Annotated in this window: 55 protein-coding genes, 1 tRNA gene and 2 pseudogenes (1 of these 58 running past the window's edge); 31 read left to right on the plus strand and 27 right to left on the minus strand. The window is 38.8% G+C overall.

Features of this window, described 5'->3' with window-relative positions; translation table 11 throughout:
• A pseudogene (locus RM549_RS15810) lies at positions 1 to 281 on the plus strand (CPBP family intramembrane glutamic endopeptidase); the annotation flags it as partial.
• A gap of 11 nt (positions 282 to 292) precedes the next feature.
• Complete coding sequence (locus RM549_RS15815) at positions 293 to 862, plus strand: CPBP family intramembrane glutamic endopeptidase (protein ID WP_311686586.1); 570 nt, start codon at positions 293 to 295, stop codon at positions 860 to 862.
• Between the two features lie 145 nt (positions 863 to 1,007).
• Here RM549_RS15815 and can read toward each other — a convergent pair whose 3' ends face one another.
• The 12 genes from can to RM549_RS15875 all read right to left on the minus strand — a co-directional run bounded on the left by can (position 1,008) and on the right by RM549_RS15875 (position 13,857).
• Complete coding sequence (gene can / locus RM549_RS15820; protein WP_311686588.1) at positions 1,008 to 1,649, minus strand: carbonate dehydratase; 642 nt, start codon at positions 1,647 to 1,649, stop codon at positions 1,008 to 1,010.
• A gap of 30 nt (positions 1,650 to 1,679) precedes the next feature.
• Positions 1,680 to 3,242, minus strand: coding sequence for a SulP family inorganic anion transporter (locus RM549_RS15825; protein ID WP_311686590.1), 1,563 nt, complete (start codon positions 3,240 to 3,242; stop codon positions 1,680 to 1,682).
• Positions 3,243 to 3,398: 156 nt separating this feature from the next.
• Complete coding sequence (locus tag RM549_RS15830; protein ID WP_311686592.1) at positions 3,399 to 3,698, minus strand: hypothetical protein; 300 nt, start codon at positions 3,696 to 3,698, stop codon at positions 3,399 to 3,401.
• A gap of 68 nt (positions 3,699 to 3,766) precedes the next feature.
• Positions 3,767 to 4,513, minus strand: a complete 747-nt coding sequence (locus tag RM549_RS15835) for a tetratricopeptide repeat protein (RefSeq protein ID WP_311686594.1) — start codon at positions 4,511 to 4,513, stop codon at positions 3,767 to 3,769.
• A 2-nt stretch (positions 4,514 to 4,515) separates the two neighbouring features.
• Positions 4,516 to 6,273 (minus strand): BatD family protein, encoded by a 1,758-nt coding sequence (locus RM549_RS15840; protein ID WP_311686596.1) that lies wholly within the window; start codon positions 6,271 to 6,273, stop codon positions 4,516 to 4,518.
• A 41-nt stretch (positions 6,274 to 6,314) separates the two neighbouring features.
• The gene (locus RM549_RS15845; protein WP_311686598.1) at positions 6,315 to 7,223 is read right to left on the minus strand and encodes a tetratricopeptide repeat protein; all 909 of its coding nucleotides are present in this window, start codon (positions 7,221 to 7,223) and stop codon (positions 6,315 to 6,317) included.
• Complete coding sequence (locus RM549_RS15850; protein WP_311686600.1) at positions 7,198 to 8,244, minus strand: vWA domain-containing protein; 1,047 nt, start codon at positions 8,242 to 8,244, stop codon at positions 7,198 to 7,200. The genes RM549_RS15845 and RM549_RS15850 overlap by 26 nt, the downstream gene beginning before the upstream one ends.
• A 60-nt stretch (positions 8,245 to 8,304) precedes the next feature.
• The gene (locus RM549_RS15855; protein WP_311686602.1) at positions 8,305 to 9,309 is read right to left on the minus strand and encodes a vWA domain-containing protein; all 1,005 of its coding nucleotides are present in this window, start codon (positions 9,307 to 9,309) and stop codon (positions 8,305 to 8,307) included.
• On the minus strand, positions 9,309 to 10,973 hold the full coding sequence (locus tag RM549_RS15860; RefSeq protein WP_311686607.1) for a DUF4381 domain-containing protein: 1,665 nt from the start codon (positions 10,971 to 10,973) through the stop codon (positions 9,309 to 9,311). Before RM549_RS15860 ends, RM549_RS15855 begins: the two co-directional genes overlap by 1 nt.
• A 5-nt stretch (positions 10,974 to 10,978) precedes the next feature.
• Positions 10,979 to 11,845, minus strand: a complete 867-nt coding sequence (locus RM549_RS15865) for a DUF58 domain-containing protein (RefSeq protein WP_311686612.1) — start codon at positions 11,843 to 11,845, stop codon at positions 10,979 to 10,981.
• Positions 11,846 to 11,915: 70 nt separating this feature from the next.
• The gene (locus tag RM549_RS15870; protein ID WP_311686613.1) at positions 11,916 to 12,920 is read right to left on the minus strand and encodes an AAA family ATPase; all 1,005 of its coding nucleotides are present in this window, start codon (positions 12,918 to 12,920) and stop codon (positions 11,916 to 11,918) included.
• 148 nt (positions 12,921 to 13,068) lie between these two features.
• Positions 13,069 to 13,857, minus strand: a complete 789-nt coding sequence (locus RM549_RS15875) for a DUF4382 domain-containing protein (protein WP_311686615.1) — start codon at positions 13,855 to 13,857, stop codon at positions 13,069 to 13,071.
• A gap of 174 nt (positions 13,858 to 14,031) precedes the next feature.
• Here RM549_RS15875 and RM549_RS15880 point away from each other — a divergent pair, with 174 nt between their 5' ends.
• From RM549_RS15880 to RM549_RS15905, 6 genes are all read left to right on the plus strand, one after another.
• Complete coding sequence (locus RM549_RS15880; RefSeq protein WP_311686617.1) at positions 14,032 to 14,781, plus strand: SDR family NAD(P)-dependent oxidoreductase; 750 nt, start codon at positions 14,032 to 14,034, stop codon at positions 14,779 to 14,781.
• Positions 14,782 to 15,024: 243 nt separating this feature from the next.
• The gene (locus RM549_RS15885) at positions 15,025 to 16,161 is read left to right on the plus strand and encodes an ATP-binding protein (RefSeq protein ID WP_311686618.1); all 1,137 of its coding nucleotides are present in this window, start codon (positions 15,025 to 15,027) and stop codon (positions 16,159 to 16,161) included.
• Positions 16,162 to 16,890, plus strand: coding sequence for a metallophosphoesterase family protein (locus RM549_RS15890; protein ID WP_311686620.1), 729 nt, complete (start codon positions 16,162 to 16,164; stop codon positions 16,888 to 16,890).
• A 174-nt stretch (positions 16,891 to 17,064) separates the two neighbouring features.
• The gene (locus RM549_RS15895; protein ID WP_311686622.1) at positions 17,065 to 18,069 is read left to right on the plus strand and encodes an acyl-ACP desaturase; all 1,005 of its coding nucleotides are present in this window, start codon (positions 17,065 to 17,067) and stop codon (positions 18,067 to 18,069) included.
• A 113-nt stretch (positions 18,070 to 18,182) separates the two neighbouring features.
• Complete coding sequence (locus tag RM549_RS15900) at positions 18,183 to 18,731, plus strand: DUF3575 domain-containing protein (RefSeq protein WP_311686624.1); 549 nt, start codon at positions 18,183 to 18,185, stop codon at positions 18,729 to 18,731.
• A gap of 21 nt (positions 18,732 to 18,752) precedes the next feature.
• Positions 18,753 to 19,058: an antibiotic biosynthesis monooxygenase family protein gene (locus RM549_RS15905; RefSeq protein ID WP_311686625.1), complete on the plus strand. Its 306-nt coding sequence runs from the start codon at positions 18,753 to 18,755 to the stop codon at positions 19,056 to 19,058.
• A gap of 104 nt (positions 19,059 to 19,162) precedes the next feature.
• Here RM549_RS15905 and RM549_RS15910 read toward each other — a convergent pair.
• From RM549_RS15910 to RM549_RS15925, 4 genes and pseudogenes are all read right to left on the minus strand, one after another.
• A pseudogene (locus RM549_RS15910) lies at positions 19,163 to 19,486 on the minus strand (YkvA family protein); the annotation flags it as partial.
• Between the two features lie 114 nt (positions 19,487 to 19,600).
• Positions 19,601 to 20,143: a 3-hydroxyanthranilate 3,4-dioxygenase gene (locus RM549_RS15915; RefSeq protein WP_311686627.1), complete on the minus strand. Its 543-nt coding sequence runs from the start codon at positions 20,141 to 20,143 to the stop codon at positions 19,601 to 19,603.
• Positions 20,144 to 20,602: 459 nt separating this feature from the next.
• On the minus strand, positions 20,603 to 21,205 hold the full coding sequence (locus RM549_RS15920) for a hypothetical protein (protein WP_311686629.1): 603 nt from the start codon (positions 21,203 to 21,205) through the stop codon (positions 20,603 to 20,605).
• 4 nt (positions 21,206 to 21,209) lie between these two features.
• Positions 21,210 to 21,698, minus strand: coding sequence for an RNA polymerase sigma factor (locus tag RM549_RS15925; RefSeq protein WP_311686631.1), 489 nt, complete (start codon positions 21,696 to 21,698; stop codon positions 21,210 to 21,212).
• 612 nt (positions 21,699 to 22,310) lie between these two features.
• Between RM549_RS15925 and RM549_RS15930 the strand changes: the two genes are divergently transcribed.
• From RM549_RS15930 to RM549_RS15955, 6 genes are all read left to right on the plus strand, one after another.
• Complete coding sequence (locus RM549_RS15930; RefSeq protein WP_311686633.1) at positions 22,311 to 23,387, plus strand: isoaspartyl peptidase/L-asparaginase family protein; 1,077 nt, start codon at positions 22,311 to 22,313, stop codon at positions 23,385 to 23,387.
• Positions 23,388 to 23,515: 128 nt separating this feature from the next.
• A complete protein-coding gene (locus RM549_RS15935; protein WP_311686635.1) occupies positions 23,516 to 24,352 on the plus strand; it encodes a phospholipase A in 837 nt (278 codons plus the stop codon).
• 85 nt (positions 24,353 to 24,437) lie between these two features.
• Positions 24,438 to 24,914, plus strand: a complete 477-nt coding sequence (locus RM549_RS15940) for a GbsR/MarR family transcriptional regulator (protein WP_311686637.1) — start codon at positions 24,438 to 24,440, stop codon at positions 24,912 to 24,914.
• 29 nt (positions 24,915 to 24,943) lie between these two features.
• The gene (locus RM549_RS15945; protein ID WP_311686640.1) at positions 24,944 to 26,065 is read left to right on the plus strand and encodes an efflux RND transporter periplasmic adaptor subunit; all 1,122 of its coding nucleotides are present in this window, start codon (positions 24,944 to 24,946) and stop codon (positions 26,063 to 26,065) included.
• Between the two features lie 7 nt (positions 26,066 to 26,072).
• Positions 26,073 to 29,222, plus strand: coding sequence for an efflux RND transporter permease subunit (locus RM549_RS15950; RefSeq protein ID WP_311686641.1), 3,150 nt, complete (start codon positions 26,073 to 26,075; stop codon positions 29,220 to 29,222).
• Between the two features lie 6 nt (positions 29,223 to 29,228).
• Positions 29,229 to 30,626 carry an efflux transporter outer membrane subunit gene (locus RM549_RS15955; RefSeq protein WP_311686643.1) on the plus strand — a complete coding sequence of 466 codons (1,398 nt, stop codon included), beginning with the start codon at positions 29,229 to 29,231 and terminating at the stop codon, positions 30,624 to 30,626.
• Positions 30,627 to 30,696: 70 nt separating this feature from the next.
• Here RM549_RS15955 and RM549_RS15960 read toward each other — a convergent pair whose 3' ends face one another.
• The 3 genes from RM549_RS15960 to RM549_RS15970 are packed head-to-tail and all read right to left on the minus strand — an operon-like array spanning position 30,697 to position 32,345.
• Positions 30,697 to 31,197, minus strand: a complete 501-nt coding sequence (locus tag RM549_RS15960) for a YciI family protein (protein ID WP_311686645.1) — start codon at positions 31,195 to 31,197, stop codon at positions 30,697 to 30,699.
• Positions 31,194 to 31,676 carry a CYTH domain-containing protein gene (locus tag RM549_RS15965; RefSeq protein ID WP_311686647.1) on the minus strand — a complete coding sequence of 161 codons (483 nt, stop codon included), beginning with the start codon at positions 31,674 to 31,676 and terminating at the stop codon, positions 31,194 to 31,196. Before RM549_RS15965 ends, RM549_RS15960 begins: the two co-directional genes overlap by 4 nt.
• A 3-nt stretch (positions 31,677 to 31,679) precedes the next feature.
• Positions 31,680 to 32,345, minus strand: coding sequence for an NAD-dependent epimerase/dehydratase family protein (locus RM549_RS15970; protein ID WP_311686649.1), 666 nt, complete (start codon positions 32,343 to 32,345; stop codon positions 31,680 to 31,682).
• Positions 32,346 to 32,572: 227 nt separating this feature from the next.
• On the opposite strand from RM549_RS15970, the gene dinB reads away from it, so the two are divergent.
• Together dinB and RM549_RS15980 are read left to right on the plus strand one after the other, a co-directional pair.
• The gene (gene dinB / locus RM549_RS15975) at positions 32,573 to 33,673 is read left to right on the plus strand and encodes a DNA polymerase IV (RefSeq protein ID WP_311686651.1); all 1,101 of its coding nucleotides are present in this window, start codon (positions 32,573 to 32,575) and stop codon (positions 33,671 to 33,673) included.
• Between the two features lie 41 nt (positions 33,674 to 33,714).
• Entirely contained in the window at positions 33,715 to 34,215 is a 501-nt protein-coding gene (locus tag RM549_RS15980) for a lipocalin family protein (protein WP_311686653.1), read from the plus strand.
• A gap of 121 nt (positions 34,216 to 34,336) precedes the next feature.
• On the opposite strand, the gene pyk is transcribed toward RM549_RS15980, so the two are convergent.
• The 5 genes from pyk to RM549_RS16005 all read right to left on the minus strand — a co-directional run bounded on the left by pyk (position 34,337) and on the right by RM549_RS16005 (position 38,608).
• A complete protein-coding gene (gene pyk, locus RM549_RS15985; RefSeq protein ID WP_311686655.1) occupies positions 34,337 to 35,767 on the minus strand; it encodes a pyruvate kinase in 1,431 nt (476 codons plus the stop codon).
• A complete protein-coding gene (locus tag RM549_RS15990; protein ID WP_311686657.1) occupies positions 35,767 to 36,255 on the minus strand; it encodes an IPExxxVDY family protein in 489 nt (162 codons plus the stop codon). Before RM549_RS15990 ends, pyk begins: the two co-directional genes overlap by 1 nt.
• Positions 36,256 to 36,365: 110 nt before the next feature.
• Complete coding sequence (rnc, locus tag RM549_RS15995) at positions 36,366 to 37,097, minus strand: ribonuclease III (RefSeq protein ID WP_311686659.1); 732 nt, start codon at positions 37,095 to 37,097, stop codon at positions 36,366 to 36,368.
• A 5-nt stretch (positions 37,098 to 37,102) separates the two neighbouring features.
• Positions 37,103 to 38,356 (minus strand): beta-ketoacyl-ACP synthase II, encoded by a 1,254-nt coding sequence (gene fabF, locus RM549_RS16000; RefSeq protein ID WP_311686661.1) that lies wholly within the window; start codon positions 38,354 to 38,356, stop codon positions 37,103 to 37,105.
• 15 nt (positions 38,357 to 38,371) lie between these two features.
• Positions 38,372 to 38,608 carry an acyl carrier protein gene (locus RM549_RS16005; protein WP_013069791.1) on the minus strand — a complete coding sequence of 79 codons (237 nt, stop codon included), beginning with the start codon at positions 38,606 to 38,608 and terminating at the stop codon, positions 38,372 to 38,374.
• 155 nt (positions 38,609 to 38,763) lie between these two features.
• Here RM549_RS16005 and purN point away from each other — a divergent pair, with 155 nt between their 5' ends.
• The 4 genes from purN (at position 38,764) to RM549_RS16025 (ending at position 42,787) form a co-directional block, all read left to right on the plus strand.
• Positions 38,764 to 39,357: a phosphoribosylglycinamide formyltransferase gene (purN, locus tag RM549_RS16010; protein ID WP_311686663.1), complete on the plus strand. Its 594-nt coding sequence runs from the start codon at positions 38,764 to 38,766 to the stop codon at positions 39,355 to 39,357.
• Positions 39,350 to 39,817 (plus strand): ribonuclease HI, encoded by a 468-nt coding sequence (gene rnhA, locus RM549_RS16015; protein WP_311686665.1) that lies wholly within the window; start codon positions 39,350 to 39,352, stop codon positions 39,815 to 39,817. Before purN ends, rnhA begins: the two co-directional genes overlap by 8 nt.
• Before the next feature lie 80 nt (positions 39,818 to 39,897).
• Positions 39,898 to 40,821, plus strand: a complete 924-nt coding sequence (locus RM549_RS16020; RefSeq protein ID WP_311686667.1) for a PfkB family carbohydrate kinase — start codon at positions 39,898 to 39,900, stop codon at positions 40,819 to 40,821.
• Positions 40,822 to 40,888: 67 nt separating this feature from the next.
• Complete coding sequence (locus RM549_RS16025) at positions 40,889 to 42,787, plus strand: amidophosphoribosyltransferase (RefSeq protein ID WP_311686669.1); 1,899 nt, start codon at positions 40,889 to 40,891, stop codon at positions 42,785 to 42,787.
• Positions 42,788 to 43,511: 724 nt separating this feature from the next.
• Here the strand turns inward: RM549_RS16025 and RM549_RS16030 are convergent.
• Positions 43,512 to 44,120, minus strand: a complete 609-nt coding sequence (locus RM549_RS16030; protein WP_311686671.1) for a superoxide dismutase — start codon at positions 44,118 to 44,120, stop codon at positions 43,512 to 43,514.
• A gap of 179 nt (positions 44,121 to 44,299) precedes the next feature.
• Between RM549_RS16030 and RM549_RS16035 the strand changes: the two genes are divergently transcribed.
• The 5 genes from RM549_RS16035 (at position 44,300) to RM549_RS16055 (ending at position 53,972) form a co-directional block, all read left to right on the plus strand.
• Complete coding sequence (locus RM549_RS16035; RefSeq protein WP_311686673.1) at positions 44,300 to 47,425, plus strand: UvrD-helicase domain-containing protein; 3,126 nt, start codon at positions 44,300 to 44,302, stop codon at positions 47,423 to 47,425.
• A gap of 30 nt (positions 47,426 to 47,455) precedes the next feature.
• A complete protein-coding gene (kbl, locus tag RM549_RS16040) occupies positions 47,456 to 48,649 on the plus strand; it encodes a glycine C-acetyltransferase (RefSeq protein WP_311686675.1) in 1,194 nt (397 codons plus the stop codon).
• 172 nt (positions 48,650 to 48,821) lie between these two features.
• Entirely contained in the window at positions 48,822 to 50,222 is a 1,401-nt protein-coding gene (locus tag RM549_RS16045) for an OmpA family protein (RefSeq protein WP_311686677.1), read from the plus strand.
• 81 nt (positions 50,223 to 50,303) lie between these two features.
• A complete protein-coding gene (locus tag RM549_RS16050) occupies positions 50,304 to 53,066 on the plus strand; it encodes a PD-(D/E)XK nuclease family protein (protein ID WP_311686679.1) in 2,763 nt (920 codons plus the stop codon).
• Positions 53,067 to 53,093: 27 nt separating this feature from the next.
• Positions 53,094 to 53,972: an alpha/beta hydrolase family protein gene (locus RM549_RS16055; RefSeq protein WP_311686681.1), complete on the plus strand. Its 879-nt coding sequence runs from the start codon at positions 53,094 to 53,096 to the stop codon at positions 53,970 to 53,972.
• Between the two features lie 46 nt (positions 53,973 to 54,018).
• Here the strand turns inward: RM549_RS16055 and RM549_RS16060 are convergent.
• Positions 54,019 to 54,092 (minus strand) — tRNA-Ala (locus RM549_RS16060).
• Between the two features lie 63 nt (positions 54,093 to 54,155).
• Here RM549_RS16060 and RM549_RS16065 point away from each other — a divergent pair.
• From RM549_RS16065 to RM549_RS16090, 6 genes are all read left to right on the plus strand, one after another.
• Positions 54,156 to 54,524: a hypothetical protein gene (locus tag RM549_RS16065; RefSeq protein ID WP_311686683.1), complete on the plus strand. Its 369-nt coding sequence runs from the start codon at positions 54,156 to 54,158 to the stop codon at positions 54,522 to 54,524.
• The gene (locus RM549_RS16070) at positions 54,476 to 54,655 is read left to right on the plus strand and encodes a GNAT family N-acetyltransferase (protein ID WP_311686685.1); all 180 of its coding nucleotides are present in this window, start codon (positions 54,476 to 54,478) and stop codon (positions 54,653 to 54,655) included. The genes RM549_RS16065 and RM549_RS16070 overlap by 49 nt, the downstream gene beginning before the upstream one ends.
• Positions 54,656 to 54,737: 82 nt before the next feature.
• Complete coding sequence (locus RM549_RS16075) at positions 54,738 to 56,066, plus strand: MATE family efflux transporter (RefSeq protein ID WP_311686687.1); 1,329 nt, start codon at positions 54,738 to 54,740, stop codon at positions 56,064 to 56,066.
• 138 nt (positions 56,067 to 56,204) lie between these two features.
• Complete coding sequence (locus RM549_RS16080) at positions 56,205 to 56,972, plus strand: enoyl-CoA hydratase/isomerase family protein (RefSeq protein WP_311686689.1); 768 nt, start codon at positions 56,205 to 56,207, stop codon at positions 56,970 to 56,972.
• A gap of 318 nt (positions 56,973 to 57,290) precedes the next feature.
• Entirely contained in the window at positions 57,291 to 57,464 is a 174-nt protein-coding gene (locus RM549_RS16085; RefSeq protein WP_311686690.1) for a hypothetical protein, read from the plus strand.
• Positions 57,464 to 57,589: a hypothetical protein gene (locus RM549_RS16090; protein ID WP_311686691.1), complete on the plus strand. Its 126-nt coding sequence runs from the start codon at positions 57,464 to 57,466 to the stop codon at positions 57,587 to 57,589. The genes RM549_RS16085 and RM549_RS16090 overlap by 1 nt, the downstream gene beginning before the upstream one ends.
• On the opposite strand, the gene RM549_RS16095 is transcribed toward RM549_RS16090, so the two are convergent.
• Positions 57,590 to 57,671, minus strand: partial view of a 2OG-Fe(II) oxygenase gene (locus RM549_RS16095; protein ID WP_311686693.1) — the 3' end only. It continues 572 nt past the right edge of the window; the window shows 82 of its 654 coding nt (coding positions 573-654); the start codon falls outside the window, past its right edge; the stop codon is at positions 57,590 to 57,592. It abuts the gene before it with no gap.

The raw sequence follows: 57,671 nt of genomic DNA on the forward strand, positions 1-57,671 counted from the left end.
ATAAAAGTGAAGGTTGGCAGAGAATATTATTATTTGTTCTACCATACCTAATTATTGTCGGACTATTTCAATTTATCGGAGGCCTAATTGCCGGAGCTGATCTGACAAGTATAGAATTCGAAGAAAATTCTATTCAGCAGTTAGTAATTAGCATTTTTGATTTAGCTGGTACTTTTTTAGTGTTATGGTTTTTTATGAAGTTTGTAGATAGAGAGAGCTTCATTAACCTGAGATTTTCAACTAAAAACAGGTTAAAAGATTTCATTGTTGTATTTTTATAGGGCTGTTAGTTATGGTAGGTAGTTGGCTTCTACTAATTCAGATCGACGAAATATCATTTCTGCGAATAAATTTCGATCTTAAAGAGTTAGTTATTTCTATCATACTCTTTACAATTATAGCAGTAGTTGAGGAAACTCTTTTTCGTGGTTATATTTTGAGAAATCTCATGTCTTCGCTTAACAAGTATCTTGCTTTGATTTTATCGTCTTTTTTATTCTCATTAATGCACAGCCTTAATCCGAATATAGAATTATTTTCTTTGTTTAATTTATTCTTAGCGGGTTTAGTTCTCGGTTCATCTTATTTGTACACTAAAAACTTATGGTTTCCCATTGCACTTCATTTAAGTTGGAATTTATTCCAGACGCTTCTTGGTTTCAATGTGAGCGGACAAGACACTTATTCCTTAATTGAGTTCGAAATAAATAGGGCAAATTTACTTAATGGAGGAGCTTTCGGTTTTGAAGGTTCATATTTATCATTATTTGCAGAAATAATATCCATACTGGGAATTGGCCTCTACTACAATAGAAAAAAACTAATTCCATCAGCATATAAAGATATTGACAGGTATTTTTAATTTGAGGGCGATAAAATTATTAGAAGAGCACTAACGGCAGGTCACAGTTGATAAATGCTTGTTCAACAAAGAAAATGAAGAAAAAGGAAAAATAACAAAGGCCGGAAATATTTCCGGCCTTGCTTTTATATCTAATGGTATCTTACTAGAAATTGAGCTGGTAAACTTCGTCCAGCTGTGAATCGTTGCTCACATTAACCTCAAGATCTTTAATAATTCCTGAATCCAGGCCATAAACCCAACCGTGCAAATGCAGCTCCTGGTCTTTATCCCAGGCATTTTGAACTATAGAAGTTTTCGCCAGGTCAAAAACCTGTTCCTTTACATTAAGCTCAACAAAACGGTCGAAACGTTCTTTTTCATCAGATAGACCATCCAGCTCTTCTTTATTAAGACGATATACATCTTTAATATGTCTAATCCAGTTATCTATAAGACCTATAGACTGATTTTTCATAGCTGCCTGCACTCCACCACAACCGTAATGACCGCAAACAATTACATGTTTTACTTTAAGAGCATTCACAGCATAGTCAAGAACACTGAGCATATTCATATCTGAATGTACTACCATATTGGCAATGTTCCTGTGTACAAAAACTTCTCCAGGTTTTGCTCCAACAATTTGATTTGCGGGAACCCTGCTATCTGCACAACCAATCCATAATACCGGAGGTTGTTGACCCTTTGCCAGTTTTTCAAAGTACTGAGGATCTTCAGCTAGTTGCTCTTCAACCCAAACTTTATTATTATCCTTTAATTGCTTATAAAAATTATCGTTTTGCATATTTTAAATTTTTGTAATTATACATCTGTTTTAGGCTGGAACATCAAGACCAAAGTATTGCCTGAAGCTGACCGGGTTTTCAATTTCCCCCTTATTTGAAATTAATTTTATCGTAATATCCTTCCGTTTTGCTTTTATTGAAAATTCGTCAAGAATTTCGAGCACATCATAATCCAACACCCTTGTTTTCGTAACATCTAATACAATATAAGAACCATTAGGAATAAGGTTTAATTCCCTTAAGATAGCTCCTTTATTTAAGAAACTCAATTCTTCTGCAGTGGTAATTTTATAGTGCCCGTCATTATTTTCAAATCCTTCTTTATGGAGAAAGTGTGAGTTCTTATAGCTGTTAATGAGAATCACAGCAATTCCTACGGCAAGCCCAAGTCCAATTCCTATTAATAAATCGGCAAAAACCACACCTAAGATCGTGATAATGAATGGTAGAAACTGCCCTTTTCCCAGTTTATACATTTGAGCAAACAAGGCAGGTTTTGCCAGTTTATATCCAACCAACAAAAGAACCGCCGCTAAAACTGCCAGTGGAATTTTATTCAATATTGTTGGAATAATTATAATAGAAATAAGGATAAGAAAACCGTGAAGAATAGCAGACATTTTTGTTCTACCACCGGCCATAGTGTTGGTAGAGCTCCTTACAATTACCTGGGTTACCGGTAAACCACCAATAAGTCCGGACACTATATTACCACCTCCCTGGGCGAAGAGCTCCCTGTTTGTTGGAGTAGTCCTTTTTAAAGGATCCAGTTTATCTATAGCTTCCACACTTAACAATGTTTCCAAACTCGCTACAATAGCAATGGTGATCGCAACCACCCAAACTTCAGCATTCATAATTTCACCAAAATTAGGAAATGTGAACTGTGCTAAAAAAGAAGCAGCATCTTCGGGAACAGGAACTGTTACTAATTGTGATTCGGGTATTCCCCAAACCGGATCATTCACAAAAATATAGTATAAAACACCTATTACAACAGCCACCAGGGGTCCAGGAACAAGACTGAAGATTTTATGCTTTTTCAAAAGCACTTTCTCCCAAAGCAAAAGAATTCCCAAGGCCACCAGTGTCATTAATAACGCTCCAAGAGAGATCAATTCTGCAAATTGATTAAAAGCAGAACCTATTCCCCTGGAAATGGAGAAATTTTCCAATGCGTCACCACCCAATCCAAACACATTTGGAATTTGTGATATTGCGATTGTTATACCTATACCGGCAAGCATTCCTTTAATTACTGAAGACGGAAAGTAATAACCGATAATTCCGGCTTTTAAAGCTCCCAGAATTACCTGGAAAATTCCGGCTATAACCACCGCTAACAGAAAGATATCGTAACTTCCAAGAGATTGTATTGCGCCAAGAACTATAACAGCGAGTCCTGCCGCCGGGCCGCTAACCCCTAATTGTGCGCCAGAAAGGCTACCTACAACAATACCTCCCACCATTCCGGCAATAAGACCAGAAAAAAGAGGCGCGCCACTGGCCAGTGCAATTCCTAAACAGAGTGGTAAGGCAACGAAAAACACAACCACACTGGCTGGTATATCTTTATTAAGATGTTTAAACATAATATCTATAAGGTTATAACGGAGTATATCATCCGTTTATAATGAATAACGAAAAAAATGAAAAATTGAAAATTGCAGAAATTTAAAGGAAGGTATTTACTATATCTATCCTGCCGGTTTCTAAACCGGGTTAAAAAATCCTTTAGATGGGAAATGTTATGCTAATTTGGGAGGCGGTGAGACTACTTCCAGAAAGACATTGTGGTATTTCATGTGAAAATAATGGTCCACAACTTTTAGCTCTTGTAAAAAGTGAATGCTTTCGTAATTGGAATGATGATTTTCTTCAAAGTTAAATTCAAAGAAATTATTTCCCGAAGAAGATTCCTCTTCATTAGCGAGAAAAGCCGCAGAAATATCAACAGTTTTGTCTATACACACCACCACTATTGGGGTCGCAATAAAGACAAAGAAGATAAAGGATAATATGTATGCAACTTTTTTCACTAAAAACAAAAATAAGATAATTTTGTTAACGATCAAGTGTATTTGTTATACATTATCGTTAAACAAACATCAATTATCTATAATGTCTTCAGATTATTTCTTAAGATCCAGCCCTGGTCTCCATTTGCAAGTTCAATCTTGATCCATTCCTGGTATGTTTCCAAAACTTTTGTCTTAGTTCCTTCATGCAAAACAAAAGCTTCTTCGCCTCTTACCGAAGGTTCATTCCGCACTTGTGCTTCCGAACTAAAAATAATAGCAAACTGGTTATTTTCCTGAATCTCCTCCTTAGAATAAGCAAAGTAGATAGTGGCAATGCAGCATATTAACATTACCACAGAACCTCCAAAAAGCAGTCTTTTAACAAGAGGTTTGTTCATATAATAATATGCGAGAAACAGTGCAGCAAAGAGCAATGAGAAGAAAATGGCAAATTTCGCCCAAAAATCTGCACTAAACCTTGAAATAAAACTGTTTATAGATTTCTGAAATCCTGTTTGCTCCACTTCTTCAATAGCATCTAAAGCCATATTACGGGCAAATTCGATATTATTATTTATATCTGAATCCCGCGGTTGCAGCATTAAAGCTTTTTCATAATTATAAATACTCGGGGCTATATGGTTTAATTTATAATGTGCATTCCCAAGATTATAGTACAAGGCCGCAGATGCTTCTCCAGATGCTAATATTTGTTCGTATTTCTCAATTGCCTGCTCATAATTACCTTCTGCGTAAGCACTATTCGCTTCTTCAAATAAATTCTCATTTTGAGCAAACAACGAAGCTGAAAAAAAGAAAAGGATATAAAATAAATTCTTCATTTCTAAATTTGTTTGTCTAAAGTTGAAATTACTGCTGCTGCTTTTTCGTAATCCTGTTTCATGGCCACAGACGAAGCAGGGGTGTAACGTGCAAATTCACAGCTCTCAAGCAGACTGATAAAATCATCTATACTACCTGGATCTGCTCCTTTTGCAGCAAGTACTTCCCTTATCCTATCCTTACTCATTTCACTGGTTTGGATATGAAGCTTGGCTTTTAAATAATTATGCATTGCCTTCTCCAGGGCTACATAAAATGCAGCCTGATCCCCCAGGTTCTTTTTTGCTTCAGAAAGATATTTCCTGGCAAGTTTGTCTGCGCGTTTTCTTCTGTTTCCCGTTTCATCGTTAGCAATTGCTTCACGTTTTTTTCCGAAGAAGATAACTAGCGGAATTATGAGAACCGGCAGAAAAACCATTCCCCAAAATGGGACAGATTTAAAGAATTCCTGTTGCTGAAGTGGACGTAAATTGGCGTTTAATTTTATATACCTAAATTGATCCCCGCTTGTTGTAACGGCTTGCCTGTTGGAAGTACCTCCCGGAGTTCCCGTTTCCAGGGCCGGCCCTTCTTCTACGTTAAGCAGGATTTCTTTAGAAGTTATAGTTTTATAAGTTTCAGTGTCCAGATCAAAATATGAAAATCCTAAAGCAGGAATTGGGTACTTCCCCTTTCTGGTGGGAACAATAGTATAATTTTCTGAAATACTTCCCTGCATCCCATTTAAATTCGTATTTACATTTTCTGAACGCTCTGGCTCATAAATTTCCAGCGAAGCCGGAACCGAAAGATCGGGAAGATCAAATAATTTTAGGTTCCCGTTACCTCGTACTTCTACCGTAGCCCTTAAAGATTCTGAAGCATCCAGGGTATCTTTACTGGTAGTAACTTCAAAATCAAAATCGCCCACCGCACCGGTAAAATCTGCAGGCCTGCCAGCCTGCGGCAGAGGTTTTACATTAATGGTCCTACTGCCGGCAGCAACTGTTTTTTGAACAGTTCGGTATATTCTGCTTCCAAAAATATCCCTTCTTTCACTGGGAACATCTACAGATACCGAAAGCGCCAAAGGTTCAATATCCAACTCGCCGGTTTTCTGTGGATAAAGAACTGTTTTTCTTAAAACTACAAATCGATAAGGCTGACCTTTATATTCACCATTTTCGGCCCTTAGCTGTCGAATGTCTATATTCTGACTCCAGAAGTCACTGAATTTTGGGTTATCTATTTCACGCCAGTTACTTACACTAATACTGGGACTTACATAGAGTTTGTAAACTACAGTTATAGCTTCATTCAGGTAAGGATTAGGGTTTGAAATCTCTGCCACCAAATGAAGGTTTTCTGAAGCAACTATATCTGAATCTGAACCCGCTGTAGACTCATCTACCGCTGCCGTAACTTCAATATCTATAGGAGAGGTTTTATAAATCTTATCATCAACTTCTATCTCTGCCTGTCCTATGGTAATATTTCCTCTGGATTCCGGCTGCAGGAAATAGGTATAGGTTTTGGAGTAAGAGGCTCGACCATTTACAATACTTCTGCTAACAGATTGGTTTGGACCACCTATAACCCTAAAGCCGTTAAAGGAAGGCGGACGAAAATTATCGCCATCCTGATTCATTTCGAAATCAACACGCAAACGTTCGTTTATCCCCAGCTTTTCCTTACTAACACTGGCCTCAAATCGTACCTGTGCCTGCAAAAAGTTCGCGGTTACCAGAAATAAACTTATAAATATCAACTTCAATTTCATCTTCTATCCTCTTATTGGGATTTTGAACATTCCTGAAAGAATTACCAGTCTTTATCAGACTTCACTTTCACACCTTTTGCCTTTTCAGCATTTATTTTATCCTGCACCTTCTTTTCTTCATTATCCATTGCGTCCAGCAAACTCTTTATCTGCTGGGGTGACAATTGTCCCTGCACAGATTGCTGCTGTTGAGGCTGCTCCTCTTGCTCATCTCCATTTTCACCTCCTTTATCCTGTTGCTCTTTTTGATCCTGATCTTCCTGATCACCTTCATCCTGGTTCTCTTTATCTTGATTCTCCCCTTCATCCTTAGGCTGGCTGTCTTCGTTCTCATTATCCCCACCTTCACCATCCTGATTTTGTTGATCCTGATTTTCCTGTTGATCCTGATTTTCGTCCTGATTCTGATCTTCGTTCTGGTCCTGGTTTTGATCCTGATTTTGCTCCTCTTCTTCCAGCATTTTCTTAGCCAAAGCTAAATTATAGCGGGTTTCTTCATCTGAAGGATTATTTCGTAAAGCATTCTTGTAAGCTTCTATAGCTTCCTCATATTTCTTCTGCTTCATAAAAGAATTTCCCAAATTATGATTAATCCGGTGCTTTTCTTCCTTACTTCCCGAAATTTCATTTGCCTGCTTTAACCTATTTGCGGCCTCAGGGGTTTTCTCTCTATTGTAGTATAGGTTCCCCATGTTATATTTTGCTGCAGTGTTGGACGGATCTTTGGCAATGGCTTTTCTGTAGGATGCTTCTGCTGAAGCGAAATCATTTTCTCCCATTGCATCCTGAGCCTCCCGCAAAAATTCGTTTACTTCCCTTTCAATTTTCTTTGGGCTTTCCTGAGCTGAAAGTACAGTTAAACAAGAAATTGAGGCTACAAAAAGTAATGCTGCTATATTTTTAAATTTCAGACTATATTTCATATTAATCCTCCTTTCGCTTTCTTTCATTAAAAAGATTCAACTTCCTGATCCATGCCGTACTACGTTCCAGCAAAAATATATCCAAAAACAATAATAACAATCCTAATGCCAAAAACCACTGAAACTGTGACTGAAAATCTGCAAATTGTTTTGCCTCAAATTCTGATTTTTCAATATTCTGCAGAATTTCCTGAACCTCATCTGTCACCTGCGCTGTCATATTTCCTTCAATGTACTCTCCGTTAGCTTCAGAAGCAATTTCCTGGAGCGTACCGGGATTAAGTTTGGTAATTACAGTTTCTCCTGCATTATCCTTCTTATAATTAAGTACAACTCCGTTTCTCTTTATAGGTATAGGTCCACCCTTCTCGGTTCCCACACCAATTGTAATTATTTTAATTCCCGCTTCCGCAGCCTCTTCAGCAACATTTTCCATATTCCCTTCATGGTCTTCCCCGTCACTAATTATAAATAAGACCCTGTTGGTTTGCTGCTCATCATCATAATAGGTTGTCGCAAGGTCTATGGCATCACCAATAGCTGTTCCCTGCGAAGAAATCATATCTGTATTAAGTGCCTGCAAAAACATCTTGGCCGCAGCATAATCTGTGGTGATAGGCAATTGGGGAAATGCACTTCCTGCATAAGCAATAATCCCAACCCTGTCGCTACCAAGGCTGTTCAGTATTTGCGTCACCAGTTGTTTCGATTTTTCCAGCCTGTTGGGGGCGATATCTTCTGCCTCCATACTTTTGGAAACATCTATTGCAAAAACAATATCCACACCTTCACGCTTTACCGTTTCCAGCGATGTTCCAATTTTTGGATTGACAAGAGCTACCACCAGACTGGCAATAGCAAGTAACAGCACAATTAATTTTAAGACAGGTTTAAACCTTGATTTGTGCGGAGTGAGGTATGCTAATAAATTTGAATCTGCAAATCTCCTTTGTGTCCGCCTTTGCCAGAAAACAAGGATCAAGAATAGCAGTACAACCACCGGAATGGCAAGTAAAAGCCAGAAATATATTTTCTCTTCTAAAACCATTTTTTAAACTAGTTAATGCTATTAATTCTTAATACCTGCTTTTAATCCCTACAACCATTTCTATACAAAGCTTCTGAATAAAGTATACCTCAGCAATATTTCGAATAACAGCAATCCGCCTGCCAGTAACACCAACGGACGAAATTTTTCATCGTAATTATAATATCTGAACTCTTCGATATCTGTTTTTTCCAGTTCATCAATTTCAGCATAAATCTGCTCCAGCTTTTCATTATCTGTTGCCCTGAAATATTTACCACCTGTAGCATCAGCTATTTGCTGCAACAAGGCTTCATCTATTTCCACCTTACTGTTTCCATATTGAAACCTTCCGTTGGGGAGAATTCCTATGGGAGATAAAGCCATTCCATTACTTCCAACACCTATTGTGTAAACTTTAATCCCGAATTCCACCGCCAGCTCGCTGGCAATTTTTGGATCTATAAAGCCGGAGTTATTAACACCATCTGTCAATAGAATAATTACTTTACTTTCTGCCTCACTGTCTTTAATCCGGTTAACAGCAGTCGCCAGTCCCGACCCTATTGCCGTACCATTTTGCAAAACATCATTATATTCGATATCTTCCAGCGCACTTAACACAATTTCTTTATCGCTGGTAATTGGGGTTTTGGTAAAACTTTCACCAGCATAAACTACCAGACCTATCCTGTCTGTTGGACGGTCTTTTACAAATTCCTTTGCCACGTCTTTAAGTGCGTCTAACCTGTTTGGCTGTAAATCCCGCGCCAACATACTGGCAGACACATCTATTGCCATTACAATATCTATACCCTGTGTACTGCTGGTCCTGGTAGAGACATCTACGGTTCTGGGTCTCGCCATTGCTGTTATTATTAAAGTGAGAATAAGCAATCTCACCACAAAAAGTAAAGGTTTAAGCTTTGCTAAAAGGCTGCTTTGTGCTTTAAAACCTTTGATAGAAGAAATCCTCAGTTCCGTTGTTTGCTTATTCCGCTTCCAGAAATACCAGGCTATGGCTATTGGCAAAAGCAGCAAAAGCCAGAAAAACTGCGGATCTTCAAAAGTGAAATTTGTAAACATCAGTTATTCAAATTTTTTAATTCTACCGAATCTGTAATACGTTGAGCGATTTCTTCGGCATAAACATCATCTTCATTAAAAATAATGGTGATTTGCTGATAGCCTTGGTTTTCAGCAAAATTTAAAATTTCATATTCATTTAAAGTTAATTCTCCCGTTACCGGATTTTCAATTTCCAAAGTCCCAAATGCGCGTATACCTTTAGCTCCATTTATGGTGGTGATCTCCTCCCTCTTCATAATAATATTCTTGGCACCCTGGTTTTCCAGGTAAGCATAAATACCATCCACAGCAGTTTCCAGATTAAATTCCACCTGCTCATTAAACTGCATAGTAGTTACTACCGTATAAAAATTACTTATAAGGCTGCCATACAAAAATGTTTCACTGCCTATAAGCATTTGTTTGGCTTCGTCTGGTAAATCTATTTCCCCCCGCTTTAAAACCTGGGGTGTTGTAACTGCCACGGGCGGATATCCATATTCGCTCCGTATCCAATCCCCTTCCAGTAATTCTTTAGTAGGATGTCCCAGATAAGTGTCCTTAACATAAGTATATCCTTTTGTAGCCACAAGTGCCGTAACCGCTATAACGAGAGCAAAAGCACCTATAACCACCCCAATAATAATACGTTTATTTCTGCGCTGCTTAAGCTTCTGTTGCCGGTATGCCTCATCCTGCATAAGTTCCTGCTCAGATGGCGCCGGAATAGAGGTTTTTACATCATTTACAATATGTTTTACTTTAGACCTGTCGGCCTTTGCAGTAATAACATCGGGCCTGGAATTGGCAAATTTCGCCAAATCTGCACGTTGCAGGATAAGCTGCAGGTTATTGATGGTTTTTTTGTCCAATTTTAAATTTCCGGAGTCGCGTTGCATTTCCAGGTAAGCGATAAGTTCACTGGTGGTGCTTTCCAATGCACGGTCATAAACTTTCCTGTCCAAATACTTCCTTACGGAAAATGTGAGTTGTGAGTAATATTCTTTTACCTCCCTTTGCTCCAGTAAATTGGATTCATCAAGCCTGTTTAGCTCCAGCATTGCCTGTTCGTAAGGCGGTAACTCTTTTTCCTTTTCAGCCTTTCTTTTCTTCCGAAGAAAATAAAACAGCAGCGCTAAAATGGCAATTATCGCCAGTACCCACCAGATCCACGCAGGAATAGAAAAACCCGAAGGTGCTTCTACCGAAGGTTTTATAGGATACATTTTTTGTTTAGTGGTGTCTACCACTACAGTAGAAACCTCGACCAACATGGAATCTGTTAGATACTCCCTGTCGTTAATGATCACACTTTGCTGCGGAATGGTGTAAGTGCCGGAATCGAACTGCGTGAGGGAATATTCTTTTAGTAACAGGAATCTATTCTCGATTCGGGAAGTATCGGCGGTCATGGATTCTACTACTTCCAGAGGAGAAAAAGTTTCCCCTTCAGGAAATACCACAAGATTAGTAGAATCTGCCTCTACAGAAATACTGTATATTATCTGTTCTCCTATTTTAATACTGGTGGAATCAATTTCTGCTGAAACCTGTGGTTGCTGAGCTGAAGCAAGCAAAGAAAAAAGAAACAAGAAAAAAGAGAAAATGCCGCTGCACCTCCTCTTACCGTTTATTTGCTGCAATATTGTTCTCTTATTAAAATATGAACTTCCTTTTTTCATATTGATTATGCTCTTCTCTTAAAATAGCCGAGTAATTTCTTTACATAGCTCTCATCCAGCCTGTTCTCGATCGTGCCGGCACCACTAAGGGTGAAGCTTTCCCGAAAATAATTTACTTTGTCTCTGTAATTTTTTGCGTAACTATTACGTACAGATTTTGAACCGGTATTAACCGTAATGGATTCCCCGGTTTCCTCATCCAACATTTGTACCAAACCTAAATTTGGAATTTCCTCCTCATGCCTGTCGTAAATCCGGATTCCGGTTACATCGTGTTTCCCCGCCGCTATCTTCAATGTTTGCTGATAATCTTCTGCCATAAAATCTGAAAGAATAAAAACGATAGCTTTCTTCTTCATAACATTTGACAGATATTTAATCGCACCAGCAATATCGGTTTGTTTACCTTCAGGTTTAAACTCCAGCAGTTCCCTGATGATCCTTAGAACGTGCGAACGTCCTTTTTTTGGTGGTATATATAATTCAATCTTGTCTGAAAACAGCATAAGACCAATTTTGTCATTATTCTTTGTCGCAGAAAAAGCAAGCGTGGCTGCAATCTCGGTAATCACATCTTTTTTAAACTGCTTTTCTGTCCCAAACATTTCAGATCCCGAAATATCTACCACAAGCATCATGGTAAGCTCCCTCTCCTCTTCAAAAACCTTTACAAAAGGTTCGCTGTAACGTGCGGTTACATTCCAGTCGATATTCCTTACATCATCACCAAACTGATACTGCCGGACTTCACTAAAGGTCATCCCGCGGCCCTTGAAAGTAGAATGATACTCACCACCAAAGACGTGATCGCTAAGGCGGCGGGTTTTAATTTCAATTTTTCGTACTTTCTTAAGGAGTTCCTTTGTATCCATATTTCTTCAATAAACAATTTTCAATAACCAGTCACTCGAGTGATCATTGTTAACTGATAATTGCCAATTGTTACGGTACTTCAATTTCGTTTACAATCTTGCTTACAAGGTCATCAGAAGTGATATTTTCTGCTTCGGCTTCGTAAGTGATTCCAATCCTGTGTCTTAGCACATCGTGGACAACTGCTCTTACATCTTCGGGAATTACATAACCCCTTCGCTTAATAAAAGCGTAACACTTTGCAGCAGTGGCAAGGTTAATACTTCCCCTTGGAGAAGCTCCGAAACTGATAAGCGGTTTAATTTCTTCAAGTTTATATTTTTCCGGAGTTCTGGTGGCAAAAATGATATTCAGAATATATTGTTCAATCTTTTCATCCATATAAACGTCACGAACAGCCTGTTGTGCTCGGGCAATCTGTTCCAGGCTCACCACCGGATTGACTTTTTCAAAAGCGCCCTTCAGGTTTGCACGAACTATTAATTGCTCCTCGGCCATTTGCGGATATTTAATCACCGTCTTCAGCATAAAACGGTCTACCTGTGCTTCAGGCAAAGGATAAGTTCCTTCCTGCTCCACGGGGTTTTGAGTTGCCATTACTAAGAATGGACGATCCAGGATAAAAGTTTCATCCCCGATGGTCACCTGTTTCTCCTGCATGGCTTCCAGTAAAGCAGACTGGACTTTTGCCGGGGCACGGTTAATCTCATCTGCAAGCACAAAATTGGCAAATATCGGCCCTTTCTTAATGCTGAAGTCGTTAAGCTTCATATTATAAATAAGCGTTCCCACAACATCTGCCGGTAAAAGATCTGGAGTAAACTGAACCCTGCTGAAGCTTCCCTGAACTGCCTGGGACAACGTATTAATGGCAAGGGTTTTCGCAAGACCCGGAACCCCCTCTAGCAAAATATGCCCCTGACCAAGAAGACCAATAAGCAGGCGCTCTACCATGTGTCTCTGGCCTACAATTACTTTGTTCATTTCTGAGGTTAGAACATCTACAAAGGCACTTTCCCTTTCAATTCTCTCATTAAGGCTGGCAATGTCTACCGAAGAATCATTTTCTATCATCGCTTTTTATTTTAAAGTCGTGAATATACATACAAGGAAACTAGGTCGCAAATTGAAAATTAATTAGTTTCTTACTTGTTAATTATAGGTTAAAAAATAAGAGCGGCTCAATGAGGCCGCTCTTAAAGGTTTTGTAAAATCTAAAAGCTTAATCTATATAAAGCGTTTCCAGATTAACTGTCTCGTTGGCCTCAACTACCACATTGTCTTCCTCGAATTCTGGCAAATTTGATGCCACATCTGGTATTACGGTGATTTTGTAAGTTCCGGCAGGTACACCGTGTATTTTAAAATTACCTTCCATATCTGTATAAGCTGAAATTGTAGTAGAGGCATTTTGTGCCCTTACAAGACTTCGGGTTTCTGAAGGATGAACTTCTCCTTCTATAGCACCAGCGCCTGCTTGTGCAGAAACTCTTATAACAGGTTTTAAAGAAAATCCTCCGTTACCTTGTCGCACTATTGATTCTTCTACGTCAAAATCTAAAAGGAAAACATATTGTTCACCAGCTTCCAGCTCCTGATCTACCTGTAACTTTAAACCAGATTGCTGTGCACTGGGAACGGCAATTGCAGTTTCTTCACCATCAACAACAATAGCATTATCATCACCAAGAACCAATCTTATTTGTCCCAGGTAACCGGCGGGCACTTCCACATCTGCAAGAACCTGTGTAACTCCACCAGTTAGTTCCAGCAAATCGTACCTGCCCGTATTTACCTCACCAAGGCTTTCCCAGCCTTCATCTTCTGTACCATCCATATCTGTTTTGATCATTACATCTTCCACATCTATGAATACAGCATCAAAATCTCCGGGAGCATCTGTCATACTCACCGTCAACTGGGCTGTATCTTCTCCGGCGGTACCATTATCATCACCACTACAGCTAAACAGGGTAAAGGCTAGAAAGCTCAATACAAGAGCACTCTTCATTCTTAAATTTGTTAGGGTCATTTTCATATTAGTTTTAATTGATTTAGGGGGATAACGGCTATTTGTGTTCCGAATTTTGCCGAGTAGATAAGATTAACGAAATTTAACAAGGGTTAACCTCATATTAATATTTCAGGCGTATTACTTTAGTACTTTCAGCTAATTGACACATATATGAAAACTGCACTAATTACAGGAGCCTCCAGCGGGATAGGCAAAGCAACAGCCAGGATTTTTGCTGAAGAAGGTTTTAATCTTATCCTCTGCGGAAGGAGACAACAAAAATTGGAAGAACTGCAACAGGAACTTCAGAATAAATGCGCTGTACATCTTTTAAATTTTGATGTGCGCAATAAAGAAGAAGTTTTTAGCAACATTAAAAGTTTACCTCTAAAAATGGCAAATATCGACATCCTGATCAACAATGCCGGAAATGCTCATGGCCTAGATCCTATTCAGGATGGAAACATTGAAGATTGGGATGCAATGATTGATATTAATGTAAAGGGACTGCTTTATATTTCCAAAGCAATTATTCCGAAGATGATTGAGCGGTCTACAGGACATATTATTAACATCGGCTCTACCGCAGGAAAAGAAGTTTACCCCAACGGAAATGTTTATTGCGCCAGTAAACATGCGGTGGATGCCATAACACAGGGAATGCGCCTCGATTTAAATGGAAAAGGAATCCGCATTGGAGCAATAAATCCGGGAATGGTGGAAACAGAATTTAGCGAAGTACGATTTAAAGGAGATAAGGAAAAAGCGAAGAAAGTATATGAAGGATTTAAAGCCTTACAACCTGAAGATATTGCGGAAATTATCCGGTTTGTAGTGACAAGGCCCTCCCATGTGAACATTGCAGATCTTTTAGTGATGTGTACATCCCAGGCCAGCAGTACTATTGTGGACAAAAAATAAGCTATAAGCCCGAAGCTGTAAGCTATAAGCAATTTGCTAAAGGAACAGATTGATATATTTGGATCTGTTATGGAATATTGCCGAAGGATTTGAATGTTGGTGGAATGAATGACTTATCAAACTTTACTCTGAATCAGAAAAATCAGTTAAAAAGGAACAAACTTTAGTTTATTAAAAATAGAGAAATCTTATAATGATTATCAAACACCATTGATTAAAAGCTTATAGCATACAGCTAAAAAAATGATCAACAAACGTCTTTTAATAAAAAACCTGCTTGCGCATAATGATGAGAATAGCTTTTATGATAAAAAGCTACGGCTCAATCTTGGCGAAAAAGAAGGCAAGGCTAAGTTTTTAAAACACGTTTGTGCACTTTCCAATTCTAATCCTGAAAATAATTCGTATATAGTTATTGGTGTGGAAGATGAAGACAATAATATTGTTGGCATCGACTTTTTTGATGACAGCAAAATTCAAAATCTGGTGAATGCCTATCTTCAGAATCCGCCGGTAATCAGTTATGAAAATATTCCTTTTCCGCACCTGCCAGACCATCTTGTGGTGGGACTGGTAACCATCAGGCCTAACCACGGCAAAATTTGTTCACTACGAAAAAACATCTGGAAATATTACGGCGGCTCTATTTTTCTTCGGGATGGTAGCATTAGCATGCCGAAGAATTTCGACATTAAAATTGAAGATGTAAACTCCCCGATTGTCGCTTCCATAGAAAATCACGCACAGAATAATATTGAGCTTACCCTGGACGGGGTTTTTGATTTTTTGAGAAAGCGTCAGGATTTTAATCCGACTTATAAAGTTTTTAAAGAATATTTCGTGGTGTGCTGGGCAGGAAAGCAGAAAAAAAGCCAGGACAATGTCTACTTTTCCAGGGTAGATATTGAACTGATAAACGAGCAGGTGAAATTGTTTTATTCAGATTTAGATGAAGTGAGTATAAATGTAGAAGAAGACTCTTTCACAATTATAGAATATGTCCATCTGGGACTGCACGACAGCTTCAAGTATTATCCACTGGAAGAAGTATGCATAGAATTCCGGGATAACGCAAGCTACGAGATACAAAGTAAATTACTTTTTGATCCGCCGAAATTTGACAAAAAAACCATGCACCATATTTACAACATCAACAATGCATTAATCCAGCGGTTAAAGAAGAATTTACCACTAAATAAATTTCAGGAAAGGGATTTAAGAAATTTGCCTTCTACTTATTTATTGTGTTATTTGAATAACTTTGAAGACGCTATCCATAAGCTGGAAGAAGCAAAACCGTATTTAAAAAAGCATAGCCCACAGGTATACCATTCTTATAAGGAAAGTATGCGAATTTTGAGAAAAGTAAAATATAATTAAATGAGCAGAAAAATAGCAATAGGTGATATTCACGGTGGATTGAAGGCGCTCGTACAGCTTCTTAGAAGGGTAGATATCACCCCGGAAGATGAAATCATTTTTCTGGGCGACTATGTAGATGGCTGGAGCGATTCTGCCAATGTTGTTTCTTATCTCATTGAACTTGCGAAGCAAAATACATGCATCTTTATTCGCGGCAACCATGATGATCTTGTGCACCGCTGGCTCAAAACAGGGGAGCTAAACGAGAAATGGCTACAACACGGCGGCCAGTCCAGCATGGATGCCTACCGCAATTTTACTTTAGAAGAAAAAGAAGCCCACATCGAGTTTTTTCAGCAAATGATGAATTATTATATCGATAAGCAAAACAGGCTCTTTGTACATGCAGGTTTTACTAACCAGCACGGGCCGCAAAGCGAATATCATAATACAGGATTTTACTGGGACCGAACTTTATGGGAAACGGTTCTCGCGCTGGATCCAAAAATGGAAAAATCTAATAGTTATTATCCAAAAAGGCTTCAGCTTTTCGAAGAAATTTATATTGGCCACACTCCCGTTACCCGTATAGATGAATCAACTCCGTTTCACAAGGCTGGCGTGTGGAATGTAGATACAGGCGCAGCTTTTAAAGGCAAATTATCTGCCATAGAGGTAAATACAAAAGAAGTATGGCAAAGCGACCCTATTTTTGAGCTTTACCCTAATGAAAACGGCAGAAATTAAGAGTTTTTTATCATAGACTCTGTTAACATATTCTTATCTTTGAACCTCAAATCTTTAATCACAAATTAAGTCAAAGAAGCGACTTTATGTAACTACCGTTAAAGATTTTTATTAGAAAAAACCACATACAATTGCACTGGTTTTATTGTTCAATTGCATTTATAGAGAAGAAAAATGGCCTTAGAGAATGTTCGTTTAGAAGTAATGAAAACTGTAGAGAAATCTGTAGATGGGTTTATAGACAAGTATCTTATACCTGTTGAGGATATCTGGCAACCTACAGATCTTTTACCTAATCTTCAGCATGAAAATTATAATGAAGAAATAATCCAAATAAGAGAAGAAGCAAAAGAGTTGGGATACGATTTTTGGGTGGTATTGGTTGCCGATATGGTAACTGAGGAAGCCCTGCCTACCTACGAATCCTGGTTGATGGATATGGAAGGTGTGCAACAACATGGTGCTTCCAAAGGAGAACAGAACAGCTGGGCAAAATGGGTTCGCCATTGGACAGGTGAGGAAAACCGGCATGGGGATACCCTTAATAAGTACTTGTACCTCTCCGGAAGAGTGGATATGAAAGAAATTGAAAAAACCACGCAACATCTTATTAACGATGGCTTTGATATTGGGACTGGAAGGGATCCCTATCGAAACTTTGTTTATACAAGCTTCCAGGAACTGGCTACAAATATTTCCCATAAACGCGTAGGGCAACTTGCGAAGAAAAAAGGGAATAAGATGCTAGCCAAAATGTGTAACATTATTGCCGGAGACGAGATGAGGCATTATATGGCATACCGTGAGTTTGTGAAAACTATTTTTGAACATGACCCAAGTGAGATGATGTTGGCGTTTGAGGATATGATGAAGAAGAAAATCGTGATGCCTGCACAATTTATCAGGGAATCTGGAGAAGGTATAGCTTCAGCATTTGAGAATTTCTCCAATGCTGCTCAGCGGCTGGGTGTTTATACCACCTATGATTATATTGAAATCCTGAGGAAATTGAATAGTTACTGGGAAATCGATAAGATGACTTCGTTAACAGACGAAGCAGAAAAAGCCAGGGATTATTTAATGAAAATGCCAGACAGGATGGCCCGTATTGCAGATCGTATTGCCGTGCCAAAGGATCAACACCAGTTTAAATGGGTTGCACCAAACGGTACGCTTTAATCCTGCACATATTATAAAGACAGAAACCGCTTCTACCTGGAGCGGTTTTTCTTTATAGCAGCAGCTTTAACTTTAAATAAAAAATAGTTCCTATTTTTATAAAAACAACAGCTATGAAAAATATTCTTTTAGTAATTGCAGGTTTCTTTATCATCCAAAACAGTTTTGCGCAGATTGATTATACGCAAAATGAACTAAAACTTAACATAGGAAACACCATTGCAATTGCTTCAGTAGAAATAGGTTATGAGCGTTTTATGGACAACAACCAATCCATTGATGCTGAAATCCTTATTAACGATCGAATGAATTATCATTCAGAAAAAGGATCCCGACAATTTAATACTACCAGCTTTAAACTGGGGTACAATTTCTACTTTGGAACAGAAAATTCCGGATCAGGGTTATTTGCAAATCCCTTTGCTAAAATTAGAACGGGCGAATTTGTAGAAGTAGTGCAAATAGAAGAAAATGATGTGCGGCGGGCAACAGATATGGGTGCTTTTATTATAGGTATTGGTGGCGGCTACAAATGGAATTTTAACGACTCTTTTGTCCTGGGTCCTTACGCTAATATCGGAAGAAATTTTAGTAACGAAGTAAAAGAACGCTTTTCTGCACTGGAATTTAATGCAGGATTTAGTGTGGGTTATCGCTTTTAGAGCTTAAAACTTTAAAAAATAATGATTTCGAGATATTGGTCCTGCAGGGTAAAACCTGGAGAAGAAGAAAATTACGTAAATTACTTAAAGGTAGAAATCCTGCCGCATTTGGCTACTTTAAAAGGATTTCGGGGTGCAAGTATAAGGCGTAGAGATGATGGTGATTTTCCTGAGTATATTTTTATTTCAGAATGGACCTCCAGAGAAGCCATCAAAGCTTTTGCCGGAAAAGAAATTCATCTTGCCGTGGTTTCAGAAAAAGCACAAAAAATGATGCGGAGTTTTGATCAGGAAGTCCGCCATTACGAACTGATCCACTCCGCTTGATTGATTATTAGTAAATACGCTGATTAGGCCTCGACTTCTGCCGTACCGTCTTTCCAGACTTTATAAGCTGCAAGATCCTTTTCGATAAGGTTAAGACAAAAAGCCACTATTGCAGCATCATCCAGGTAACCTATAACAGGAATAAAGTCAGGAATAAGATCTATTGGAGAAAGCACGTAAAGCAAAGCCCCACCAACAGAAGCGACAATGTTCCATGGCATTTCCCTGTAACTTCCATTAGCGTAATCCCTCACCAGTGAAAATAGAAGTTGCACATCCCCAAAATATCGGCTAAGTGTCCCTTTCTTTTCGAATTTGGCTTTAATTTTTTCTTCCTCTGCTATAACTTTATTAACATCTTTTTTCTTAAACTTCTTTTGACGTTTATTATGTTCCTTTTCAGCATTTTCTTCAGAAAATAAACTCATATCTTCATTTTTTAAGGTTAAAACTCTATTTCTAAAATACGCAATATAATTTAGGAGGCGACAATCTTTAAGAATATTTAATACTCTTTAAAGACTACTTATAACAACAGAATTCTACTCCACATCAGCCACAAAACGTGGATCTACCGGCATTACTTCCCCGCAATTATTACAGGTACGCAATTCTTTGCTACTGTAGAAATGTTTAAAATGCTTTAAAAAGTCTTTCTCGATATCCTCCAACGGGAAATAAACCTCGTACAGCTTATTATTGCAATTATCGCAAAACCATAAAAGTCCGTCCTTGCCGCTTTCATTTTTCCTTTTCCGTTCCACAACAAGTCCAATAGAACCTTCGTTACGAACGGGAGAATGTGGAACCTTCGCCGGATTAAGATACATATCTCCCGGCCCTAATTCCATCGTCTTTTTCTCCCCATTATCCTGAACATGCACTCTTATATTCCCCTCCAGCTGGTAAAATAACTCCTCCGTTTCGTTATAATGATAATCTTTTCGAGCATTAGGCCCGGCAACAACCATCACGATATAATCGCCGGATTCCTTGTAAAGATTCTTGTTTCCCACCGGCGGTTTAAGCGTATGCCGGTTTTGATCGATCCATTTATTCAGGTTAAAAGGTTTATTAATAGCCATATTTTCGGTTTTATACTCTAAAATTAAGCATTCTCCACAACAAAGTGTTAACTGAAGTTAATAATACTTATGGCACCTGCCGTTTCCGCTACGCTGCAACAGCACCGCGCTATCCGCTGCAAGTCCTCGTCGCAAAAAAAGCTCCTGCGGGCTTTACGCTGCTATCGCTGGTGCGAAAAAAAGAGAATCAGGACCACTGCGCTGCAAGAAACAGGAATAAAAACTTAATTTCTAACAATAAAAATAGTGAAGTGCTAAAAATGGCAATTTCGACCTGCAGAGAAGGAAAAGAGTTAAAAAGTAAAATTAAGACCGCTGCGCTGCAAGAAACAAGAACAAAGACTTCGCCTCTGTTCTGTTTCCTGTTAACACAGCGCAAAGTTTGCATCACAACCACTGAAATTCGTTTATTGAAAATGGAAGGTGTTCTTTCCGTTTCTTCGGTTATAGACACCGGACTTATTTATCCATTTCTCTTAAAACATCTTCAGCAGAACTTGTTGCACTCCTGTAACCTTTAAATACCCAACGCGAAAGAAAGAACAGGAAGATTAAAAGTACCGGAATATAAATCCACAAATTATTAATGAGTTCGGAGTCGAATAGATCTTTATTTCTAAATATTTTTGAAGTGACAGGTAAAATAATAACGGCTAAAACTAAGCTTATATAAAAGATAATTTTTTGAGTGAATAGTAAATCGATTTTAGATTTTTGAAACTTGATTAAAACATCTTTATAGCTGTTATTGCCGATGTCCAGTTTCTTCATGTTACCAATCTTCTTTAAAGCCAACACTGGCAATACCAGTAACGATAGCAGCGCTATAACCCCAAAAACCATTAAGTACCATTCCTCTAGTTTATGAAAACTGACAATTAGAAATAAAGCGCTGCCGTAGCATATCACAGCACCTATAATTTCATAAAAGTGAAGTGTGTTAAATTTGCTGTTGTATTTTTCCTTTGTCATTTTTTCTATGATTTGATTCGTTAGTATTTCCTGATTTTCCAATCTTTTACTCATTTCCTGCCAGGTATTCTTCATTTCTTCCAGTTCCATTATCTTATTTTTTAATGATTTGTGTTTTCAGTTTCTCCTTGATTCTGGAAATCTTTGTTCCGACATTGCTGGTAGTTACACCAATAATTTCAGCAATTTCCTTGTGGCTTTTTCCTTCAAGAAAAAGCAGGATGATTCCTTTTTCCAATAGATTCAGCATTTGTATATGCTCATAAAGCAGTTTTAACCTTTCCTCCTCCGGCCTTTCCGATACTTCAGCAAAGCCCACTGTTTCCAGATTAATAGGCACAGTGTCCAATTTTCTTTTACTGCGCTTCAAATTGTAAATAGCAGTATTCATGGCAACCCGATACATCCAGGTACTTAGTTTTGACTGTTCATTAAAAGAATCAAAAGATTTCCAAAGCTGAAATACAATTTCCTGATACAGATCTTCCCCGTCGTGAAGGTTATTGGTATAAAGCATCGCTACTTTAAAAATTAGTCCTTCGTTTTTTTTAACTACTTGTATGAATTGGTTCTTTTTATCCATCGAAAAATTAAACTTCAACTAATTAGTGTAGAAAAATGGAAATAAATCACAGTTTATAGAGTTTATTTTTTTCTGAATGGAAGTTTTATGGTGTGCAACAGGTTTTTTGTAGAGAATAAGAGTGGAAGAGTGAACAAGTGAAAGGGCGAGTTCATATAAATTTCGACTTCAATTAAATCGGATCACAAGCAAAAGCAGGTGCCACATCCGGCATGGTACATGCAAAAAAATGCTTTCCCTTTCCTCTCTCCATTAAAAGGGTGTCTCAAAATGGCAATTATCGACCTACAGCGAAGGAAAAGATTGAAAGAGTGAAGGGTGAAGGACTGAAATAAGCAGTTTTGAGCGGGAATCAAGACCGCTGCGCTGCAAGAATCAGGAATAAAGACTTATTTCCGGACATAAGGAGGTGCTAAAAATGGCAATTTTTGACCTACAGAGAAGGGAAAAAGTGAAGGAGTGAAAAATGAAGAGCCATTTCTTTTCGATTTCCTGGAAGTTTTTTCCACTACGAACTAAGAACAAAAAACTACGAACAACCTAAAGTTTTTGCTAACTTTCGGCGTAGTGCCAGAAATGCCAATTATCGGCCTATAGTAAATAATTGATCAGATGAAAAAAATACTCTTCCTATTCAGCTTATGCCTTTGCTTTGCCTGTAACGAAAATATTTCTGCCGAAGCAGGAACCACTTCCGAAGAAAATTCAGAAAGTATAAAAGAAACAGACTCTGTTCCCAATTTCGGCATCGTGATTCATGGCGGCGCAGGAACTATATTAAAAGAAAACATGAGTGATTCTTTGGAAAACGCTTATAAAGCAAAACTTGAGGAAGCCATCAGGACCGGACACGAAATTTTGGCAAATGGAGGCACGGCGCTGGAAGCGGTACAACGAACGATCAACGTAATGGAGAATTCTCCGCTTTTTAACGCCGGAAAAGGCGCTGTTTTTACTAACGAGGGAACCAACGAACTGGATGCTTCTATTATGGACGGCGAAACTTTAAATGCAGGCGCGGTTGCGGGTGTGACGACCATTAAAAATCCGATAAATCTGGCTTATGAAGTAATGGTAAATTCTGAACATGTGATGCTTGCCGGCAAAGGTGCCGAACGTTTTGCGCAGGAACAGGGAATTGAAATTGTAGATCCGGAATATTTCTACACAGAGAACCGGTTTAAAAGTCTTCAACGGATCAAGGACCGCGAAAAAACTGAACTGGATCACGACGGAAAAACGGCATTTACCGACCCGTATATTAAAGATTCCAAATTTGGAACTGTGGGCTGCGCCGCGCTCGACAAAAACGGAAATCTTGCTGCAGGGACTTCCACCGGCGGGATGACCAACAAAAGGTACACTCGTATTGGTGACGCACCAATTATTGGCGCCGGAACTTACGCCAACAACAAAACCTGTGCGGTTTCCAGCACCGGTTGGGGGGAATTTTTTATCCGCGGGATGGTGGCGCACGATATTTCTGCAATGATGGAATATAAAGGGGTGAGACTGCAGGAAGCTGCAAGTGAAGTTATTCAGGAGAAAATTCCGGATTTAGGTGGCGACGGCGGAATTATCGCTATCGACCATGAAGGAAATGTTGCGATGGAATTTAATACTGCTGGGATGTACCGAGCTAAAATGAATAGAAAAGGCGAACTGGAAATTGGGATTTACGGCGAATAATTTTTCGGTTTTCCAGACAAATGTAAATTCGGGTTACGGAATTATTTCGTTTAAAACATCTTTAACATAGAATTAGAAGTTGATAATCGCATCTTTTATAGAGAGCTTTTAACTTTGGCAAAAAATCTATGAAGTTTTTCCATTACCTGAGTTTCAGCCTTCTTTTCTGTACTATTTTTTCTGCTAATGCACAGGGTTTAACCAGAGAACAGGTGGACGATACGATAGAAAAGATGCCTGCATTTTCTATTCATAAAAATAATTATTTTATCTCAGGTGTTCCGTTAAGCAGGTCAGTTTCAGATAATTCTGATGCAAAATACCAGATAAGTTTTAAGCAACTGCTTTCACGAAATACGCTTCCTCTAAACACCTATCTTTTCCTCACTTATACACAAAAAGCATTTTGGGATCTGTACAGCTTTTCGAGTCCGTTTTCAGATATTAATTTCAATCCCGGTATAGGTCTTGGAAAACCTATCTTTAACAAAGACAACAAGCTTATGGCTATGGCCTACCTGCAATATGAACATGAATCCAACGGCCGGGACAGCATTTATTCCAGGACCTGGAACAGGCTGTCGCTTAGTTTTGAAACTGATTTAAGCAGCAGAACCTCCCTTAGGGTAAAAGCCTGGCTCCCATTTAGCTATAAAATCGATAATCCAGACTTAATTGAGTATATGGGCTATGGGGAAGTAAATCTTTCTTACGATTTACAACCTGAAAAATGGACTATGGATTTACAGCTTCGCAAGGGCAGTAATCTGGACGATTGGAAAGGTTCGGTAAGAGCACAATTATTTTATAATCCTTTTAAAATGACCAACCAATATCTCATGCTGGAGTGGTACAATGGCTACGGGGAGAGTCTACTTGACTATGACCAGTTTAGAAGTATGATACGGGTGGGGTATGTTATAAAATCCAACAACCTGAATTTCTTCAAATTCTCCGGAAGCTAATTTTAACAATAAATTAGGTTTTATTGGTTCGGTAAGTTCCGAACCAAGAATATATTTGCAGCTTCATAATTTCTAAAAAAATTGAATGAGCTGTTCAGCAGAAAAAAGCAAACTAATTGAAGAAATTGGTCTTCATTTCGAGAGGACCAATCAGTTAGCCCCACTGGCTGCAAGGATATATGCTATCATGATCCTTTCCCCCAAGGAGGGCCACACTTTTGATGAAATAATGGCTATTACCGAAGCCAGTAAAAGTTCGGTTTCTACACAATTAAATCTTCTTCTTCAGTTAAAAAAAGTTGAATATTTCACCAAGACGGGCGACAGGAAACGTTATTTCCGAGGTAACAGAACGTACTTACAAAATACGCTGGAAACTTACCTGGAGAACATTTCCGAAGAACTTAAAATGGTGGAAAAAATCACAGAATTTAATTCTACTTATAACCCTGAAAAGTACAAGAAAACAGGAAAGGTGCCACTACTTTTTAAGGACTACCTCTTGCGCCAAAAGGAGAATTTAAGAAGCACCATAGCCAAAATATCAGAAATCCAGAATTAGAAATATCATAACCATCAATGCTACCAAAAATGAGAAACATTTTTAAATATATTATCGCCATTACCGGCGTCCTTATTATGATCTCCTGTGGGGACAATGCAGGCCAGCAGCAACAGGCGCAGGGCCCGGCACCTTATCCTGTATTGGAGGTGCCAAGCAGGACAATTACCGGCTATACCTCTTATCCTGCCAGCCTGGAGGGAGTTGTAAACAGTGCCGTAAGAGCAAAAGTTTCAGGGTATATTACAGATGTTCTTGTAGATGAGGGGCAAAAAGTTAACAAAGGACAACTGCTTTTTAAACTCGAGACCCAGTCTTTGAGCCAGGATGCAGGTGCAGCACGCGCCAATGTTAACGCGGCGCAGGTAGAGGTAGATAAACTGAAGCCACTGGTAGAAAAAAATATTATTAGTAGTGTACAATTAGAAACTGCAAAAGCGAAGCTTGCACAAGCCCAGGCTAGTTACCAGAGTGTTGCCGCCAATATAGGTTATGCCAGTATAAAAAGCCCTGTAGACGGTTACGTTGGAGCTATTCCCTATCGTGAAGGTGCCCTTGTTAGCCCTGGGGATCCTACTCCGCTAACCACAGTTTCACAAATTAATGAGATTTATGCATTTTTCTCGATGAACGAAAGTGATTACCTAAACTTTATTCAAACAACTGAAGGAGAGAATCTTGCTGAAAAACTTAAAAATATTCCTCCGGTAGAACTTCAACTTGTAAACGGGACAACCTATGACCATAAAGGTAAAATTGAAACGGTTACAGGACAGATAGATCCTTCTACAGGTACCGTAAGTTTTAGAGCTGTTTTTCCAAATCCAAATGAAATCCTGGCCAGCGGAAATAGCGGACAAGTACGTATTCCTAAAACCTATGAAAATGTTCCGGTTGTACCTGAAGCTTCTTCTTTTGAACAACAAGGAAGAGTTTACGTTTATCGTGTGCAGGGAGACAGCCTTGCTGTTAGCAGAGTGATTGAGGTACGTGACCGGGTGCAAAAGCTAATTGTTGTTGCTTCTGGTATTGAGCCCGGAGAAAAAATTATTGCTCAAGGTGTGGGGCAACTACGCAACAATACTCCTATAAAACCGCAGCCTGTTTCTTTTGACAGTATCGCCAATACTCTACAACCTGTTTTCAAATAAAATATAAATGCTAAAGAAATTTATAGAAAGGCCCGTATTATCTACGGTCGTTTCCATCGTCATAGTTGTTTTGGGTATTCTTGGTATTACCACGCTACCTGTAACACAATATCCCGATATTGCTCCGCCTACGGTCCAGGTTTCTGCAAATTATCCAGGTGCCAATGCACAAACCGTGCTGGAAAGTGTTCTTATTCCTATAGAAGAGCAAATTAACGGTGTAGAGGGAATGGATTACATTACCTCTACAGCGAGTAACAATGGTAGTGCCAGCATTCAGGTATTCTTTGATCAAGGAGTAGATCCCGATATTGCCGCAGTAAACGTACAGAACAGGGTAGCCAGGGCTACGCCATTACTTCCGCGGGAAGTAACCCAATCTGGAGTAACTACTCAAAAACAGCAAACCAGTTCTTTGATGTTCTTTACAGTTTATTCTGATAATGACGAATACGACGACACCTTTATCCAGAATTACCTGAACATCAATGTTATTCCCGAACTAAAGAGAATTAATGGGGTAGGTGATGTGAGTGTTTTTGGAGCCAAAACTTATGCGATGCGTATATGGCTACAACCCGAAAAAATGGCAGCCTACAACCTCATCCCAACAGATGTTACTGCTGCCATTAATGAGCAAAGCCAGGAAGCGGCAGCAGGCGCACTTGGACAAAATGATGCGGAAGCTTTTGAATATGTTATTAGATATAGCGGTCGCTACACCACCGAAGCCCAATACGAAGATATAGTTATAAAAGCCTTAGGAAATGGACGTTACTTAAGACTTAAGGATGTTGCTCAAGTAGATCTTGATGCAGAAAGTTACTCCTCGGTATCATTAACCAACGGATTACCGGGAATGACCATGGCGGTTTATCAAACACCTGGTTCTAATGCACAGGAAATCATTGAGAATATTCATGCACGACTGGATGAAATGGAACAGGATTTCCCAACAGGAATGCATACCTATATTAATTTTGACACCAACGAGTTCTTAACTGCTTCCATAGATAAGGTGGTTGTGACACTAATTGAAGCCTTTATTCTTGTATTTATAGTAGTATTCCTGTTCCTGCAGGATTTCAGATCTACCCTTATTCCTGCAATTGCGGTCCCGGTGTCAATTATAGGTACATTTTTCTTCCTCAACCTCTTTGGGTATTCCATCAACCTTTTAACCTTATTTGCTTTGGTACTTGCCATAGGTATTGTTGTAGATGATGCCATTGTTGTAGTAGAAGCAGTGCATGCTAAACTTGAAGAAGGTGCAGATAGTGCTTTAAAAGCTACACAAAGTGCCATGGAAGAAATTACCGGTGCTATAATATCCATTACCCTGGTTATGGGTGCTGTGTTTATTCCTGTAACTTTTATTTCAGGACCATCAGGGGTGTTTTATGAACAATTTGGAGTAACACTTATAGTTGCCATAGCTATTTCGGCGGTAAATGCATTAACATTAAGTCCTGCTTTATGTGCTTTATTTCTAAAACCGCACCATGATAAGGCAGGAAAAAAGAAGAGTTTCTTACAACGATTTTACTCGACATTTAACACAGCCTTTGATATAACCACAAAAAAATATGGTAGGTCTCTTTCATTTTTATACAAACATAAATGGATTACTGTAGCCATTCTGATTTTATCTGTTGCCGGAATTTTTTGGGGAGCTAAAAGTACACCAACCGGTTTTGTTCCTGATGAGGACAGGGGGATAATCTTTGCCAATATTGAACTTCCTGCCGGGGCATCTATGGACAGGACTGTAGAAGTTACAAACGAGTTAAAAGATAAAATTCAGAAACTTCCCGGCGTATACGGCGTCACCATGGTTAGCGGTAGAAACTTAATTGCAGGAGCAGGTAGCAATTATGCACTGGGACTCGTTAAGCTGGATTCATGGGAAGATCGTGGTGCAGACTCCCTCTCCTCTGATGCAATTACAGCAAAGTTGTTCCAGATTGGAGCAAGTGTTGCCGATGCAAATGTCTTATTCTTTGCGCCGCCAAGTATTCCCGGATTCGGAATATCAGCTGGATTTGAGGCTAAAATTTTAGATCGCTCGGGAGGAAGTTTTCAGGAGTTGGAAGGCGCTACCCAACAATATTTACAAGATCTTTCTTCACGACCTGAAATTGCATATGCCCAAAGTTCTTTTAATACTTCATATCCACAGTACGAAATAGACCTGAATGTGGCAAGAGCCAAAGAAGCCGGTGTTCCTGTAAGTAGTATATTTTCTACTCTTCAGGGATATATAGGAAGTATTTATGCTGCTGATTTTGCCAGGTTTGGTAAGCAATACAGGGTTTATGTACAAGCACTGCCCCAGGACCGTGCTGAAGTGGATGACCTTAATGCTTTATTTGTAAGAAACGATCAGGGGGAAATGGCTCCAATCACAGAATTTGTAAACCTGAAAAGAGTTTATGGACCTCAATCTGTAACGAGGTTCAACCTTTTTAATTCTGCCAGCATAACTGGGGCAGCTGCACCTGGCTATTCTTCGGGAGATGCTATTGCCGCCGTACAGGAAGTCACAGAAACTGCACTTCCCAGGAATTTTGACATTGGATTCTCAGGTTTAACAAGAGAAGAAATTTCTGCCGGTGGTCAAACGACCTTCATCTTTATATTAAGTATTCTGTTTGTATATTTTATTCTGTCTGCCCAGTATGAAAGCTATATTCTTCCATTAACTGTACTTCTAAGCTTACCTGTTGGGGTAATGGGAGCCTATTTGGTCACATATTTATTAGGTTTACAGGCAAATATCTATTTTCAGATAGCACTCATCATGTTGCTGGGTCTACTGGCAAAGAATGCTATTTTAATAGTAGAATTTGCAATACAAAGACGACAGGCCGGCGCTCCCATAGCGCAAGCTGCCTTTGATGCAGCAAAGGTGAGACTAAGACCCATTTTAATGACGTCCCTGGCATTTATTATTGGACTGCTACCATTAGTATTCGCAAGCGGAATAGGAGCTGCCGGTAACAGGTCGATTGGCACAGGAGCCGTAGGAGGTTTGCTAATAGGAACTGTGTTAGGTGTATTTATTATCCCTATCCTGTTCATCTTTTTCCAATGGTTGCAGGAAAAAGTTAGCTCCAAACCTGCTATTGCTGAAGATAACAACACGAATTTAGAATAGATTAAAATGAAAAATTTGAAGATATATAAGGTTTTTCTGGTGCCGGTAATCCTTTTGTCACTACAGGGATGTTTTGTAGCTAAAGATTATGAGCGTCCCGAAGTGGTAACCGAAGCTAACTTTAGAACCGACAGTCTTGTGCAGGATAGCACAACTATTGCCACAGTATCCTGGAGGGAGATATTTACCGATCCTGTGCTTACGCAGTACATTGAAGAAGGTTTAGAAAATAATATTGATATTAGAATAGCGGTACAGCAGATCATTACAGCAGAGGCTTATGTTAAACAGGGGAATCTTGGTTTTTTCCCAACACTTAACACCAACGCCCAGGCCACACATCAGGAATTATCTGCCAATAGCCAGTTTGGAAGTTTTTTTTCTTCGATAGATCAATATGAAGTAAGCGGTTCCCTCTCCTGGGAGGCCGATATTTGGGGAAAAATAAGGAGCACCAAGAGAGCCTTTCAGGCGCGCTACCTGCGGAGTACTGCGGCCCACCAGGCTGTTAAAACCCGTCTGATTTCTGATATTGCTTCAACTTATTACCAACTGCTGGCTTTAGATGAACAAATTCGTATCACAGAGCAAACTATTGAAAACAGGGAAAGAAGCCTGGAAACGACAAATGCACTAAAAGAAGCCGGTAATGTTACTGAAGTAGGTGTAAAACAAACAGAAGCCCAACTCTATACCGCCCAGTCGATATTAGTGGATTTGAAAAACCAGGAGCGGTTGCTGGAGAACTTTCTTTCGATATTGCTGGGAGAAACACCAATGCAGATTGAAAGAACAGCTCTGGCACAACAGGAAATCACAACAGATCTGAATATTGGTGTTCCAATACAGCTTCTAAGAAACCGACCCGATGTAATTGCTGCGGAATATAATTTACTTAATGCCTTTGAAATGAGCAATGTTGCCAGAAGCGAATTTTATCCTTCACTTACCTTAACAGCGGCAGGTGGTTTCCAAAGTTTGGTTTTTCAGGAATTACTGGATCCAAATTCTCTTTTTGCCACAATAATTGGAGGAATTGCACAGCCAATATTTAATGGCAGGAGAATTAGGACGGCCTACGAAGTTTCCCTGGCAGAACAGGAGCAGGCGCGATTAAACTTCAGACAATCTATTCTTACAGCCAGCCGGGAAGTTTCCGATGCTTTATACTCTTACCAGGCTGCTACAGAAAAGATTGAAATTAAACAGAAAGAATTTGATGCCTACGATACTGCTACAGAGTATTCAGAAGAATTATTAAATAATGGATTTGCCAATTATCTTGAAGTGCTTACGGCAAGGGAGAATGCCTTGAATTCGAGATTGGATCTTATAAATGCACGATATAGCCAACTTGAAGCGATGGTAGATTTATACCAGTCCCTTGGAGGAGGTTGGCAATAATTTAGTTGTTGTTGGTTAGTTGTTAGTACGAACAGCCCTGAGAATTAAATTCTTTAGGGCTGTTTTTGTTTTAATCAAGTTTAGCGCCTTTCTTTACCCACCATGGATAAACTTCAGCTTTTACCCGACCGGATTGAACTAAAGGGTCGATATTTGCCAAACTATCTGCCTCTCTTTGCGTGGGTGTATTGAAAACCACAACTTCCTTAATTGTACTTTCTTCTCCCAAATGACCTGTAAGACTTGCATGCCCTTGTTCTACCAATCGCTCCAGATATTCTGAATGCTGGTTCTGCAATTCTTCAACTTCAGTAGAATCCTGATTTATGTTTTCACCAGGTGTTAGAAACACCATATAGTATTGCTGCATGAGATAAGTACTGTCCCCTCTTTCCTGCCGCAAAGTTTGATAGCCTTGTTCCTTCAAATTCTTCTCCTGTTCATCTATATTTGGCGCAAGGGCTTCAACTTTATCAGGTCCGGGAATTCCCCGGGAATTTTCTGCTTTTTCAGTTTGTTCACAGGAAGAAAAAGCTGCCAATAGTCCTATTAGTAAAAATCTTTTCTTCATAATAAATTGTTTTTCCAGTTTTTATAAGGCTCTTTACAGAGTTGGGAATTGTAGTACCTTACATCGCCTGTAACTTCTTTGCCCAACCACTTTGGTTTCTTAAATTCTTCTGTTTCTGAAGACAATTCCACTTCGGCGACGATTAGCCCTTCATTGGCTCCAAAGAATTTGTCTACTTCAAAAGTATGAGGCCCCGATTTTGCCAAATATCGGGTCTTATCTATAATCCCCGGCTCACAAAGTTTTAAAAGTTCTTCGGCATCTTCAGGAGAGATTTCCTTTTCCCACTCAAACCTGCTTAAACCACTTTCAGAAGATTTTCCCTTAACGGTTATAAAGGCTTTTGTTCCTTTTGTCCTGACTCTGACAGCACGATCTGGGTGGGAATTTAAATATCCTTGCTTAATTCTTAATTCTTCCTCTGCTTCAAACTTAAAATCGTCTGAAATCACCAAAAATTTCCGTTCAATTTCGACCATGTGCTATATTTCTTCAGAATTTGCAAGCTCTGCGATCTCCTCGGATTCTATTCTGGTTTGATGATGCCCGTCATTTGCTATAAAAATCATCGCCGAAGCTATTTCTTCAGGATTTATGGACCTATATTTTTTAAGCCCACCTATCATTAAAGGCTTTAGTAAAGACATCACATTTTTGGCAATTTTCTCCCCTGTTCTCTTCTCCTCACGATCACCTGCTATTAGAGAAGGCCTAAGAATGTAGGTTTTTTTAATATCAAAATCAAGCACCTCCTTTTCCATTTTTCCTTTTACCCTATTATAGAAAATTTTACTCTTAGCATCTGCCCCCATAGCGGAAATTACAAAATAGCACGGGATATTGTTTCTCTCACAAAGTTTGGCGGCAGTTACAGGAATCCCGTGATCAATCTTCTTATAAGTATCCTTATCCGGAGTTTTGCTTTTAGTGGTTCCTATACAGCAATAAACCTCATCTGCTTTAAATTTATCGGCATGTTTTTCCAACTGAAATAAATCAATTAAATGTTCTTCTACCTTTTGATGGTGAACGTTCGCAGAACTCCTGGAAAAGAGAATGATTTTACCGTAACGATTGTCCTCCAGTAGCTTGCGAAGCAGCACTCCGCCTGTAAGCCCGGTTGCTCCTAAAATAATTGCTGTTTTCATATGGCTGGTATTTTCTAAAGTTGAGATTAACTTTACACGTTCTACCAAAGGTAAGCAATGATATGGATTTTAAAACAGGGTTTTTAAATCTGCAATTTCTCCTCTTAATCTTGCTGATAAGGTTGTAATTATATGCTGAAGAAGAAAAATTTTGAACAGGTAGCTACGGAAGCAGTAGTATTACTATTTCTTCGCTTTTCAGGAGCGGAATTTCTTAAATTTACCGTGTGGAAAACTCAATTCCTTTACGCAAGATCATTCATATAGACATGGATGCTTTTTATGCTTCCGTAGAACAACTGGACAATCCGGAGCTACGGGGAAAAGCTATTGCTGTTGGCGGAAGTTCGAAAAGAGGCGTGGTGGCTGCCGCAAGCTATGAAGCGAGAAAATTTGGAGTTAGAAGCGCAATGAGCAGCGTAACTGCGGTGCGTAATTGCCCTCATTTAATCTTCGTAAAGACACGTTTTGACCGCTACCGCGAAATCTCAAGGCAGATAAGGGAAATATTTCTGGAATATACAGATATGGTGGAACCTTTATCGCTGGATGAAGCCTATTTGGATGTTACTGAAAATAAAAAAGGCAACCCCAGTGCAACCTTGATTGCTAAAGAAATAAGGCAGAAAATTAAAGACAAAACAGGGCTAAATGCTTCTGCAGGAATTTCTATAAATAAATTTATTGCCAAAATTGCCAGCGACCACAATAAACCTAACGGACAAAAAACTGTAAATCCCGAAGAAGTTTTGGAATTTCTCGAAAAACTGGACATCAGGAAGTTTCATGGGGTGGGCAAAGTAACTGCAGAGAAGATGTACCGGCTGGGCATCTTTACCGGAGCAGATTTAAAGCAAAAATCGGCAGAATATCTCACAGGTAACTTTGGAAAAAGCGGCTTACACTATTATAACGTAGTACGCGGGATTCATTTAAGTGAAGTTAAACCGAACCGAATAAGGAAATCTCTTGGAGCCGAGCGGACTTTCAACGAAAATATTTCTTCAGAAATTTTTATGTTGGAACGGCTGGAGAATATCGCAGAAGAAATTGAACGCCGACTGGAAAAGAGCAAGGTAGCCGGGAAAACAGTTACGTTAAAAATAAAATACAGCGACTTTACACTGCAGACTCGCAGCAAAACCATTTCTTACTACATTTCCAGCAGGGAATTAATACTGGAAATTGCCAAGGAACTTTTATATCAGGAAAAGATGAAGGATTCCGTAAGGCTTCTGGGAATTTCCCTCTCTAACCTTAACACCGATAAGCCTGAACAAAAAGAACAGAAAGAAGAAATAGAGGTGCAGCTAAAATTTGATTTTTAAGAATTATATTTATCTATCACTTCTTTATGATCCATATACATATGAAAATTAGGCTTCTATCCTTTTTAATCATTTTTTTGTATTCCTGTGAAGATTCGAAGAAACCATACAGAACCCCCGAAAATGCCGTTGCGTTAATTTCCGGGGACAGTATAAAATCCTGGAAAATTGCTGAACGTTACAATGGCAAAGTAAGAATGAATATGGGGCCCTGCTTTATATCTTATCGCCAAACATTTCTCAATGACAGTACTTTTTATGATAACAATGGGGAGACACGGGATTGCGGCGATAGTTTAAAAGGAAAATGGCAGCTACACACCAATTCCAAAGGGGATCCTTATATAAAATTAGAAAGTCCTCAAATTCCGAAATTATTGAGCATTCAGGAAAATTTTAAGTTCTTTAAGATCTTATATTTATCCAAAGACACTTTAAAATTAGCTTTTGAACATCAGCAATACGGGAACAAAAGAAGAGTAATTACCGATATTTTGGTGCGTGAAGAGTTAGAGGTTGGAGACAGATATTATCATCATTAATCGCCCATTGCATTATTCTTCTGAAGTACAAAGCTTCAGGTGCCATTGTTGCCTAAACAATAAAACCACGAAAACACTATTACTAGCGAATTCGTGGCTTTATTTTATAATTAAATTTATTCTATTCTATTTCAGAAACTCTTAGAGTATTCACCATTCCTTTTTCTGCCATTGGCATTGCGGCAAGGTTCACTGTAAAATCTCCCGCCTTTACGTAACCCCCTTCTTTAGCAATAGAGTTAATATCATCTATGGTTTCGTCTGTACTTACGTATTTATCATAATGAAAAGCCCTAACTCCCCACAACAAACTTAACTGCGCCAGAATTCTCATGTTAGGAGTAAAAACTAAAATATGAGATTCAGGTCTCCATGCAGAAATCTGAAAAGCGGTATAGCCACTGTTTGTTAAGGTACAGATAGCCTTTGCCTTTATTTCATTTGCCATATGGGCTGCATGAAAACAAATTGCTTTGGTGATATATCGTTTGGTACGTACGTGCGGAGGATCGTGCGGAACTTTAATAAGAGGCGAATTTTCAACACTCTCCAGTATCTGACACATTTTCTCAATTACCTGAACAGGATATTGTCCTACTGAAGTTTCGCCACTAAGCATTACTGCATCTGCACCATCCATAACAGAGTTGGCCACATCATTCACCTCTGCCCTTGTAGGGGTAAGGCTTGTGATCATAGTTTCCATCATTTGGGTCGCGATAATTACCGGAATACGTGCTTTTTTTGCTGTAAGAACAAGTTTCTTCTGGATAAGTGGTACCTCCTGGGCAGGAATTTCTACTCCAAGATCTCCACGGGCAACCATTAATCCATCACAATAAGCCACAATTTTTTCAATATTCTGAACTCCTTCAGGCTTTTCAATTTTGGCAATTATTGGAATTTTGTGTTTGCTATGTTTTTTGATCAGTTCCTGCAATTCCATTAAATCCTCTGCATGCCGTACAAAAGAAAGAGCCATCCAGTCTACTTCCTGCTCACATGCAAAAATGGCATCCTTTACGTCCTTCTCTGTTAAGGCAGGTAAGGAAATTTTTGTGTTGGGTAGATTGACACCTTTTTTTGATTTTAAAGGGCCACCTTGTATTACTTTAGTTTTAACCTCATCTTTCTTGTTAGTACTAACTACTTCGAAGATTAGTTTTCCATCGTCAAGAAGTATTCTTTCTCCCGGGGCTACATCCTGTGGAAAGGTGTCGTAATTCATGTAAACCCTTTCTGCAGTTCCTTCAAATTTCTTTCCTGTAGCAAAGATGATTTCGTCTCCCTTCTTCACCACAACCTCTTCCTTCATCACACCAACCCTTAATTTCGGGCCCTGCAGGTCACCCAGGATAGCAGCACTAAAATTGTGCTCCTTATTAAGGTCACGAATCATTTTTATACGCTCTTTTACCCCTTCGTAATCTGCATGGGAAAAGTTAACCCTAAACACATTTACTCCAGCCTGGAGCATATCGTATAAAACTTCTTTGGTACTGGTTGCAGGCCCAAGGGTCGCAACTATTTTAGTCTTCTTGTTTGTTGGCATTATTCAAAAATTAGATTTTCTTTCGATTTTAGGTTATCTGCATCTATATTATATGCAGCAAGGACTTGCGGAATATTATTTACAATATTCAGAAGCCTTTTAAAGGTATGTTCGGGTATATCTTCTTCTATTTTCAGAAAAAAATCCACCTTTTTATACTCAGGTATAAGATGCACTACTAAAGGTCTCACTTCTTCTTCATAAAATAAGGACCCAGAGCTTAATACTTTCCTGGCCTGACCTTTAAATTTATTGGTAACCAGATTAAAGACACAATGGGTTTTATGGTCTTTTGAAGTGAATAAAGCATACATTGCCTGAACAGATTTATGATTAAAATCCACGTCCCGCCTCGCTCTTTTTAAATGCAAATCTAAATGCTTATTCAGGAGGTATGCCATTTTATATTGTTCTACAGGACAATAAATAGCTATTAACCTAAAGCTGTCTTCCTCTACTTCATCCAGCAACATTTTATGCGACTGCATTATTCTATACTTTGGTTAAAGATAAAATAACCAAGGCAAAATACCTGCCCTACTGGCTAAAAATCCGTAACTTTTTACGAAAACGTTATCGCGAACCCAAGATAGGGAAATTAAGACATTTTATTTTGAAAGGCGTAGTAAGCTCTTTTTGAAGCTTTTTCTTCCGCTTTTTTCTTGGATGTCGCTCTTGCCTTTGCCACAACTCTTTCATTAATTCTGAGTTTGACAGCAAAATGCTTAAGTTCATCATTACCTGTGTCTTCGTAGACTTCGTAATCAAATTCTTTCTTTTCTTTCTGGCACCACTCAATAAGCAAACTCTTATAACTAATCACTTTCCCTTCCAACTGCTCGATATCTACATAAGGCTCTATTACACGATCAAAAATAAAACGTTTGCAATATTTGTAGCCACGATCCAGGTAAATAGCACCCACAAGAGATTCAAACAAATTACCGTGAATATTTACTCCAAATTGTTCTTTGGGGATATTGGTCTGCACATGCAAAATTAAATTAAGATCCTTGCCTAATTCATTTAAGTGCTTACGGCTCACCACTTTGGACCTCATCTTAGTTAGATAACCTTCGTTACCTCCCGGCACAGCTCTAAATAAGTGCGAGGCAATAACGGCACTCAGCATGGCATCCCCAAGGAATTCCATCCTCTCATAATTTATTGCATTCCCTTTATCGTCCTTCATGTTAAGGGAACGATGTGTAAAAGCTTTTTTGTAGTGGGAAATATTCTTGGGGCGGAACCCCAGAATTTTATGCATGGCATTAAAAAAATTCCCGCCCTTGGAAGAGCGGGAATTTAATATGTTCCGAATAACACTCATCGTGATTATTCAACAAATTTTTTAAATAAAACACAGGCGTTGTGTCCTCCAAAACCAAATGTATTGCTCATTACCACGTTGACTTCTCGTTTCTGGGCCTTGTTTAAAGTTAAATTCAATTCCGGATTAATATTTTCGTCTGGATGCTCATGATTTATTGTTGGAGGTACTATACCGTATTTCATAGACAGAATAGCCGAAATAGCTTCTATCGCACCGGCAGCTCCAAGCAAATGACCAGTCATCGACTTTGTGGAATTGATATTGATGTTCTTTGCATGATCCCCGAAAACTTTCCCTATAGCCTTTAATTCTGCTACATCTCCAAGAGGAGTAGAAGTTCCGTGAGTATTTATTGCATCAACATCTTCAGGGTTCATACCTGCATTCCTTAAACAATTTTTCATCACCGCCACAACTCCGTCTCCTTCAGGATGCGGTGCGGTCATGTGGTAAGCGTCAGAAGACAAGCCGCCGCCCAATACTTCAGCATAGATTTTTGCACCCCTTGCTTTGGCATGCTCATATTCTTCTAAAATAAGAGCGCCTGCACCTTCTCCAAGAACAAAACCATCCCGTGTGGCATCAAAAGGTCTTGATGCTGTTTCGGGACTTTCATTTCTGGTAGAAAGGGCATGCATGGCATTAAAACCACCCATACCGGCAATGGTAACCGCTGCTTCTGACCCTCCTGAAACTATAACATCGCTATATCCCAACCTAATGTTGTTAAGAGCGTCTATCATAGCATTTGCAGAAGAGGCGCAGGCAGAAACCGTGGTGTAATTTGCTCCCATAAATCCATGACGGATTGAAATATTACCAGGGGCAATATCTGCAATCATCTTCGGAATAAAAAAGGGATTAAACCTGGGGCTTCCATCTCCTTCAGCAAAATTTATCACCTCGTCCTGAAAAGTTTCAAGTCCTCCTATCCCAGCTCCCCAAATTACACCAACACGATATTTATCTACAACATTCAGGTCTAAGCCTGAATCTTCAATGGCTTCATCTGAAGCTACTATCGCATATTGTGCAAATCTGTCAAGTCTTCTTACTTCCTTACGGTCAAAGAAATTTAAAGGATCGAAGTTTTTGAGTTCACAAGCGAATTTGGTTTTGAATTTTTCGGTATCGAAATAAGTAATAGGTGCACTACCGCTTTTTCCATTCACCAATCCATCCCAATATTCTTCAATATTGTTACCAACGGGGGTTAGTGCTCCTAATCCCGTTACTACAACTCGCTTTAACTCCATATGGCTTTTTTGCTTTTATTTTTTAGCGTCTTCAATATAAGAAATTGCCTGACCAACAGTAGCAATGTTCTCTGCCTGGTCGTCTGGAATCTGGATATCAAATTCTTTCTCGAATTCCATAATTAGCTCCACTGTATCCAATGAATCAGCGCCCAGGTCGTTGGTGAAGCTGGCTTCGTTTACAACTTCGTTCTCGTCAACACCTAACTTGTCCACGATTATCGCTTTTACTCTTGATGCAATGTCTGACATAATATTTTATTTTAATTTTGATTAGGTGGCAAAAATAAAAAACTTTATTTTAAAACCGATTTTTACTTTAAAAATGTGAATGTAATTTACACAAATTCACTGAAACCGGTTAATTTTACATCCTAATAAATGTTAACTTTCCTATTTTAAGCACCATGCAACCAACAAAGCAGAAAAAAATAGTTGTCTTTGCTTCAGGCTCCGGCACAAATACTGAAAATATAATAAAATATTTTCAAAATTCACCAGAGTTGCGCGTGGTAGCAGTATTTTCTAACCGCAAATCTGCAGGTGTATTAAAAAAAGCACACGATCTTAATATAAAAGCACTTTATTTCGACAGGGAATCCTTCTATCATTCCAACGAACTTCTTTATGTGTTACAGGATATGGACCCAGACCTGATAGTACTTGCAGGTTTCCTTTGGATTTTTCCTGAAAACATCCTGCAACGCTTTCCAGCCAAAGTGGTTAATATACATCCCGCACTTCTTCCCAAATACGGCGGAAAAGGAATGTATGGCGACAAAGTCCATAAGGCTATAATTGAAAACAAGGAGAAAGAAAGTGGAATCACTATTCATTATGTAAATGAAAAATATGATGAAGGTGAAATTATATTTCAAAAAACAGTAGATGTAAATCAGGATGATACTCCCGAGAGCCTTGCTAAGAAAATTCATGAGCTAGAACATGCTCACTTTCCAAAGGTAATAGAAGAAATTTTACAAGAAAGAAATAGTGGATAATCCCCAGGTTCATATTTATACCGATGGTGCAGCAAGGGGAAATCCAGGACCCGGAGGATATGGAATTGTGATGGAATGGGTTGGGAAACCTTATCGCAAAGAATTTTCCAAAGGCTATAAACACACCACTAATAACCGCATGGAGCTGCTCGCCGTTATTGATGCCCTTAAAAAATTAAAAAAACCTGGTATTGCCGTCCTGATTTTTACAGATTCTAAATATGTAGTCGATTCCGTAGAAAAAAAATGGGTGCTGGGATGGGAGAAAAAGAATTTTAAGGATAGAAAGAATGCTGATCTCTGGATAGAGTTTTTAAAAGAATACCGCAAACACAGCGTGAAATTTAAATGGATAAAAGGGCATAACAACCATCCACAAAATGAGCGTTGCGACACACTTGCTGTAGTCGCCTCCAAAGAAAAAAAGCTGCTGATTGACGAGGGTTTTGAGGAAAAATAAATTTTAAATTTTCCTATTACCCTTTTGGTTTATACCTTGAAAAACAAACTGTATATTTGCAGCTTATTTTAAACTTTGTTATGAGTAAACTTCTAATTGTAGGCACCGTTGCCTTTGATGCGATTGAAACCCCTTTTGGTAAAACAGATAAAATCCTGGGTGGCGCCGCAACTTACATTGGCTTATCTGCCTCACATTTTGATGCAAATAGTGCAATAGTTTCTATTATAGGAGACGATTTCCCACAGGAATATCTGGATCTCTTCGAAAAGAATAATATTGACATTGAAGGAATTGAAAAAGTAGAAGGTGGCAAAACTTTCTTTTGGAGTGGTCGTTACCACAACGACTTAAATTCCCGGGACACTCTGGAGACCCAGTTAAACGTACTTGCAGATTTTCAGCCTGTAGTACCGGAAAAATTTAAAGATGCTGAATTTGTGATGCTTGGCAACCTTCACCCGCTGGTACAACTAAGCGTACTTAAACAGGTAAAAAATCCCAAGCTGGCAGTTCTTGACACTATGAATTTCTGGATGGACAACGCGCTTGATGATTTAATGAAAGTGATAGCCAAAGTAGATGTTATTACCATTAATGATGAGGAAGCACGGCAGCTTTCAGGAGAATATTCCCTTGTGAAAGCAGCCAGAAAGATAGCAGAAATGGGGCCTAAATATGTAGTTATTAAAAAAGGTGAACATGGAGCGCTTCTTTTTCACAAAGAAGATATCTTTTTTGCACCAGCCTTACCTCTGGAGGAAGTTTTTGATCCAACAGGAGCCGGAGACACTTTTGCCGGTGGCTTTATAGGCTACCTCGCCAAAACCAGGGACATCTCTTTTGAAAATATGAAGAATGCAATTATCTATGGCTCAAACCTGGCTTCTTTTTGTGTAGAGAAATTCGGAACAGAAAGGATGCAGGAATTATCCAAAGAAGAAGTTCATTCCCGGCTGGAAGAGTTCAGGAAACTCACGCAATTCGAAATTGAATTAACATAATCTGTCTGCCCTGTAATTTCAGGGCTTTTTTTGTGACAAAGTTGAAACCCAAACAGGTAAAGAAACTATGAGTGACGCCCTCAAACACGAATGTGGAATTGCCCATATTCGCCTTTTAAAACCACTGGAGTACTACAAAGAAAAGTACGGAAGTGCATTTTATGGAGTAAATAAAATGTACCTCATGATGGAAAAACAGCACAACAGGGGCCAGGATGGCGCTGGTTTTGCCAGTATTAAATTAAATACCGCCCCAGGCGAAAGATATATAAGCAGGGTAAGATCCAACCAGGCACAGCCAATTCAGGATATTTTCGCCCAAATTAACGAGCGTGTTAACGAGGAGATTAAAACAAACCCCGAATATGCAGATGATGTAGCCCTTCAGAAGAAACACATCCCGTATCTGGGAGAAGTTTTCCTGGGCCATGTGCGTTACGGCACTTTCGGGAAAAATAACATTGAAAGTGTGCATCCTTTTCTAAGGCAAAACAACTGGATGCACAGAAACCTTATTGTAGCAGGAAACTTTAATATGACCAATGTGAACAAGCTTTTTAATAAGCTTGTAGAACTTGGCCAGCATCCAAAAGAAAGAGCAGATACGGTTACCGTAATGGAAAAAATCGGGCACTTCCTCGATTCTGAAGTTAGGAAGCTCTATAAAAAACTAAAAAAAGAAGGCTTCAACAAACAACAGGCTTCTCCGCACATTGCCGAGCAGCTTAATGTTGCAAAAATCCTTAAAAAATCCTCCAAAGACTGGGATGGTGGCTACGCCATGGCAGGTCTTATGGGCCATGGTGATTCTTTTGTTTTACGTGATCCCGCGGGAATTCGTCCTGCTTATTATTACAAAGATGATGAAGTTGTAGTGGTAGCTTCAGAACGGCCGGTAATCCAAACTGTTTTTAATGTAAAATTTGAAGATGTAAAGGAACTTGCACCGGGTCATGCGATTATCACCAAAAAGAATGGGAAAGTCTCCATCGTAGAAATTATCAAGCCTCTGGAGCGTAAAGCCTGCTCTTTTGAACGGATTTATTTTTCCCGCGGAAGTGATGCTGAAATATATAAAGAGCGGAAAAAACTAGGGCAGTTACTCATGCCGGAAGTTTTAAAATCTATTGAACATGATACGATAAACACCGTTTTTTCTTTTATTCCGAACACTGCTGAAACTTCTTTCTATGGAATGGTTGAAGCCGCCCAGGATGAACTGAACAAGCAAAAAAACGATGCTATTCTAGCTGAAAAGGAAACGCTTACAGATGCCCGCCTACAGCAAATTCTTTCTCACCGTTTAAGAACCGAAAAAATTGCTATTAAGGATGTAAAGCTACGCACGTTTATTACTGAAGACAGCAGCCGGGATGATCTTGTAGCACACGTTTATGATGTGACTTATGGTGTGGTAAGACCGGAAGATAACCTGGTAATTATCGATGACAGTATTGTGCGCGGTACTACGCTGAAGAAAAGTATCATCAAAATGATGGATCGTCTAAACCCGAAACAGATCGTCATTGTATCCTCTGCCCCTCAAATACGCTATCCCGATTGTTATGGGATTGATATGGCAAGACTGGAAGACCTTGTCGCTTTTAGAGCTGCGTTGGAATTGCATAAGGAAAACGACAGCTATCAGGTGATTCAGGATGTTTACAATAAATGTAAAGAGCAGGTAGACCTGGAAGATTCTAAGGTGAAAAACTTTGTAAAAGAAGTTTATGATCCATTTACCAACGAAGAAATTTCCGAAAAAATTTCAGAGCTTATAAGCGAACCTTCAGTAAAAGCCAAAGTAAAAGTTATTTACCAGACAGTGGAAAACCTTCATATAGCATGCCCAAAGAATTTGGGGGACTGGTATTTTACAGGAGACTATCCAACTCCGGGTGGTAACCGGGTAGTCAACCGGGCTTTTATTAATTTTTATGAAGGTACAAAGGACCGTGCTTATTAAAATTTACACTTTAACTAGTATCCACGCAGTTGGTCTATTTTAATTGGCAGTATGGTTTTACTTATCTACTTTAGACTTGCCATAACATAAGTAGGTTAAGTTCATGGTAGATTTGGGGCAAAAAAAGGTGGATGTAAATCCGCCTTTTTTTATTTTCGTTCTTGAAATGATATCCACTAAATTCCTATCCTTTATTAAAGCCTTCTGACATTTTTTTTAGAAAAATTCATGGCTTTTACTTTTTAACTAATATCCCGGTGTTTCATCTAAAAAATAGTATTTGCACCTTGATTCTTTATATATTCGGTATACCATAGCATAAGTAGGTTAAGTTCATGGTAGATTTGGGGCAAGAAAAGGTGGATGTAAATCCACCTTTTCTTATTTTTATGAGCCAGTATACATTCAGTAAAAAAGTCTGAAGGTTTTAAAGTTTTTAAAAGTTGAACCGGGTACTGAAGGTTGATAATTGTCATTTTAGAAGTCGATCCTGGCTCAAACTGGAAATCGGAAAATTTTAGTTTATATTCAGAAAAATTCCTCTCCTCTTTTTATTTTTCCTTTCTTATTACAAACCGATAATTGCCATTTTCTGACCTCGACCTGGAAAAAAATTTTCATGGGATCTTTAATTCAATTTTCAAAATTCACTATTCAAGATAAAGATCAAAAAAAGGCTGCCTTTTTCAAGACAACCTTTCTTTATAATCTATAGGATTAATCTCTATTTTTCTTTTGCATAGCGACTTGCTACTTCTTTCCAGTCAATTACATTAAAAAATGCATCGATATATGCTGGTCGTTGATTTTGATAATTCAGGTAATAAGCATGTTCCCATACATCAAGTCCTAAAATTGGAGTTCCTCCACAGCCTATTTCCGGCATAAGAGGGTTGTCCTGATTTGCTGTTGAGCAAATTTCAACTTTTCCACCTTCGTGAACACATAACCAGGCCCATCCGGATCCAAATTGTCCTGCTGCCGCTTTAGAAAATTCTTCTTTAAAAGCTTCAAAAGAACCAAATGCATTATCTATTGCTTTAGATAAATCGCCTTCTGGTTTTCCACCACCATCTGGAGACATAATTTCCCAGAATAAGTTATGGTTGTAATATCCACCACCATTATTTCTTACAGCTTTATTAGATTTATCAAGGTTCTTAAGTATATTTTCAATGGTCTTCCCTTCAAGGTCAGTTCCTTCAATAGCATTATTCAATTTTGTAGTATAACCAGCATGGTGCTTATCATGGTGAATTTCCATGGTTTTCGCATCAATATGAGGTTCTAGTGCATCAAATGCATAATTTAATTTCGGTAACTCAAATGCCATAATATTTATTTTTAATGATTATTATTTTTACTAACTCAAAGTTAGCCATTAAGCGCTATAAAAGAAATATTTAAGTGTTATAAAATCCTTAAATACCACGGGTTTTCAGGAATCTCTTTTATATTATTAACCAAAGTACGACCTTAGAAGCTTGTAGTAACTATTCAAATTTTTTCAAATTGGCAAATTCCTTCACGATCTACAACGCCTCTGCAGGTTCAGGAAAAACCTTTACGCTTGTAAAAGAATATCTTCTTCTCCTCTTTAATTCCAAAAGGAAAGATGAGTATCAAAATATCCTGGCTATTACTTTTACTAATAAGGCAGTAGACGAAATGAAAAGCAGGATTGTAGATAGCCTGCACGCGTTTTCTTCGGAAAAAATTCCAGCAAAATCAAAGGGGCTTTTTGAGGTGATTTCCAAAGAAACCGGGCTAAATCAAGCCGAAATAAGAGAGAAATCTGCAAAAATCCTGAAGAGTATCATCCATAATTACGCGGCTTTTGAAGTTTCTACCATAGATGGTTTTACCCACCGTGTATTGCGAACGTTTGCAAAAGACCTGGGATTGCCTATTAATTTTGAAGTAGAAATGGCCCAGGAAGAAATTCTTATAGAAGCCGTGGAAAGCGTGATTAGCAAAGCGGGAACAGATCCAAAACTGACAAAAATCCTCATCGATTTTACACTGAATAAAGCAGATGATGATAAAAGCTGGGACATTGCCCGCGATCTTTTTGAAATTTCTAAACTGCTTATTAACGAAAATAACCAGAAGCCGCTCGAACTCCTTCGGAATAAGACACTGGAAGATTTTGAAAAATTTGCCGCTAAACTTAAATCTGAAATAAAACAAGCAAAGCAGGAAAACGAAAAATTCGCATCAGAATTTTTTGAACTCCTAAAGCAAAACGAACTCGAAGATTCAGATTTTACAAGGAAATCTGTTCCTAATCATTTTAAGAAACTAGGTAAAGGAGAATCCGTCAATTTCGAAACGCAGTGGGCAGAAAAAATTGCTTCAGGCCCACTTTATCCTAAAGCTTGTGATGCCTCAAAAAAGGCAATTATCGACAGTATTCAACCGCAGATAGCCGATCTTTTTGCTGCGACAAAAGGCAATTACTTTAAAGTTGAATTTCTGGAAGCAGTAAATAAAAGAACAGTTCAGCTTTCGCTGCTTAATGCTATAAACCAGGAAATACAGGCAATAAAAAAAGACCGCAACCTGGTTTTAATTTCAGAATTTAATCCGCAAATAAGTGCGCAGGTTAAGCATCAGCCTGCTCCTTTTATATACGAAAGGCTGGGCGAGCGCTACAATAACTACTTTATAGATGAATTTCAGGATACCTCCCAGATGCAGTGGGAAAATTTGATTCCGCTAATGGATGCCAGCCTTGCGGGAATGGGCGGAGAAGGAGTCCCGGCAAATTTAATGCTGGTAGGAGATGCCAAACAATCTATTTATCGTTGGCGTGGCGGGAAAGCAGAGAATTTTATCGATTTAAGCAACAAGAAAACAAGGCCTTTTTCGATACCGCAAAACGTGATTAATCTCCCGGCAAATTATAGAAGTGGTGAGGAAATTGTACAATTCAACAATGATTTTTTTGGATTTGCGGCAGATTACCTGAGCCATCCAGATTATAAAGATTTATTTCAGAAAAGTAGTCAGGAGCCCATTCGCAGGAACTGCGGCTACGTAAATATCAGTCTTCTTGAAGCAGAAAACAGGGAAGAAGAGTTCGAAGTTTATCCTGAAAAAATTATGGAGATCATTCAGGATCTGGAATCGAAAAACTTCAGAAAAGGAGATATTTGTATCCTTACCAGGAGAAAAACTGAAGGAATTGCCATTGCGAATCATCTCAGCGAACACGGTATTTCTGTAGTCTCTTCGGAAACTTTGCTAATCTCCAATTCTCCTGAAGTCAACTTTATTGCAGGTCTTCTCGCCTTCTCGATTAACCCTGAAGATGATATGCTGAAAATGGCAATTTTCGACTATCTGCAAAAAGCCTTGCAACTGGAAAATCCTCATAAGATCATAAGTGCAAACCTTCCTTTCAACGGAAATGAATTCTTCAGCTGGCTGAAGAACTTTGATCTGGATTTCGATCTTGAAAACCTTACCAGGCTTTCCTTATATGAAGCTGCGGAATATATTATTCAGACTTTTGAGCTCGTAAAAGCCTCTGATGCTTACGTACAATTCTTCCTTGATTTTATTTTTGAAAATACCCAAAAATCATCATTGGGAATTTCAGAATTTATGGATTTATGGGAAAGGGAAAAATCGCGCTTAAGTATTTTAGTACCGAATGATGACGTCGCGGTGGAAATTATGACTATTCATAAAGCAAAAGGCTTGGAATTCCCAATTGTAATTTATCCGTTTGCCAATTCTGACTTCAGCGACACAAAAAGGGATGATCTCTGGCTGGAAATGGAGGAACCAATGAACGAGATTCCGGTGAGTTACCTTAGTGCCTCTAAAAAAATGCTAAACTGGAACCCCGCATCTGGCGAAGTTTACCAGGAATTACTCCAACAAAAGGAGCTGGATACTCTAAATGTACTTTATGTTGCCTGCACGCGCGCTTCAGATCAACTCTATATTTTGACAAATTTCGAGCTGGATAAAAAAGGAATTTCAAAAACTAATAAAACTTCAGGTTTACTTATTGAATTTCTTAGAAGCAAAGGCTTGTGGAACGAAAGTAAAAGTTATGAATTCGGAAAAACTCCAGAAATAACTAAAGAAAGAAAAAGTAGCACAGAGACAATTTCTCCCGAACGTTTTTATTCTTCAGCAACACAAAACCAGGCGGTGAATATCGTGACCCGCTCCGGTTCGCTTTGGGATACCAAACAAAAGGGTGCAATAGAGAAAGGGGAGATTGCACACGAAATTCTGGCGAAAATTAATTCGGTACGCGATATTGATGTTGCTGTAGAAAATGCTGTTTTAGATGGAATAATTACAGAAAATGCTGCGGAAGAAATTAAGGAACTTGTTATTAGAGTCTGCAACCATCCGCAGTTAAAGCAATATTTTTCGCCGGGAGTTCAAAGCCTTAATGAGAGAACCATAATTACTGCTGAAGAAAAAGTACGACCGGACAGGCTGGTAATATCTCAAAATAAGTGTACGGTAATAGATTATAAAACCGGAAATCCGGCAGAGTCGCATAAGAACCAGATTAACAATTATGCTGAAGTTCTTCATGGGATGGGCTATGAAATTGAGAAAAAAATCCTGGTTTATGTTAACGAGGATGTTTCCCCAATGTTTGTATAAAAGAAGTTTAATTTTGTAAAAAAGAAGATTATGTACGGAAAAATAAAAGATTATTTAGAAAAAGAAATTAAAGATATAAAAGAGGCGGGACTTTATAAGAAGGAGCGCATCATTACCACACCGCAAGATGCCGTTATAAAAATTTCTACCGGCCAGGAAGTAATTAATTTTTGTGCAAATAATTATCTTGGACTGTCTTCACATCCCGAAGTGATCCAGGCTGCCAAAGACACTATGGACACGCATGGCTTTGGAATGTCCAGTGTACGTTTTATTTGCGGAACTCAGGATATCCATAAAGAACTTGAGCAGAAAATCGCCGATTTTTATGGTACTGAAGACACGATTCTTTATGCTGCGGCCTTTGATGCCAATGGCGGAATTTTTGAACCACTGCTTACAAAAGAAGATGCGATAATTTCAGACTCCCTTAATCATGCTTCCATTATTGACGGGGTACGTTTATGTAAAGCCGCAAGGTATCGTTACCAGAACAGTGACATGGCAGATCTTGAGAAACAATTGAAAGCAGCTAATGAAAACGGAGCGAGGTTTAAAATTATAGTAACAGACGGAGTTTTTTCTATGGATGGCCTGGTAGCCCCTCTCGACAAAATTTGTGACTTAGCCGATAAATACGATGCATTGGTAATGATAGACGACTGTCACGCCACTGGTTTTATTGGTGATATGGGAATAGGAACCTTAGAAGAAAAAAATGTGCTCAACAGGGTTGATATTATCACCGGCACCCTTGGAAAGGCTCTTGGAGGTGCTATGGGCGGGTATACCACTGCCAAAAAAGAAATTGTAGAACTCCTTAGACAACGTTCAAGACCTTATCTTTTCTCAAATTCCCTCGCCCCGGCTATTGTAGGAGCTTCTATTAAAGTTTTCGAAATGTTGGAAAGGGATGATTCCCTACGTAGTAGATTAAAAGAAAACACCGCATATTTTAAGAAAGGAATAAAAGATGCAGGATTTGATATTATAGACGGGGAGGCTGCAATAGTTCCGGTAATGCTATATGATGCCAAACTATCTCAAAAAATGGCAGACAAACTTTTAGAAAAAGACATTTATGTAATTGGCTTCTTTTATCCGGTAGTACCCAAAGAACAGGCAAGAATAAGGGTTCAACTTTCCGCAGCTCACACAAAGGAGCACCTGGACAAAGCTGTTAAAGCTTTTATTGAAGTTGGGAAAGAGCTGGAGGTGATTTAATCCTGAAACCCTAAAACAACGGATTAAAAATTGGCTGTTTTTTGGGAAGAAAACCTCAGGAAACCGGCATTATTCAAGGGCTAATTAAGAAAACTTTATTATTTCTTTCTTTGTTAATGTTCATGAAGCGTATACTTTTGTTTCAATAACATGTAAAACTAAACAATTGAATATGAAACATTTTAGCAAAATCCTATTAGCTTCGATGTTGGTTCTTGGCCTTACTTCGGTAAATGCTCAGGATGCCAACAATCCCTGGTCTATAGGTATTCAAACGAATGCTGTAGATTTTTATCCGACTGGACAGGATGCACCCCAAGGTGAGTGGTTCAACGATTATTTTAACACAGGAGACCACTGGAACATTTTACCTTCTGTATCAAGATTATCAGTAGGACGTTATATTGGTGCTGGCTTTGTAGCTGAGTTCGCCGGGTCAATAAATCAAATTGAGAATTTTGGAGATAGATCTGTAAGTGATCTTTCTTATTATTCAACAGACTTAACTGCTAATTATAGCCTGAGAGCTTTGCTTAATGACGGTTGGTTTGATCCTGTAATTGGTGTTGGTGGTGGATACACCTGGATTGGTGATTCAGATGGCGACGATCTTGCAAATTTTGACGGTGTAACTTTAAACGGTAAACTTGGATTCAATTTCTGGTTTTCAGACAACGTTGCTTTAACTGTTGAATCTAACTACAAGCATTCTTTTGAAACTGAAACTGCATCACATTTCCAACATGCTGCCGGTATTAAATTTATCTTCGGTGGTGTTGATTCTGATGGTGACGGTGTTTACGACAAGGATGATGAATGTCCTGAAACTCCTGGATTACCAGAATTTAATGGTTGTCCAGATTCAGACGGTGATGGTATAGAAGACCGTATGGACGAATGTCCAAATGAAGCTGGATTAGCTCAGTTTAACGGATGTCCTGATACTGATGGTGACGGTGTTCCAGACCCACAGGATGAGTGTCCAAACGAAGCTGGTACTGCTGAAATGAATGGTTGTCCAGATGCTGACGGTGACGGTGTTGCCGATAATGAAGATGACTGTCCTAATGAAGCTGGTCCTGCTGAAAACAATGGATGTCCTTACGAAGATGCTGATGGCGATGGAGTATTAGATAAAGACGATGAATGTCCAGATGTTGCCGGTACTGCTGCAAACAATGGATGTCCAGAACCAACTGCTGAAGTTGTTTCAGAATTGAATGAGTATTCAAATACTGTATTGTTCGACCTTAATAAAGCGACAATCCGTTCAGAATCTGAAGAAGCATTAAATCAGATTGCTGATATAATGGAAGAGTATCCAAATACGATATTCCATATTGAAGGTCATACAGACAGTTCAGGAAGCGACCAGTATAACCTGGAACTTTCTAAAGAACGTGCTCAATCTGTAAAAGATTATTTAGTTAGCGAAGGTATTCCGGAAAGCAGATTAACTTCTGAAGGTTACGGTGAAAGTCAACCAATCGCTTCTAACAGTACTGCTTCTGGAAGACAGGAAAACAGAAGGGTTGAAATTTCTCTTGACGAAAATAAAGAAGTAAGAGACTAAAAAAGAAATAGATTACATAAAGAATTAAATTTCTTTAATAAAAACGCTCCGATTCGTCGGGGCGTTTTTTATTTTTATAGCATGAGATCATTTATAAGCCGCGTACTTCAACACATTCTTACTTCCGAAGAAAACATTTCAGAAATTACATTTATTCTTCCCAGTAAAAGGGCCGGCGCTTACCTGATTAACGAACTTTCTAAGCTTAGTAATAATAGCATGTTCGCTCCCAATATTTTTAGTATTGAGGAATTTACTGAAGAAGTCTCAGGTTTAAAAACTGTAGACAATACCATTTCGCTATTTGAGTTTTTCGAGGTGTACCAGAGTTGTACCCCAAAAGACGAGCAGGAAGATTTCGATACGTTCATGAATTGGGCACAAACGCTTATCCATGATTTTAATGAAGTGGACCGTTACCTCATTGATCATCGTGCCTTCTTTAATTACCTTTCAGAAATTCAGGACCAAAAACACTGGTTTCTGCAAGAAGAGAAGACAGATTTAATTGAAAACTATTTAAAATTCTGGCACAAATTACCAGAATTCTATGAGAAACTTTCAGATAAATTTCGCTCTAAAAAGCAGGGATATCAAGGTTTGATATACAGGCAAGCAGCAGAAAAGATTCCGGAGTATATCCAGGAAAATTTACAAAAGCATGTTTTTATTGGATTTAATGCGCTAAATGCTGCGGAAGAAAAAATATTCCAATATATGCTGGAAAATACTACTGCAGAAGTTTTTTGGGATATGGATGAAATTTTTCTCCAGGACCGGGAGCACGGTGCCTCTCTCTTTATAAGAGAATACATGGAAAAATGGCCTTATTACCAAAACCACTCAATTCCTTTAACAACTGAAGAATACGCCGGAGAAAAGAATATTGAAATTGCAGGTGTTCCCAAAAATATAGGGCAGGCAAAATATTTAGGTGAAATTTTGGCAACTATGGACCAGTCTGAACTGGAAAAAACAGCGGTTGTACTGGGAGAAGAAGATTTATTACTCCCGGTTTTAAACAGCCTGCCTCCCCACATTGCTGCACTTAATATTACAATGGGTTTTCCCCTCAAAAATGCTCCTATAACTTCCTTTTTTGAAAAGCTCTTTCATATTCATTTAAATAAGGAAAAAGAGTATTATTATAAGGATGTAATTTCCATAATTAATCATCCTGCCATTGCTCCTATTCTGAATCCGCATGCAGCAAAGGCAACCGCAAAGATCAGTAAAGAAAATATAGTTTATCTTAAGCCCGAAAAACTAATTTCCTTTTTCCCTGAAGATCTTCAATACCTCATTACTTATTGCTTTACAGATTGGCAGGATGCTCCAAAACTGGCGCTGCAAAATTTACAGGATATTATTTTTGAAATAAAAGCACACCTCAAATCAACAGAAAACAACCTGGGGCTGGAATTCCTTTGCCAGTTTCACGTACTTTTTAACAAGCTGGAAAACCTGAATGAGTTGTATCCTCACATAAAAACTATTAAGTCGTTACACGGCTTCTTTAGGGAAATAATGAGTACCCAAAGCCTGGATTTCCAGGGGCGACCGTTTAACGGACTCCAATTAATGGGAATGCTGGAATCCCGTGCCCTGGATTTTGAAAATGTAATTATTACCTCGGTGAATGAAGGGGTGCTACCTTCAGGGAAATCCAGTAATTCATTTATTCCGTACGATCTTAAAAAAGCTTATAAACTGCCGACTTACAGAGAAAAAGACGCAGTTTACACCTATCACTTCTACAGATTACTGCAGAGGGCAAAAAAGGTGACGCTGCTATACAACACTGAAAGCAGCGGATTAAATGCCGGTGAAAAGAGCCGTTTTTTGACGCAGCTGGAAATAGAAAAACAGCCCAAACATCAAATACTTAAAAAATCCATTGCGCCCAAAGTAAGTGCAAATCCAAAGCAGCTTCAGGAAATACAGAAAACCCCGGAAATAATAGAGCGAATAAAATCTTTAGCGGCTTCGGGTTTTTCACCTTCAGCATTAACTACTTATATCAGGAATCCGCTGGATTTTTACCACCAGTATGTTCTCGGCATTAGAGAGCAGGAAGAAGTAGAAGAAACTGTGGCATACAATACGCTGGGAACCGTGGTACACGATACACTTCAGGAGTTTTACGAACCTTATGCAAATCAGCTTATTTCCGAAGAAATTATTCAGAAATTTCTAAAAAGGGTCGATAAGGAAATTAAACTTCAGTTTGAGAAATCATATACCCGCGCGCCAATGGACAGGGGACAAAATTTGCTCATTTTCGAGGTGGCAAAACGCTATCTTCTCAACTTCCTGAAATATGAGCAAACACGATTAAAAAGAGGAGATGAAATCGAAATCCTTCAGATTGAAAAGAACCTGAAAGCTCCTCTGAAAATTTCCGAACTAAACTTTCCTATTTTTATCCGTGGAAAAGTGGACAGAGTGGAAAAAACCAACGGAATTACCAGGATTATCGACTATAAAACCGGAAAAGTAGAACAGAATAAAATTGAGATTTCAGACTGGGAAGCCATCGCTACAGATTATGATAAATACAGTAAAAGTTTCCAGGTATTGACTTATGCGACAATGATAAACGAAACCAAAAGGTTAGCACAGCCTGTGGAAGCCGGGATAATTTCCTTTAAAAACCTGAAGGGAGGATTTCTGAAATTTTGCAAAAAAGATACTCCCAATCAGCGAAGTGCTAAAAAATATGAAATAAATGAAGATATTCTGGAATCTTTTAAGATAGAATTGAATAAATTAATTGTGGAAATCTGTAATCCTGAAGTACCTTTCACTGAAAAAGAAATAAAAAAATCTTACGGAAGTTTTTAAGGCGAAACTTCTGCCAAAAAAGAAAAAATGGAGATTAAAAAAAATCTGATTATAGAAGGTAAACACGGCAAACCTATAGTTGCCGATTTATTCTTTGATTCTGAAAAGAAACCAAAACCAGTTGTAATTTTTTGTCACGGCTACAAGGGCTTTAAGGACTGGGGTAGCTGGAATTTAATGGCAGAATGGTTTGCCCGTAAAGGCTACTTTTTTGTGAAATTTAACTTTTCCCATAACGGAACTACACCAGATAATCCAACGGAATTTCTAAATATTGAAGCTTTTGGAGATAATAACTATACCAAAGAGCTGGACGATCTACAATCTGTAATAGACTACCTGTTACTTCCAGATTTTAAATATTTGGAACACCTGGACGTTACAGATATAAATTTAATAGGACACTCCAGAGGCGGCGGAATAACTATTATAAAAGCTGCGGAAGAAAAAAGGATCACCAATCTTATCACCTTTGCATCAGTAAGTGATTTTGGCTCCAGATTTCCAAAAGAGAAAGAGCTGGAAGCCTGGAAGAAAAAAGGAGTTCAATACATTACCAATACCAGGACCAAGCAGCAGCTCCCGCATCATTTTCAGTTTTACACGAATTTTAAAGAAAATGAAGAGCGGCTGAATATTCAGAAGGCTGCAAAAAAACTGGAAATTCCGCATCTTATTGTCCACGGTAGTAGTGACACCAGTGTTTCTATAGCAGATGCCGGGAATCTTTTTGAATGGAGCCCAACCTCAAAATTGTTACTGGTAGAAAATGCAGATCATGTTTTTGGAATGAAACATCCATGGGACGAGGAAGATTTTTCCAAGAATTTTAAGTATGTTCTCGATAATACTTTGGAATTTATGGAAACAGACGATCAGGATTTAATAGACGCTTACGGCGATTAAATAAGGGTATAAAAGCAAAAAACCACTGCAAATGCAGTGGTTTTTGTGGAGAATATCGGAGTCGAACCGATGACCTTTTGGCTGCCAGCCAAACGCTCTAGCCAGCTGAGCTAATCCCCCGTTGCAGGGGCAAATGTAATAATTTTCTTTAAATAACTAAATCTTTTATTTCCTGAATTTTAGATGATCACACTTGCTGAGAAAAAAGATCTTAAGCAGATAAAAAAGCTTACCGAATCCTGCGCTGTGGCCATGCAACAAAAAGAAATTTATCAATGGAATGAGCATTATCCTTCCAGGGAGCGACTTTTAGAAGATATTGAAAAGCAGGAATTATACATAAAGGTCGAAAATTGCCAAATTGAAGGCATCATTGTTTTGACCAATTTAATGGACGAAGAATATCTTCCTGTTAAATGGCTTACAAATAATGATAACAACCTTTATATCCACCGTCTGGCGATAATCCTGCTAATTGGGGCTCAGGAACGGGCAAAGAACTTATGGATTTTGCTGAAAATCATGCCCGGAAGCATAATTATGAATCGGTGAGGCTGGATACCTTCAGCTTAAACAAGAGAAATCATAAATTTTACGAATCCCGCGGCTACAAAAGGCTGGGAGACATTTATTTTCCGAAGCAAAGTGATGCTCCTTTTTACTGTTATGAGCTGGTGCTTTAAAATGGCAATTATCGGCCTTAGTTTTAAAAAGTAAGCCTAAAACAGTAGCAGATATTTATCTTTGCAGCTTAATTTTTTCACAGTGGCGACATCGGTAAGTTTTAGGAACATCAACAAAATTGCAATTCCGGCAATTATAGCCGGAATTGCAGAGCCGCTTATTTCGCTTACAGATATCGCGGTTATTGGCAATGTTGAAGAAAATTCTGTAGAAGCCCTGGCCGCAGCGGGAATTGTAGGTTCTTTTCTTTCTGCTATAATTTGGATTGTGGCACAGACGAAAACGGCAATTTCTGCAATAGTTTCCCAGCATCTTGGTGCCAACAGGCTGCACGCCGTGAAAACGCTTATTCCACAGGCTATTGGCTTTAATTTCCTTTTCAGTTTAGTTATTTATGCTGTTACCGCATTCTTTGCTGAAGCAATTTTTAGTGCCTATAATGCAGACGGCCTCCTTTTACAGTATTCAGAGAATTATTACCAGATTAGGGCACTGGGTTATCCTTTAACGTTGGTTACTTTTGCGATATTTGGTGTTTTTAGAGGGCTGCAAAATACGCTGTGGGCAATGAAATGCAGCCTTACCGGTGCCGTGGTGAACGTGGCTCTGGATTATTTGTTGGTGTACGGAGTTAAAGATTATATTCCCGCCATGCACCTGGAAGGCGCTGCTTTTGCCAGCCTGGCCGCTCAGGCTACAATGCTGGTTATGGCGCTCTGGTTTTTCTTTAAGAAAACACCGTTTCATTTCAAGCTGAGTTTCAATATTAATCCGCAAATGCGCCCGCTTTTACTAATGTCGGCCAATCTTTTTGTACGCACTGCTGCCCTAAATTTCGCAATTTATCTTGCCAACGCCTATGCTACAGATTATGGCAAAAACTATATTGCGGCACAGAGTATTTTGATGAATATCTGGTTGTTTTTCAGTTTTTTTATTGATGGTTACGCCAACGCCGGAAATGCCATTGGAGGACGTTTACTGGGAGCCAGGGATTATAAAAACTTATGGGAATTGAGCAAAAAAATTAGTCTCTATGCCGTTATAATTGCGCTGATTTTAATGGGCATCTGCGGAATTTTTTACGACGAAATAGGTTTATTATTTAACAAAGAAACCACTGTACTTGCCTTATTTTCTTCGGTTTTCTGGATCGTTTTATTGATGCAGCCCATAAACGCCATTGCTTTTATGTTCGACGGAATTTTTAAAGGCCTGGGTGAAGCAAAATATCTTCGTAATGTTCTTTTAGTTGCCACTTTCCTTGGATTTACTCCCACCCTGCTTATTTCGGACTATTTCGGACTAGAGTTGCACGCGATCTGGATGGCTTTTTTCGTATGGATGCTAATTAGGAGCAGCGCACTGGTTATCCAATTCCGAAGGAAATATTTGGAAAAAGAAGTTTAAACTGAGTTGTGAGTTAACAATGTTATGCTCCAAAAATGGCAATTATCGACCTGCAGAAGTAAAAACCTCAACGAACTCAGAACTATTAAACCCCGAACTAAAATAAATTCATAAATTTGAGTAAAACCGAAGGAAAAAATGACAACCACACGCGAAAACGGAAGCTTATACACCAACGTTGAAAATAAAATTGCCACCCTGGAGTTTGGACATCCTGCAAGTAACTCTTTCCCATCTGAACTACTGAAAAGGCTGGAAAAAGAAATTAACCGACTTTCTGAAGATGATGCCGTAAACCTCATCATCCTCAAATCTGAAGGCGAAAAAGCTTTTTGTGCAGGTGCTTCTTTTGATGAGCTTATGGAAATTGAGAACCGGGAATCTGGAAAGGAATTCTTTTCTGGTTTTGCAAACGTTATCAATGCCATGAGAAAATGCAAAAAGCTCATTATAGCGCGCGTGCAGGGAAAAACTGTTGGCGGCGGACTCGGTCTCGTTGCAGCCTGCGACTATGCCATGGCCACAGAGGCCGCGGCAATAAAACTTTCGGAACTGAGCATAGGTATAGGTCCGTTTGTGATTGCCCCGGCCGTAGAAAGAAAAATGGGAGTTGCCGCTTTGGGCGAGTTAACGCTGGATGCACATGAGTGGAAAAATGCCTATTGGGCAAAGGAAAAAGGATTGTACGCAAAGGTTTTTGAATCTATAAAAGACCTGGATAAGGAGATAGAGCTATTTTCCGAAAAGTTAGCTTCTTACAATCCGCAGGCTTTATTTGAAATGAAACGTATTCTGTGGAAAAATACTACCGACTGGGATACATTACTGGAGGAGAGAGCCGAAGTTTCAGGAAAATTAGTTCTTTCAGAATTTACAAGGGAAGCTTTATCAAAATTCAAGAAGTAGAGGCCGAAGAAAAAAATTAAGAATTTCAAAAGAAGATCCTATGTATTTGAACTACATTAATTTCGAAAATGATCCTGCCTATCAAAAAGGGCATGAATTGGGATTCAAAATAGGATTTTTTATAGGTGAGCATTGGCTTTTAATTGTGGGAGTGGCCTTTCTGTTGCTACTCGGAGTGCTGTTTCTAATAAGAAGAATCAGGCGAAAAAATCTTCAAAAATTAGCTGAACCAGTAAAATCGAAACCCTAAAATTTTCTTACTGCCAGCGGATATTCAAAATAAACATCCTACCTTTTCAGATAAGTTTGAACTTTTCTATGGCATTACAACAACACTTACCGCAGGACCGTGACCCATCTGAAGACCAGATGTGGGGCTACACGTTATGGGAATTTATTGCAGGGAACTGGCTTTACCTGATTGCGATAATTTTTCTTATTGCCATATTCCTATACGCGCGTTATAGCTGGCGCAAAAGACACGAAAAATAATGCAACAGGAAACACCTGATGGAGAAGCCTGGGAAATCCTCAGCTTTCTCAGTGGTTATGGATTCTGGCTCTTACTAGCCATTCTACTGGTAGTGGTCGTGCTCTACAAAAAATTCAGAAAATAATTAGCGGGTTTTTAACCAACCCGTGATACTCAGCCGTTCCTGCTTTACAGGTTTCACTTCATGCTCCAGCACCTGACTTTCG

This window comes from Autumnicola patrickiae, assembly GCF_031846525.1.
In the GTDB taxonomy this organism is placed as follows: Bacteria; Bacteroidota; Bacteroidia; order Flavobacteriales; family Flavobacteriaceae; genus Autumnicola; species Autumnicola patrickiae.

Coding starts and splice junctions, on each gene's coding strand:
- RM549_RS16085 (WP_311686690.1), top strand. CDS start 57,291: ATGGCATTACAACAACACTTACCGCAGGACCGTGACCCATCTGAAGAC.
- RM549_RS15930 (WP_311686633.1), top strand. CDS start 22,311: ATGAAAAAAATACTCTTCCTATTCAGCTTATGCCTTTGCTTTGCCTGT.
- pyk (WP_311686655.1), bottom strand. CDS start 35,767: ATGCCAACAAACAAGAAGACTAAAATAGTTGCGACCCTTGGGCCTGCA.
- RM549_RS15845 (WP_311686598.1), bottom strand. CDS start 7,223: ATGAAAGAAAGCGAAAGGAGGATTAATATGAAATATAGTCTGAAATTT.
- RM549_RS16020 (WP_311686667.1), top strand. CDS start 39,898: ATGAGTAAACTTCTAATTGTAGGCACCGTTGCCTTTGATGCGATTGAA.
- RM549_RS15900 (WP_311686624.1), top strand. CDS start 18,183: ATGAAAAATATTCTTTTAGTAATTGCAGGTTTCTTTATCATCCAAAAC.
- RM549_RS16025 (WP_311686669.1), top strand. CDS start 40,889: ATGAGTGACGCCCTCAAACACGAATGTGGAATTGCCCATATTCGCCTT.
- RM549_RS15965 (WP_311686647.1), bottom strand. CDS start 31,676: ATGGTCGAAATTGAACGGAAATTTTTGGTGATTTCAGACGATTTTAAG.
- RM549_RS15825 (WP_311686590.1), bottom strand. CDS start 3,242: ATGTTTAAACATCTTAATAAAGATATACCAGCCAGTGTGGTTGTGTTT.
- RM549_RS15865 (WP_311686612.1), bottom strand. CDS start 11,845: ATGGATACAAAGGAACTCCTTAAGAAAGTACGAAAAATTGAAATTAAA.
- RM549_RS15895 (WP_311686622.1), top strand. CDS start 17,065: ATGGCCTTAGAGAATGTTCGTTTAGAAGTAATGAAAACTGTAGAGAAA.
- RM549_RS15835 (WP_311686594.1), bottom strand. CDS start 4,513: ATGAAGAATTTATTTTATATCCTTTTCTTTTTTTCAGCTTCGTTGTTT.
- RM549_RS16090 (WP_311686691.1), top strand. CDS start 57,464: ATGCAACAGGAAACACCTGATGGAGAAGCCTGGGAAATCCTCAGCTTT.
- RM549_RS15920 (WP_311686629.1), bottom strand. CDS start 21,205: ATGGAACTGGAAGAAATGAAGAATACCTGGCAGGAAATGAGTAAAAGA.
- RM549_RS15870 (WP_311686613.1), bottom strand. CDS start 12,920: ATGATAGAAAATGATTCTTCGGTAGACATTGCCAGCCTTAATGAGAGA.
- RM549_RS16045 (WP_311686677.1), top strand. CDS start 48,822: ATGAAACATTTTAGCAAAATCCTATTAGCTTCGATGTTGGTTCTTGGC.
- RM549_RS15945 (WP_311686640.1), top strand. CDS start 24,944: ATGAGAAACATTTTTAAATATATTATCGCCATTACCGGCGTCCTTATT.
- RM549_RS15955 (WP_311686643.1), top strand. CDS start 29,229: ATGAAAAATTTGAAGATATATAAGGTTTTTCTGGTGCCGGTAATCCTT.
- RM549_RS15840 (WP_311686596.1), bottom strand. CDS start 6,273: ATGAAATTGAAGTTGATATTTATAAGTTTATTTCTGGTAACCGCGAAC.
- RM549_RS15890 (WP_311686620.1), top strand. CDS start 16,162: ATGAGCAGAAAAATAGCAATAGGTGATATTCACGGTGGATTGAAGGCG.
- RM549_RS15875 (WP_311686615.1), bottom strand. CDS start 13,857: ATGAAGAGTGCTCTTGTATTGAGCTTTCTAGCCTTTACCCTGTTTAGC.
- RM549_RS16005 (WP_013069791.1), bottom strand. CDS start 38,608: ATGTCAGACATTGCATCAAGAGTAAAAGCGATAATCGTGGACAAGTTA.
- RM549_RS15925 (WP_311686631.1), bottom strand. CDS start 21,698: ATGGATAAAAAGAACCAATTCATACAAGTAGTTAAAAAAAACGAAGGA.
- RM549_RS15850 (WP_311686600.1), bottom strand. CDS start 8,244: ATGGTTTTAGAAGAGAAAATATATTTCTGGCTTTTACTTGCCATTCCG.
- RM549_RS15940 (WP_311686637.1), top strand. CDS start 24,438: ATGAGCTGTTCAGCAGAAAAAAGCAAACTAATTGAAGAAATTGGTCTT.
- RM549_RS15935 (WP_311686635.1), top strand. CDS start 23,516: ATGAAGTTTTTCCATTACCTGAGTTTCAGCCTTCTTTTCTGTACTATT.
- RM549_RS16070 (WP_311686685.1), top strand. CDS start 54,476: ATGGATTTTGCTGAAAATCATGCCCGGAAGCATAATTATGAATCGGTG.
- RM549_RS15815 (WP_311686586.1), top strand. CDS start 293: ATGGTAGGTAGTTGGCTTCTACTAATTCAGATCGACGAAATATCATTT.
- RM549_RS15855 (WP_311686602.1), bottom strand. CDS start 9,309: ATGTTTACAAATTTCACTTTTGAAGATCCGCAGTTTTTCTGGCTTTTG.
- kbl (WP_311686675.1), top strand. CDS start 47,456: ATGTACGGAAAAATAAAAGATTATTTAGAAAAAGAAATTAAAGATATA.
- RM549_RS16080 (WP_311686689.1), top strand. CDS start 56,205: ATGACAACCACACGCGAAAACGGAAGCTTATACACCAACGTTGAAAAT.
- RM549_RS16050 (WP_311686679.1), top strand. CDS start 50,304: ATGAGATCATTTATAAGCCGCGTACTTCAACACATTCTTACTTCCGAA.
- RM549_RS16030 (WP_311686671.1), bottom strand. CDS start 44,120: ATGGCATTTGAGTTACCGAAATTAAATTATGCATTTGATGCACTAGAA.
- RM549_RS15915 (WP_311686627.1), bottom strand. CDS start 20,143: ATGGCTATTAATAAACCTTTTAACCTGAATAAATGGATCGATCAAAAC.
- purN (WP_311686663.1), top strand. CDS start 38,764: ATGCAACCAACAAAGCAGAAAAAAATAGTTGTCTTTGCTTCAGGCTCC.
- RM549_RS15950 (WP_311686641.1), top strand. CDS start 26,073: ATGCTAAAGAAATTTATAGAAAGGCCCGTATTATCTACGGTCGTTTCC.
- RM549_RS15860 (WP_311686607.1), bottom strand. CDS start 10,973: ATGAAAAAAGGAAGTTCATATTTTAATAAGAGAACAATATTGCAGCAA.
- RM549_RS15905 (WP_311686625.1), top strand. CDS start 18,753: ATGATTTCGAGATATTGGTCCTGCAGGGTAAAACCTGGAGAAGAAGAA.
- RM549_RS15980 (WP_311686653.1), top strand. CDS start 33,715: ATGAAAATTAGGCTTCTATCCTTTTTAATCATTTTTTTGTATTCCTGT.
- RM549_RS16055 (WP_311686681.1), top strand. CDS start 53,094: ATGGAGATTAAAAAAAATCTGATTATAGAAGGTAAACACGGCAAACCT.
- RM549_RS16065 (WP_311686683.1), top strand. CDS start 54,156: ATGATCACACTTGCTGAGAAAAAAGATCTTAAGCAGATAAAAAAGCTT.
- RM549_RS15880 (WP_311686617.1), top strand. CDS start 14,032: ATGAAAACTGCACTAATTACAGGAGCCTCCAGCGGGATAGGCAAAGCA.
- rnc (WP_311686659.1), bottom strand. CDS start 37,097: ATGAGTGTTATTCGGAACATATTAAATTCCCGCTCTTCCAAGGGCGGG.
- RM549_RS15960 (WP_311686645.1), bottom strand. CDS start 31,197: ATGAAGAAAAGATTTTTACTAATAGGACTATTGGCAGCTTTTTCTTCC.
- RM549_RS15970 (WP_311686649.1), bottom strand. CDS start 32,345: ATGAAAACAGCAATTATTTTAGGAGCAACCGGGCTTACAGGCGGAGTG.
- fabF (WP_311686661.1), bottom strand. CDS start 38,356: ATGGAGTTAAAGCGAGTTGTAGTAACGGGATTAGGAGCACTAACCCCC.
- can (WP_311686588.1), bottom strand. CDS start 1,649: ATGCAAAACGATAATTTTTATAAGCAATTAAAGGATAATAATAAAGTT.
- RM549_RS15885 (WP_311686618.1), top strand. CDS start 15,025: ATGATCAACAAACGTCTTTTAATAAAAAACCTGCTTGCGCATAATGAT.
- RM549_RS15990 (WP_311686657.1), bottom strand. CDS start 36,255: ATGCAGTCGCATAAAATGTTGCTGGATGAAGTAGAGGAAGACAGCTTT.